Here is a 57,671-nt window from a genome sequence, read left to right on the forward strand (position 1 = left end):
CCCGAACATGTCGCGTGGGTGCAAAATGAGCTCAACGAAACACCCCGACAAATCCTCGGCGGCGCAACCCCACGTGAAATACTTAACGAACTATTCAAGCGTGGCGCATCCACCGCTTGATTCCGCCCCCGGTCCCTCGGATTATCTAACTGAACTACCTGGTCAAGGTAAGTCTTAATTCTACGAATATCCGGCTTATCGAGCTTTCTAATCGATCGTTCAAACTCTTTTGCCAGTACTAATTGCCAGGCCACATTCAGACCCCGAGCTCATCCCACAATTCCTGGGCGGGGCGGGTCTCACGGCCGTCTGCCTCGAAGCGCGCCAACGCCTGCTGTGCCCATACCTGTTCTTCCTGCTGCTCAAGATAATCAAGTACAGCAGAACGCACTAGCTCTTCGGTGCTCGTACCAAGAGCGGAAGAAAGACTCTGTAGCTGTGCCTCTTCAGTAGCTGTAAACTCAACATGCACGGTCATAGGTTCTCTCCTTACTGTGCTTTCCAGTATGGCAAACGGCTGTACTTTCAACAATAGGATATTGTTCTGGGCTTGCTTTCTGTAATGAAAAAGCTGGGAGTATTTTCAGGGATAAGCGCACGGTAAAGTTTTGCCCATGAACACCGCTTTTACTTTTTTAGTAGGTCTGGTACCCAGCCAGCAGGAACTGGTAGATCTCTATACCTCTGTTGGGTGGAGTGCTTACACCGACCACCCTGAAAACCTGGTGCCCATGTGCACAGGTAGCCTTTACTTGGCGGTAGCCCGCGAGGATGCCACCGGCCGACTCGCCGGGCTGGTGCGGGTTATCGGCGATGGGGTCAGCATCAGCTATATTCAAGACCTACTCATCAACCCGGACTTTCAGAAGTCTGGCCTGGGCTCCCACCTACTCGACATGGCGTTGGACGCCGTGGGTGGCGTCCACCAGGTCTACATCACCACCGACACCCACCCTAGCAACCAGCACGTCATCGACCTCTACCGGGGCAGAGGCTTTGCTCCCGTTGAGGGCTACGGCTGCGTGACCCTGGCGAAATTTACATTTGCTGAGGTTAAAGGGGTGAATGCTACACCCTAAGACCGCCCCTCGCGGTGGGCGCGGGCTGTTTCTTCGTCAATAATGCGCATTTCCTGGGTCAGCGGGGCACCGGGAACCCACCGGTCGCGCGAAGCCGGGCGGCGGCGTCCTAACCGCAAACGTGGCCGGGGCACCTTGAGCTGAACCGGCTCCGGCAGCTGCCAGCGGCGCCACCGCGCCAAAATACCCATGACTAGGCAGGTCACAATAGAAAGAGCCATGCCCAGCACCTGCTGGTCCCACAAAACCACGCACAGGGCAACCTCAGAAGCCCCCACAAAAGCCACCGTGGCATAGAGCGGGCTCCCGCCCAAAATCGCCGGAATACGGTTGACCATAATGTCGCGCAGCGCCCCGCCACCCACAGCCGTCACCACACCCAGGGCAATCGCCGGCAGCCAGTGCAGACCCAGGGCGAGGGCCTTGATGGTTCCGGTGGCGGTCCAACAGCCCATGCCGAGAAAGTCCGCCACCAGCAGGGTTCGGTCAGCCCAGCGGGAACCAAAATCCATGAGATAGGCCAGAGCCGCAGACCCCAGCGCAGCCACCCAATAGTAGCTATCGGTCAGAGCAACGGGAAAACCGGTATCAAGCAAAACATCGCGAATAATGCCCCCGCCCATCGCCGTAATGACCGAGAAAATAATGAACCCCACAATATCGAAACGGTGGGCGCGAGCAACCGCCCCACCCAACAGACCGTTGGTGACAATAGCGGCAACATCAATCACACGGAACCAGGTTTCTGGCTCAAAATCAAAAGGGGGCATTTACTCGGTCCACTCGCCGCCCGGCACCAGGGGGTAGCGCTCCCGCAGCTGCGCCTGCTTGCTCACCGGCGGAATGTAGACCCAGGCGGTGACCGGCTCACCGGCGTCCGTCACAACCTCGGCCAGTACCCGGTTGTAGAGGTTGTCATCGTGCACAGGACGCGCGGGGTCGGTCCCCTCAAGCTCATCGAGGGATGCAGCAACGGCCTCCCAGTCGGCGGGGTCTACGAAAACCAGGGTGCCGCGCACCACCGGGGCGGGGGCGTCCGCGCCTGTATCACCGCTGCCAGTTGACGTGCTGACCGGGGCGGACGCCGGGAGCAGGTAGGGGTAGGAGCCGTTCGTGACCAGCTCGTAGCCGGTAATAGTCGCATCGGTGCGGTTGGAATCAGCCCCGCGGAACCAGCGATTATTGCTCATGCCGGGGCGCAGGGTGCCGTAAACGAAAACGGGGTGGTGGGCTGTCATGCCTCTATCGTACCTATGAGGTGCGCTCAGAAAGTTAGGTGGCGCAGGCTCACAGCGAGCGCGAGCCTGCTTCACCTATTCGCTTACTTGAGCACCGTCGGCACGAACCGGCAGTAACCGTCGGTAATTGCCCCGTCTGATTCGCGCACGCCGAAGCCCACGGAGCGTCCGCCCACCACCCAGGCCCCGATGACGGGGTAGTTGGGTTCGCCGGCGTCCCCGGTGAAGTTGGGCGGCTGCACGTACTGCTGGTAGATGTACTCGTGGTCGGCGGCGGTTTCGGTCATGTAGCCGTCGGTGTGGGCAACCTGCACCCCGTGGGTCGGGGCGTTCACTACGATACCGTCGCCCTCCCGCCCAAAGATGGGTTTCTTGACCCAGTTGGTGAAGCCGTGGCCGGGCGACAAGGACGCCGGCAGCAGCAGTGGGTGCCCCGGGTAGAGTTCCCAGAGGGCGACCATCAGCACCTTGTTGGAGAGGAACATCTTCCAGGCAGGCTCAAACCAGTTCTCCATGGCAGCGTAGCCGCCCTCGAAGAGAACCTGCCCGTAGGCGTCCTCAACCATGTCTTCCCACGGGTAGAGCTTGAAGAGGTTGTGCACCTGCCGGTCGCGGTCATCGAGCCAGATGCGGCGGTCGGCCTCCCAGTAGAGGTCGTCGATGCGCATGATGTGGGTCGCCCAGCCCGCCATATGCGCGGCGTGGGCTACAACTTTGAGGTTTTCAAGGTCCTCACCCAGCTCATCAATTTCTTCGTTAACACAGGCCAAGTGCAGAACCGGGTGCTTGACTCGCTGGCGAATCTGCGCCCAGCGAGCGACAAAGGCGTTGCCCAGGTCGTTCCACTCTTTGAAGCCGCGCAGATCCAGGCGCTGATCCTTGAACCAGGTGGACTGGCTGACAGCAGCCTCCACCAGGCCAGTGGGGGTATCGGCGTTATACTCAAGAATTTTGAGGGTATGGGTTTCGGGATTGTAGACAAAGTCAAAGCGGCCGTAGAAGTCGTATTCGTGCCAACGCCAGGAATCGATCGCCAGTTTGAGCGCCGCCTCGCTCAGCCCCAGCTTGTGCTTGAGGGGCCCCGAAATGATGTGGTCGATAGCCGCGACGCACATGCGGTGGGCCTCTTCGACCTGCTCCTGCAGCCAGAGGGCCTCGGCCACGGTGAACTCGTAGGCAGCAAACTCGTTCCAGTAGTGGTCGGTGTCGTCGGGGCCTTCGAGCGAATAGATCAGCCCTTCGGCGGCGATAGTCTGCTCCCAGTTATGGCGGCCCAGGGGGAAGGACAATCGTCTCATTGGCCTTAGCCTCCCTTGGTTCCGCCGCCGGTCTTCGACCCGCCGCCAAAGCCGCCACGACTCTTCTTGGTGGTGGTGTCTTTGTTAGCGTCCCGATTGAAACCGCCGTAGGAGTCCCCGCTCTGGCTCGACTTCACCTGCGAGTTCTCCACGGTATAAGAGCTCTTTGACTCGCGGAAAGACTCGGCAAACCCGCCGCCCTGCGAAGGCAGGTTACGGAAGACCGTGCCATCGGACGGGCGAATCTCCGACCCGCCTGCCACCTTCTCACCCACTTTGGGCAGGGTCGATGACGAAGAATAGGGCACCCAATAGGAGCGCCCGACCCCGCCTCCGCCGCCACCGCTGCTGGAACCTGAGCCGCTGCCGTCCTCACACTCGGAGTTCTCAAGACGCTGCCCGGTGCCCGGGTCGTAGCAAATCTCGGCGTACTCCTTGGAACTGCCGCTGATCTGCGAACTGGTGGAGGAACGTCCGCCCTGCTTCTGCGACGACGAGGACGAGCCGCCCAGCAGGGGCGCAACACGGGTCGGGGCGGCGTGGTTGGTGGCGCCAATACCGATGATGGCTGCCCCGCCCGCAAGCAGGGCAAGCACGGTCTTGGTCGCGCGTGAGAACCTTGGCATGGAATCTCCCGATGGTAGGTGAGTGTGTTCCCTCCCTATTTTAGGGCGGGTAGGCGCTCACCTGTGCAAAGGGGCGCCCGCAGGGTGGGCAGACGGACGCACGGGGCGGTTCGGGTGCCTTTAGCGGGTTGCCAGCACCTGGGCGATAGCTTCGAGAGCTTCCTCGTTCTGCAGGGAGGAGGTATCGCCCAGTGACCGGCCCTGGTAGAGCTCACCGAGCAGGCGGCGGGTAATCTTGCCCGACCGGGTCTTAGGAATATCGGCTACGGCGATGACGTCCTTGGGCTTGGCAATCGGCCCAATCTCGTGGCGGATGTGCTCGGTCAGCGCCGCCTTCAACTCTTCGGCGCTCAAGGCACGACCGGCCTCAGAGAGAGTCACATAGGCAACCGCCTGGTGGCCGGTCAGCTCGTCCTCCACCGGGCAGACCCCGGCCTCCACCACAGCCTCATGCGTGACCAGGGCAGACTCAATCTCAATGGTCGACAGGCGGTGGCCCGAAATGTTAATGACATCGTCGATACGACCCAGAATATAGACATCGCCCTCGTCATCGACCTTGGCGCCGTCACCGGCCAGGAACCAGCCGCGCTCGCCGTAGTGGCGCCAGTAGGAATCGAGGTAGCGCTGGGGGTTGCCCCAGACCGTGCGGGCCATGGACGGGCCAATCTTATCGACCACAATGAAGCCCTGCAGGCCGGGCTCCACGTCGACCCCGTGCTCATCGACCACGCGGGTTGAGATACCCGGAACTGCCCGGGTCGCACAGCCGGGCTTGGACGCCGTGTGGGGTGCGTCGTCCACGAAGGTGCCAGCGGGCGCGAACTGGGGGTCGTGCGGACGCGGTGAGCAGACGGTCGAGCCCGTCTCGGACTGCCACCAGGTGTCGATGAAGGACGCGGTGCCCCCGCCCACGTGCGTCCGTAGCCACCGCCAGGCCTCGGGGTTGATGGACTCGCCCACCGACCCCAGCAGACGTACCGACGAGAGGTCGTACTTGTCGGCGGGTGGGCCGTCGGGGAAGGCCCCCATGAGGGAACGAATCAGGGTGGGAGCGGTGTAGTAGTTGGTCACCCCGTAGCGTTCAAGCACCTCAAAATGGCGCTCAAAAGTGGGGGTGTTGGGGGTGCCTTCATAAATCACCTCGGTAACGCCGTTGAGCAGCGGCCCGTAGATTTCGTAGGTGTGGGCGGTGACCCAGGCCAGGTCGGCGGTGCACCAGTGAACGGTGTTCTCGACCTTGGCGGGGTCGTTGACGGTTGATAGCTCGTCCACGCGGCGCTGGCCACTCTCGTCCTCAATCTCGGGGAGCAGGTCAAAGAGCAGGGCGTGGGTGTAGGCCACCTGGGTCAGGTAGCCCGCGGACGTGTGCACCAGGCCCTTGGGCTTACCGGTGGTGCCGGAGGTGTAGATGATAAAGAGCGGGGTTTCAGCGTCAAAGAGCTGGTAATCGTGGGTGTCGGGCAGGTTATCGACCAGGTCGTGGTACCAGACGTCTCGGCCCTCGGTCCAGGGCACAGCGGCATGGGCTTCGGGGGTGCCAGCGGTGCGGTCAACCACAATAACGTGCTCGATATTGTTTTCACCCGAGCAGGCTTCGTCGGCGGTGGCCTTGACCGGAACCACGGTGCCGCGGCGGTTCTGCCCGTCGGTGGTAATGAGCACCTTAGCGCCGGTATCTTCCACGCGAAACTTCAGGGCCTCAGCCGAGAAACCGCCGAAGACCAGGGAGTGAATAGCGCCAATACGGGCGCAGGCAAGCGTGAAGATGATGGTTTCGGGAATCACCGGCAGGTAAATGACCACACGGTCACCCTTGCCGATGCCCAGCTTCTCCAGGCCGTGGGCTGCCTTAGCGATCCGGTGCTGCAGCTCGGCATAGGTAATGGCCTCGCGGTCACCGGGTTCACCTTCGAAGTAGAGGGCCACCTTATCGCCCTTACCCGCTTCGACGTGGCGGTCTACGCAGTTGTAGGCAACGTTGAGCTTGCCGCCCTCGAACCACTTAATCTCGGGCACGGTGAACTGCTCGATACCCTCATCATCGAGGCCCAGGCTCTGCGGCTTGGCGAAGGTGTGGGGGTTGGCTTCGTCAAACATCTCACCCCAGGTCAGGCGGGCCTTGGCCTGGTCAGCCCAGAACTGGATTCGGGCTTCATCTGAGATGAGCGCCGGGTTGGGCGTGGGATTGAAGGGGTCGGTGTACACGAAGTCGGCAGGTGCGCCCAAGGGTATCTCCCATCGGTAGCTGGCTGTAGCACCGGCGCCGGTTCTCGCAGGACGCCCGTGGGCGGCTTGTTCGGCGTGGTTGCTGCGATCGTCGTAGAGCCAGGTCTCTCGTATCGCTCTTGATGGACAAAATCTCTTTCAGGGTAAGCACCTGCGAGCCACTGCTACTAAACCGTGACGCCCCTTAACGTTTATGACGCCGCGTGACGCACGTCCGTCCGCCTGCGTCCGCTGCCCCCGCACGTCCGTCCGCCCCGCTGGCCTTGAGTGTGGCGGGAAATGCCATCTGCACGAGAACCGTTCGCGCTGATGGCACTTACCGCTACACACAACTATCACGCCCATGCATAAGGAGGCTGCACCCCGCATCCGCTGCACTTCTAGCGCACCCCGGCACCAATCAACAGAGCGCGGAAGGCCTCGGGCGACCGCATAATATCGTCCCAGGTGACACGCAATACCCGGTACCCGAGTTGCTCGAGATCCCGGTGGCGTCGCTTCTCCCGCCGAATCACATGAACCGGGTTACCATGACTGCCGTCGTATTTCACGTTGCCATCAACCTCCACAATGACCCGAAACTCCTCCCACAGAAAGTCAGGACGGTACACAGAATTACCTACCCGGATACTCACCTGTTCCTGAGGTGGGGTGAAACCCCAGGTCACAATGCGGTAGCGGGCAATAGTTTCTGCGGGAGACTCAGCCTTATCACTCATCAGTTCTGCAACCGCACGAGCGGTGCACACACCCTTGCCCTTCAGCCGCGTGATAGCTTCCCGTAAACCTTCCATCGACACAAGCTTTCGGTTCAGAAAGTAGTCAGCAACGCAGAGAGCATCAAGTACGGGGAGAGTCAGAGCGCAATCAAGCACGGTCTGCAGCGGCGAGGTAACGAAAGCTCCCTGATGGAAGATACTGTCAGCGCATATATCTTCACGCCCTCTGCTGACGTGCACCTGCGGTCGTGACCGCACTGTGGAGGCGGGGTGGCTCACCCAAATTTTGCGGGGGAGCCGCAGTAGGGGCGCATCCCACCAGAGTGCTGCAGATACATGACTGAGCACGTAATGCTGGTGCGTTTTGATAAAGCTGACGTGGCGAGCTTTGGTGCGGGTTGCCTCGTCCCATTGAATCCACTGCTGGGCATCAACATAGGCGTTAGGCATAATTCGAATCAGCCTGCCTTGAGCACAGCGCCGGCGGATGGTGGAAGGGCTGATGCCTCCGTGCCTTAGCTCTCGGGCGGTTTTGATGTCGTTGAAAAAATGTTCCATGGGGCGACTCTTGCCCTGGAAAGCTGACATGGCAAGAGCTACCAGACAATCTGTGGATAACTTGTGCCTAAATCGGCGGGTCTTTGCTGCCAGCGATTAATGTGTCGTGATGGTGACGCGGATGTGCAGAGGCATGGCACTCGCAGCAGCGGCACTCGTGAATGTAACGCTAAATGCCATCTGCACGAGAACCGTTCGCGCTGATGGCATTTAGCGTTACATTCAAGGGTGAGAGACGAACCTCCCACCTCTTCTTCTAGTTGCTGGGGAACCGGGCCTTGACCCAGCGTTCAAATACACCCAGCAGGGCGTCGGTGATCTTACCCAGGATAGCGAGTAGCACGATGGCCAGGAGCAGGCGGTCGGTGCGGCCGTTATTCTGGGAGTCGGTGAGTAGGAAGCCCAGCCCCATCGAAGCACCGAGCAGTTCGGCGGCGACCAGGAAGAGCCATGCCTGCGCCAGGGCCAGCCTCAGACCCGAGACCACAGCGGGCAGAACGGCAGGTAGCTGCACGGTGGTAAAGAGGTTGATGCCGCGGACGCCGAAGGTGCGGGCCGCCTCAACCAGCTTGGGGTCCACGTGGGCTAGGGCCGCCGAGACGGTGGTGTAGACGGGGAAGAAAGCGCCGATAGCGATGAGGGTGACCTTGGAGTTCTCACCGATGCCGATCCAGAGCAGCAGCAGCGGCACCCAGGCCAGCGACGGCACAGCGCGCAGGGCGCCGATGGTGGGGGCGGCGAGCACCTGGGCCCAGCGGGAGAGCCCTACCCAGGCTCCGAGCACCAGCCCGAGGATAGCCCCGATGCTGAAGCCCAGAACCACGCGCTGGGTCGAGATAGCAACGTGCAGGCCGAGCTGCCCGCGTCCTGCCAAATCAAGGGCAGCGGCAACCACCTTCGAAGGGGCAGGGAGCTGCACCGCGCTAAAGACTCCGGCGGTGCTCAGGTACTGCCAGAGCGCCAGCAGAACCAGGGGAAGCAGGGCGCCGAGCCAGGGTGCCCAGCGGCGGGTGAGCAGGGGGCGGCGGGGTACCTTCGCGGACGCCGGTGTTTCGGTGCGCGCCAGACGGCGGCGGGTTGCCGGTTGGGTGGTGAGATCAGAGGTAACTGACATGATTACTCAGCCACCAGGGTTGAAATGCGGGCGGGGTCGGCCTTCTGGGCAAAGGTGTCGTTGACGATGCTGCCCAGGGCGGTGTCTACTTCGTCTTGTGAGGCAACGTCGCCGGATTCAACCAGGTAGGGGCCGACCTTCTCCAGTACGGCGAGCTGCTTGTCGCCGGGTACGTTATCGATATCGAGGTAGGTGCGGTCCCAGACGACCTGGGCGGTTTCAAGCTCAATTCCGGAGCCGTCCGCCAGAATCTGCACGGCCTCTTCTTCGTTGGCGAGTGCCCATTCGCGGGCGTATTCGTAGACGTCAACGATGGTCTGGGCGGCTTCGGGGTCGCTCTCGATGAAGTCCTCGGTGGCGTTCAGGAAGCCGTAGGTGTTGAAGTCGACGTTGCGGTAGAAGAGGGTGTTGCCGTCCTCAATTTCGGCGCTGGCCATGATGGGGTCAAGGCCGCTCCAGGCGTCTACGGTGCCCTGGTTGAGGGCGGTGCGGCCGTCGGCGTGCTGTAGCTGCTCGATGGTGACCTCATCGGGTGACACACCTGCTTCTTCAAGAGCTTGGAGCAGGAAGAAGTAGGGATCGGTGCCCTTGGTGACGGCTACCTTTTTACCGGCCAGGTCTTTCACCGATGAGACACCGGTGTCGGTGCGGGTCACCAGAGCTGACCACTCGGGCTGGGAGTAGAGGTCAATCACCTGAATGGGGGAGCCGTTGGAGCGAGCCAGCAGGGCAGCTGAGCCCGCGGTGGAACCCACGTCAATCGCACCGGAGCGCAGGGCCTCATTAGCCTTGTTTGAACCGGCTGACTGTACCCACTCGACGTCCTTACCCTGCTCTTGTAGGGCGGTCTCAAGCCAGCCCTTTTCCTTGATAATCAGGGAGAGCGGGTTGTAGGTGGCGTAGTCGATGGTGACGGTGGTGTCGCCCGCTGCTGCAGAAGTATCGGCGGTCGAGGCGTTTTCCCCTGCCAGGCACCCGGTCAGTAGCAGGGTGCCGGTTGCGAGCAGGGCAGAAGTGGTGGTGAGACGAGAAATGAGTGACATGTGTGTTCCTAGTGTTCTTCAACGCCGAGTTCGGCCAAAAGTTCTTTGCGCAGGGACGAGAGCGCGGGGTTGCCGCGGTCGCGCGGGCGGTGGTCGGGCACCTCAACAATGCGGGCAATCGTCGCGGGCGCGGCGGGGTCCGGCTTACCCAGCACAATCACCCGGTCTGAGAGGTAGAGGGCCTCTTCCACATCGTGGGTGACCAGCAGGACGGTGGCCGGGTCGTGGGCATGAATATCGAGCAGCAAATCCTGCATGTTGATGCGGGTCAGGGCATCAAGGGCGCCGAAGGGCTCATCGAGCAGAAGGACGCCGGGGTTCCGCGCCAGCGCCCGAGCCAGGGAAGCGCGCTGAGCCATGCCACCGGAAATCTCACGGGGGCGGTGCTGGGCGTAGTCTGCCAGCCCCACGACATCCAGAAGGCGGGCAACCTGCTCGCGGGCGGCGTCCTTGGGGGTACCCTTGGGCAGACCCAGCGCCACGTTCTTCTCAACGGTGCGCCAGGGCAGTAGGCGAGGCTCCTGGAAACCAATAGCCACACGGGAATCGAGACCCCGTACCGGGCTACCGTCAATCGTGACGGTACCGGCGGTCGCTGCCCCCAGGCCGGCAGCAGCCCGCAAGAGAGTCGACTTGCCGCAGCCCGAGGAGCCAATAATCGAGATAATCTCACCGGGGTAGGCGGTAAACGACACGTTTTCAAGGACGGTGCGGGTCTCCCCGCGCTCGCCGATGAAGGTCTTGCCGACGGCATTGAAGTCAATTTCGCAGGCGGTGAGGGTGGTGGGGGTGCGTTCTAGCGTGGGTGCGCTCATGCTTTCTCCATCGTCTCTTGGCGTTAGCACCGACCCCTGGTGTAGGGAGGTTGCTGCGACGTCGTTGAGCCAAGTCTCTCGGTCGCTCTGGATGGTTGACGCTCTCAACGCTAGGGGCCGGTGCCGCGGCCGGGCAAGAGTATGACGCGGTATTTCGCCTGGTTACGAGTGTGACGCTGTGGGTAAAACTGACCGAAACTCGCTGCCCGGTTACACGCGACTCACCCCGTGCCACAATGTGAAACGTAGCCTCAGATGCTTGCACCTGGGCGGGCCGGGCGGGCTACACTAAATCTCAAGATCAAGAGTCCCAACGTCAAGCTCTGGCTAGTTGGGCGGCAACCCTCTCCCGTAGCGGGGTGCCCCAGATGAGGATCAGGCAGTAATGCAAGTACGGCGCAACCAGGCGCCACCTTCGCGAAGGCTCGGCGCCTTTTACTTTTGGGTAAGGACGCCGGTGGCAGCACGGGCGCGAGGGGCCAAGCACCACCTGTGAAAGGGCCCGGTTCATGACCGAGAAGAAGCGCATCGTCGTCAACGCCTTCGATATGACTACCACTAGCCACCAGAGCTTTGGTTTGTGGCGTCACCCCCGCAACCGTGCGGATGAGTACAACACCATCAAGTACTGGACCGACCTGGCTAAGGTCTGCGAGAAGGGTCTGTTCGATGCTGTCTTTATCGCTGACGTGGTGGGTGTCTACGATGTCTACAAGGATTCAGTAGCTCCCGTGCTGAAGGATGGCGCCCAGGTTCCTGTGGGTGACCCCTTCCTGCAGATTTCTGCTATGGCCGCTGTCACCGAGCACCTGGGCTTTGGCGTGACCGCCGCTGTGACCTACAACCAGCCCTACACTCTGGCCCGCTCTTACTCCACCCTGGATCACCTGACCGGTGGTCGCGTGGGCTTCAATGTGGTGACCTCCTACCTTCAGTCTGCTGCTGAGAACCAGGGTCTGCCCGGTCAGATTGAGCACGATGAGCGGTACGAGATTGCCGAAGAGTTCCTCGACGTCTGCTACAAGCTGTGGGAAGGTTCGTGGGAGGACGGCTCTGTGCCCCGCGACCGTGAAAACGGTGTCTTTGCTGACCCCTCTAAGGTTCACCCCATCCTGCACAAGGGCAAGTACTTCCAGGTGCCCGGCATCGCCCTGACCGAGCCTTCACCCCAGCGCACCCCCGTGATTTTCCAGGCCGGTGCGTCCTCCCGCGGTCAGGCTTTCTCGAGCCAGCACGCCGAGGCTATCTTCATTACCGCCCTGCGCCCCCACCTGACCAAGGTGCTGACCGAACGCATCCGTAACGAGGCTGAAAAGGCCGGCCGCAAGCGCGATGACGTCAAGATCCTGGCTATGCTCTCCGTCGTTGTGGACGAGACCGACGAGAAGGCCCAGGCCAAGTACGCCGAGTACCTCAAGTACCAGAATGTTGAGGCGTCCCAGGGCATCATCGGCGGCTGGAGCGGTCTTGACCTGGACCAGTTCGATGAGGACGAGGCCCTCAAGTACGTTGAGACCGAGTCTATCCAGTCCTTCCTGACCCCCTTCACCCTGCAGGATAAGGAGAAGGAGTGGACCCGCAAGGACATCGCCGAGCACTGCGCCACCGGCGGTATGGGTGCGGTTCTGGTGGGCTCCCCCCAGACCGTTGCCGATGAGCTGGAGAAGTGGATTGACGAGGGCGGCCTGGACGGCATCAACCTGGCCTACCATGTTTCCCCCGGCTCCTTTGAGGACTTCGTTGAGTTCGTCGTCCCCGAGCTGCAGAAGCGCGGCCGCTACCGCACCGCTTATGAGGGTTCCACCCTGCGTGAGAGCCTCTTTGGTGAGGGCAACAAGTATGTGGACGAGCGCCACCCGGCTGCCAAGTACCGCGGCGCCTACGCGGGCAAGCCCTCTGCTGCTGACACCCCGGCTCGTGACTTCCTCAAGCTGGCGCTTGAGAACGCTGAGAAGGCTGAGGCCGCAGGCCACTAGGTCTTAGAGCTGTAAGGACGCCGCCCCGCACCTTCCTGCCAACGGGCAGGGGAGTGCGGGGCGGCGTCCTTATCTTCTTTATGCCGTGCCGACGGTTAGAGCAGGGCGCTCCACAGGCGGCAGAGGTTCTCGGCAACCTTCTGGTGGTTGGGGCGGTTGACCCACTCGTCGTAGCGCAGGCGCTTGCAGCGGGAGATGTAGTCCCGGGCTACGCCTTCGAGTTCCTGCACCATAGCCTTGCCCACGATAAAAGTGGAGACCTCAAAGTTGAGGGCGAAGGAGCGGGGGTCCATGTTGGAGGAGCCGATGAAGGTGATTTCGTCGTCCACAATCATGAACTTGGAGTGCAGAACGGTGGGGCCGGGGTACTGCTGAATGTTCACACCCGAGCGGAGCAGCTGCTCGTAGTAGGAGCGCTGCCCCATAATCGGCAGGAACTGGTCGCCCTTCTCGCAGACGATCAGGGTCACGTCGATACCCGAGAGTGCCATGTTGGTTAGGGCCTGCAGCAAGGTTTCTTCGGGTACGAAGTAGGGGGAGCAGATGATGATGCGTTCTTCTGCGTTGTAAATCAGGTGGTTGATCAGGCGCAGGTTGTTTTCGGTTTCGAAACCGGGGCCAGAAGGCACGATTTGGGCGAGCGGACGCTGGCCCTCCTGCCCTGCCTCATCGTGGGCTTCGATGTCGGCGTCGATTTCATCGAGCAGGAGTTCCTTGGTTTCGGCATACCAGTCGGAGACAAAAACCGCGTTGAGCTCGTGCACGACGGGGCCGGTGCAGAAGAAGGAGAGGTCCTTCCACACTAGGCCCTTTTTGATGTTGCCCTTGAGATTGTAGGTGCTATCGATAGCATTCTGGGAGCCGGAGAAAGCCAGCTCGCCATCGATGACCACAATCTTGCGGTGGTTGCGCAGGTCGGGCCGCTGCCACTGGCCCTTCCAGGGCTTGAGGGGCAGCATGAGCCGCCAGGGTACCCCTGCATCGTTGAGCTTGCGCTGGAGTTCCTTCCAGCGGGGGTACTTGCGGGACCCGATATGGTCGATGAGCACGTGAACCGCTACACCGCGCTGGTGGGCGCGCACCAGGGCATCCCAGAGGGGCTCTGTGGTGCTATCGAGGGCGGTGATGTAGAACTCGAAGTGAACGTACTTCTTAGCCTGGTCGATTTTCTCGGCGATTTCCTGCAGGGCCGCATTGTTGTCGTGGCGTAGCTCGAAGTCGTTGCCGCCAATCAGGGGCAGGGCACCGAGCTTGTAGTTGAGGTTAGCTGCCACCCGCGCAGGCTCAGAGAGCTCCGGGTCGCCCAGCACGGCGTCATCCCCCTCGATGGAGTCCTTAATAATCTGGTTCATGCTGCGCTGGCGGCTGCGGCGGTGCCGGGGCACCAGGTTGGAACCAAAAATCAAGAAAGCAAACAGGCCCACGAAGGGAATAAAGAAAATCGCCATCAGCCAGCCGAGCGCGACCACCGGTTTACGGTTGTAGGGCAACCAGAAAATAACGGTGATGCGGATGAGGATATCGATAACGACCAGGGTTATCGAGAGCCAATCCGGCAGGTTCGTGATATCGAGAAAAGGTAGGCTGAAGTTCACCTTTCTAAGTCTACCCGGGGTCCGAGTGCGGGGTGGGGCTTGTCCACATAGTCAGAAAGCTCTCTACGCGCGATGCTCGTACCCTGCCCGTAATATCTCACCTAGCTTAGGTTCTCTGCACCTCTGCAATAGACTGGTGGTGTGAAGAAACCCGAGAAGTCCGTGCGCCAGCAGCGCCGGGAGCGAACCCACACCGCGATTCACGAGGCCGCGCTCAAGCTTGTGCTTGAGAAGGGCCTCAAAGCCACCACTACCGACGAAATCGCTGAAGCTGCCGGGGTCAGCCCCCGCACCCTCTTCAACTACTTCGCCAGTAAAGAGGACGCCGTGCTCGGCCTGCGCGCCCCCGTCATCACCGATGACATCCTGCAGCGCGATGCTGCCCGCCAGGACCTCTACATCTTTGAGCGCGTCGCCCACCTGATGCTCGACATCATGGTCGCATCGGTCGACAGCCCTACCTACCCGCAGGTGCGCCCCCTGGTGCAGGAGTACCCGGAGCTGCGCTACCGCCTGAAAACCCACCATATCGAGTGTGAAAAGACCCTGGCTGACCTGCTGCGCACCGTCAACTGGGTGGAGTTCAGCGCGAGCGGACGCCGCGGCCCCTGGCCCTACCTGCCCGAAAGTGAAGCCGGGGAAGGAGCCTCAGAGCCCCGCCTGCGTGCAGCCCTCTGTATCACTTCGGCCCTGCTCCGCTATATGGACTACACCCGAGGCGTCCCCGAGGGTACTGAGCGCGATGAGGTAATCCGCGAGGCCGTGCAGACCTTCCGCCACCTGCTGCGCGAGGACTAGCCGCGGCCCTGTCCGTCATGCTGCGTCACGGGTAGGCCTGGCAGGGTCCTGCGGGGGTAAAGTGGCTAGTGGGTGCCCCCGCGCCTAAAACTTGGAACAAAGGAGTACACCATGAAGATTCTTCTGCCCACATCAATCACCCTTGACCAGAGCGCCCTGGGCGCTGAAGCCGGCGACGAGCTGGTCAGCTACGACCCCACCGTCAACATCGCCCCCGAACACCACGACGCCGACGTACTGGTGGCATGGGGCAACACCAACGACCAGCTCAAGGACGCCGCAGCCCACCTTCAGCAGGTAGAGCTGGTCCAGGCCCTGCTGGCAGGCCCCGACCAGGCACGCGCCGCGGGCTTCCGCCCCGAGGCTGTCATCGCCTCCGGTAGCGGCCTGCACTCTAAGACCGTTGCCGAACACACCCTGGCCCTGGCCCTGAATTTCGTGCGTTTCCTACCCACCCTGGCCGAACACCAGGCACAGAAGAACTGGGCCACCGAGCTGGGCGGCCCCCAGGAGCTGCACCCGGCCGACCAGGTCACCACCCTGCTCGGCGCTAAGGTCACCATCTGGGGCTTCGGTTCCATCGGCCAGGCAACCGCCCGCCTCTTCGACGCCTTCGGCGCCGACGTCACCGGCATCGCCCGCTCCGCCGGTGAACGCGCAGGCTTCCCCGTAGTAGCTACCGACGAGATTGACTCAGTCCTAGAGACCACCGACATTCTGGTCATGATTCTGCCCAACTCCGAGGAAACCAAGAACTCCCTCGATGCAGCCCGTCTGGCCAAGCTGCCCCAGCGGGCCTATGTCATCAACGTCGGCCGCGGCCCCACCGTCAACGAAGCTGACCTGATTGAAGCCCTCAACTCAGGGAGCATCGCCGGTGCCGCCATCGACGTGGTGGTCGAAGAACCCCTGCCCTCCAGCGACCCCCTGTGGGATGCCAAGAACATCATCATCACCCCCCACTCAGCGGGCGGCCGCCCCGTCGAGCCCGAAGCCCTCATCAAGCAGAACCTACAGGCCCTGCGCGACGCCCGCGCGGGTAAGGACGCCAACTGGCGCAACAAGATGAATTAGGGATTCAGTGTCGGGGTAGGGCGAGTAATGCAGTGCCCGTGCTAGCGCCAGCTGACCCTCTCGGGCTCGCGCTGGGGCGCTCGCCCGATTCACGCCAGCCCCAGCCAGCTGGCTTCTAGCACGGGCACCGCATTATGCCTGTTCCCTCGGCATCTTCAAGTATGCGGGCAAAGCAGGCTCACAGCGAAGCTGTTGGCTCGGGGCTGGCGTGAATCGCCCGTGAGCGCTAGCGAACCGGCGAGAGGGTCGGCAGCGAGCGTGAGCCTGTGAAGCCCGCAAAACTTTATTGATCTCTGGGTACACAAAAGGAGCTCCACCAGAATCTGGTGGAGCTCCTTTTGTCTTGTGGTTAGCTGACGACGTGGCCGGTCTCGTCCAGCAGCTTGGCGCGCAGTTCGCGGCGCTCAGCCTGGGCATCCGGGTCGGGCAGCGGAACAGCGGCCAGCAGGCGCTGGGTGTAGACCTCACGGGGGTGGCGCAGGATCTGCTCACGCGGGCCCTGCTCTACGATTTCGCCGCGGCGCATCACCGCGATGCGGTCTGCCAGGGCGTCGATGACGGCCAGGTCGTGGGTGACGAAGAGGCAGGCGAAGCCCATTTCTTCCTGGAGCTCGCGGAAGAGTTCCAGTACGCGGGCCTGGACCGATACGTCGAGGGCTGAGGTGGGCTCGTCCGCAATGAGGAGCTTGGGCTTGAGGGAGAGGGCGCGGGCGATGCCGACGCGCTGCTTCTGGCCGCCGGAGAGCTCGTGCGGGTAGCGGTTGCGGTAGGAGCGGGGCAGCTCAACACGGTCCAGGAGCTCCTCGATACGCTTCTGCAGCTCGGCTCCCTTAGCTACGCCAGCAAGCATCATGGGCTCACCGATGGATTCGCCGATGGGCAGGCGGGGGTTGAGGGAAGATGAGGGGTCCTGGAAGACCATACCTACGTGCTTGCGTACCTCGGCCAGGTCCTTGCGGCTGGGCTTGCGCATATCAATGCCGCAGACGTTCAGCTCACCTTCGGCAACCTGTAGGAAGCCCACGGTGGCGCGGCCGATGGTGGACTTACCTGAGCCTGATTCACCGACCAGCCCCAGAACCTCACCGGCACGGATCTCGAGGTTGGCGCCGGTAACAGCGCGGAAGGGGCCCACACGACCCTGCTTGGGGTATTCGAGGGCGACGTCCTTGAGGGAGAGGATGACCTCGCCGGTGCGCTGGGGGGCTACCTGCTCTAGCAGGGCGGTGGCCGGACGCTGGTTTTCGGCGGCGTCGTCGATGGCGGCGTTCACGTCGATTTCGTCGCCACCCAGGTGGAGCACGGCACCGAGTAGGGCCTGGGTGTACTCGTGCTGGGGGTTGTTGAAGACCTCGTGAATCTCGCCGGTCTCAACGATCTGGCCGCGGCGCATGACGGCAACACGGTCGGCCAGGTCGGCGACCACGCCCATGTCGTGGGTGATCAGGATGATGGCTGAGTTGAGCTTCTTCTGCAGGTTGCGCATGAGCTCAAGAATTTCTGCCTGCACGGTCACGTCGAGCGCCGTGGTGGGCTCATCGGCAATGAGTAACTTGGGGTTGGTTGAGAGAGACTGGGCGATCATGGCGCGCTGGCGCTGACCGCCCGACATCTGGTGGGGGTAGGAGTTGAAGGCCTTGATGGGGTCGGGCATTTCGACCATCTCAAGCATTTTGATGGCCTCTTCTTTGGCCTCTGCCGGTGAGATGTTCTTGTGCAGGCGCAGGGTCTCAACAATCTGGTCGCCCACGGTCATGACCGGGTTCATGGCGGTCATGGGTTCCTGGAAGATGACGGCGACTTCTTCACCGCGCACGCTGAGAAGCTCGGTGTTGGTCAGGCCGATGAGTTCGCGGCCGTTGAGCTTGACGGAGCCGGTGACGCGGGCGTTCTTGGGCAGCAGCCCGATCATACCCATGGACGAAACGGACTTACCTGAGCCGGATTCACCCACAATGGCGAGGACCTCACCGGCATGCACCTCGTAGTTGAGGTTCATGGCGGCGGGAACCCAGGTACGTTCGACGCCGAAGTCAACGCTGAGGTCGCGGACTTCGAGGACCGGCTGGGCGCCGGTTGGCTGAGTGGTTGGTGTATTCACTGGTTTTCCCAACTCTTGGTTGTTTCTGTAGAAGATTGGTGTGGTGGAGCTGTCTCATCTGAGAGAATCGAGAGACTATGAAGTCTCAGTATTTGCAGAACCCTCCGGTTACCTTTCGCGTGAAGACCGCCCCTTTTTACACCTGGTGCGCTGTGCTGGTTGCAGCGAGCGTGCTGGTAGCTTTAGCTGTCAGCGGTGGCCTTTCGGCCCTACTGACCGGCGGCTGGGGCGTATTGTGGATGGCCTATACGGTCTGGTACGTGCTGGGCCGATCTCGCCTGGTTGCTGGTGCCGACGACATCACCATCTATAACCCCTTTGTAACCCACCGGGTCAATTACGCTGCCCTGATTGATATTTCAACCAAGTACCATCTGACCCTGGTGACTCCCACCAAGCGTTTTCAGGCTTTTGGTTTGCCGTCAAGCGGTATGGTGGCGTCCCTTTCTGCCCATCGTCAGGATCTTGAGCGTTTGCCCGCTATCACCTACGGTGCAGAGCGGTCAGTGCGCGCTTCGGATCTTCCGAATTCGGCGGCTGGGGCGGTTGCCCTGGTGCTGCGCGGCTACTGGCAGGAGCTGGTGGAGGACGAGGCCCTGGGGGCGGTTGATCCCCTTCAGCAGTCGCGGGTGGACGCCCGTGGGTTGGCTATTTTCGTCCTTTTGCTTCTGGCCGCTGTGGCTGGCTTAGTCTTCTAAGCTTTCGGTAGGCCGGGAGGTTCTGCCTTCTCTATTCGGTTATCAACGAGGCGGTGAGTGCTGGTGCGCTCACCGCCTCGAGCGATGAGAGCTACTTGTTCTGGGGTGAGCCTGCCGGGCCGTCCAGGTCCTGGTCAAGGGAGTCTGAGGTTCGGCTGCTGGCGGGGGTCTCTACCTCTGAGGCAAGGGAGGTGTGTACCGTGGCGGTGCCTGCCGCGGCAGTAGCTGCTGCGGGGGTGGTTGCTGAGCCGTCGATACCCACGCCGTTTTCGGCTGAGTGGGCGGTACGCTTGGTTGCCTTCTTGGGGTTGAACTTCTTCTGACGGGGGTCAAAGGCGTCACGCAGGCCGTCGCCAACGAAGTTGACGGCCAGTGAAATCACCAGAATGAAGAGGCCGGGGAACCAGAAGAGCCAGGGGCGGGTAGAGAAGGCTGACTGGTTAGCTGAAATCAGTGAACCCAGTGACCAGTCGGGGGCCTTGATACCGAAGCCCAGGTAGGAGAGCGCGGTTTCGGTCAGAATTGCGGAGCTCATCATCAGTGACACGTTCACGGTGACCACGCCGATGGCGTTGGGCAGGATGTGCTTGAAGATGATGCGCAGGTCCGAGGCACCTGCCAGGCGGGCGGCGTCCACGAACTCGCGTTCGCGCAGGGAGAGGAACTCTGCGCGGACCAGACGGGCCAGGGATGACCAGAAGAGCAGACCCACGACCACACCGAACATGATGGTGTTCCAGATGCCGTGGAAGTAGCTACCGGCCAGCTTACCGAGCACGGCGGTCAGCAGCATCAGGGGGATGATGATAACCATGTCGGTAAAGCGCATGATGACGGCTTCAATCCAGCCGCGGTAGTAGCCTGCCAGACCACCGAAGAGCACGCCGAGGAAGCCGGCGATGCTGGTAATCAGAATGACCACCAGGAAGGTGTTCTGCACGCCGCGCATGGTCATGGCGAAGAGGTCACGACCGGTGGCGTCCTGGCCGAACCAGTGCTGGGCGTTGGGGGCTGCACCGTTCACGATGGGGTTCATCTCGGTGTAGTTGTACTTCCACCAGCCGGGGATGGGGCCCACGCCGATGGAGGTGAGGGCCAGCAGGAGCACGGCGACCAGGATAGCCAGTGAGATGACCGCACCGGTGTTCTGGCGGAAGCGCTTGCGCACAATCTGGCCCTGGGTCTTACCCACGGACTCTTGAGCGCGGATATCGACGTTGGTTTCGACGGAGCGCAGGGCGGTGGTCTCGGTGGTGGGCTCCTTGGCGGGCCCTGAGCTGAGGTTCTTGTCGTTGGTGCTCATTATGCTTTCACCCTCACGCGCGGGTCGAGGGCTGAGTAGAGGAGGTCAGCCACAAGGTTGAAGACGAGCGCCAGGATGCCGGTAAGCAGGAAGACGCCCATGACGGGGTTGGGGTCGGTGTGAGCCAGCGAGTCGAGGAAGAGGGTACCCATGCCCTTGAAGGCGAAGATACGTTCGGTGATCGCTGCGCCGCCGATGATGCCGCCGATGTCCATGGCGATGATGGTGGCCAGGGGGATCAGGGCGTTGCGGAAGGCGTGCTTCATGACGACGGAGCGTTCGGAAACACCCTTGGCGCGGGCGGTGCGGATGTAGTCCTGGTTCATGATTTCGAGCATGGACGCACGTGAGTAGCGTGAGTAGGAGGCCAGCGAAATCAGGGTCAGGGCGATGGTGGGGAGCAGGATGTGGGTGAGGGTATCTGTGTTCAGAATCCAGAAGTCACCCTGCAGGTTGGGGGTAGAAGCGTTGGCGGTGGGGATAGGACGGCCCTTGATACGGCTGTTGCTGATGTAGGCGGGCCAGGCCTGCATGAAGCGGTCGGCGATAATCAGCAGGGCCATGACCAGGCCGGTGAGCATACCGACGCGGGCACCCTGGCCCTTGTCGTAGCCGCCCCAGAGCAGGCCAACAACCCAGCCCAGAGCCATGAATGCCAGGGTGATGAGGACGACCATGAGCATGGTAGCCAGATCGAGCAGGTCCTGTAGGGGGAAGTAGGCAGCTAGGCCAGCGACGACCATGGTTAGACCTGCACCCAGGGCACGGCGGTTACGCAGGCCGGAGACCAGGATGGTGAAGATGATGGCGGCGCCCAGGCCCAGGGGCAGCATGAAGGGGATGCCCAGGAAGGGGGTGAGGAACCACTTAGTGGTGGAGACGAAGATGATAGCGCCTGCGGTGATGGCGAAGCCCAGCAGACCCATCAGGTAGCGGGTCTTCTGCTTGCCGAAGGAGGCGGAGTACCAGAAGAGGCCTGCTAGTACCGATATGAGCAGGGTTGTGGGTATGGTGACCACCGGGTTGCGGAGGAAGTCGTTGAAGCCGATGGCGACGAATTCCTTGAGCAGAACTGCGATCCAGAAGGAAGGCAGGGAGAAGAAGAGGAAGCTGGCGAAGGTAACGGTGTAGTCCAGGCCTGAGTACTGGCGCAGGGCTGAGATAATACCCAGGCTGACACCGATTAGGATGGAGAGCACGGTGGCTGCTACGACCAGGGTGAGGGTCTGGTAGACAGCGTTGGAGAGAAGCTGGGTAACGGGGGTACCTGCCAGGTTCTGGCCAAAGTCGCACTTACCTGCGAAGCAGCCGAGCACACCGCCGAGCCACTTGAAGTAGCGCAGGGGGGCAGGGACATCGAGATCGAGGGCATCGATGCGCTGGGCAATCAGTGCTTCTTTGTTGGGGGAAGTCGAGGTGCGTAGTTCTTCGAGGGGATCGCCCGCGATAGCTACGAGGTTGTAGATGAGGAACGATGCACCGAAGAGAATGAACACTGCGGTGATCAGGCGCCTCACGGAGTACATGAGCATGATGAATCCTGATGGGTAGGGGAGTACACCCTGGGAATAGGAGGGTGCTCTCAAAACAGCCAGAGGCGCGGACGCTCGTGAGCGTCCGCGCCGTAGGGCAGTTACAGATTGTTAGTTGCCATCTGTAGCGTGACTAGAGCGTAACTGTACTTACTCTGCGATGTCCCACTCTTCGATGTTCCAGGTCAGGGGCTGCTGACCGGGCTTGGGCTCTACACCGGTGATGGTGTCTGAAACCGAGGTAACAGCGATGGACTGGAAGAGGGGCAGACCGTAGCCGTCCTTGAACAGTTCGCCGTCTGCCTGCATCTTCAGTTCTTCGATGCGGGCGGTGTCGGTGGTGGTCATGATTTCATCGGCTGCTGCGTCAACGGTTGCGTTGGAGTAGCCGGTGAAGTTGGAGGATGAACCGGTCTTGAAGATCTGGCCCAGTGAGGAGTTACCTACACCTGAGGAAACCCAGCCGAAGATGGATGCCTCGTAGTCGCCACCGCCCAGCAGAGATGACCACTGCTCGCTACCGGCGTCAACAACCACGAAGCCTGCCTTCTCAGCGGATTCCTTGATCATCTGGAAGGAGTTGATGCGGTTGGGGTTCTTGTTGTTGTAGAGGATGCGGATGGTGGGGGTCTGGCCGCCCAGCAGTTCCTTAGCCTTCTCGATGTTGGCGTCCATGTCGTCTGAGGGGTACTCAGAGGAGTTATTGGACTCAACGGTCTTGGCGTAGTTCTCAGCGTCGGAAGCTACGTAGAGCTGGGAGTTCAGAACCTGAGCATCGGCGTCCATGGGCTTGATGAGCTTGTCAACGATGTCCTGGCGGGGAACGGTCAGCAGGAAGGCCTTGCGGACGTTCTCGTCAGCGAAGGGTGAGCCTTCCTTGACGTTCAGGTCGAGGTGGTCGTAAGCCTGGTCGGGCTGGGTTTCGGTGACAACGCCGCTCAGAGCTTCAAGCTGGGAGACGGTGTCGATGGAGGCCTGGGGAGCAACAGCGTTGACTTCGCCGTTCTGCAGAGCCTGAATCTGGGTTGCAACGTCGCCCTGAACCTTGAGCACAACTTCGCCAATAGCGGGCTTCTTGTCACCCTGGTAGTTGGGGTTGGCGGTCAGAGTAACTGACTGGTTCTCTTCAACGGCGGTGACCAGGTAGGGGCCGTTACCGACGGTGAGAGCCTCGTTGGCAGGCATGGTGGTGGTGTTGTAGCCGGTGTTCCAGGCATCTGCAATCTTGCGCAGCTGCTCGTTTTCTTCACCGGGGGTTGCGGTCTCGATAGCTTCGATGAGCTCGTCTTCGGTCATGCCGGCCAGCTCAGCGACAACGTGGGCAGGCTTGTCGATGTCGTAAGCGATTTCCCAGTCAGCGAAAGCCTTGGGGTAGGTGAAGGAGATGGAGCGGCCGTCTTCGCTCACAACGGGGACCTCTGCGCCGCCGAGGCCAGCGGTTTCACCTGCGAAGTCGAAGTAGGTGAGTTCGCCGTCTTCGCTGTCGAAGTGGCCTGACTGAGCAGCCCATGCCAGGAGCAGGTCGCCCTTGTCGATGTCGTTGCCATCTGACCACTTCTGGTCGTCGTTGACCTTGTAGTCAACCTTGATGCCTTCGCCCTCTTCAGTCATGGAGTAGGTGCCGAACCACTCGTTGTGGCGGATGTCGAAGGTGTTGGTGATGGTGTAGAAGCCACGGTTGGTCATCTGAGCGATGATGCCGTTGGTGTCTGAGTTACCTTCAGCGGTGCCTACGTTCAGTGAGGAGAAAACGTTGGTGATAGCAATTGAAACTGACTTGTCTGATGCAGCTGCGTCGGAGCCTGAGGTGCTGGAGGCGCCGGTGTCGGAGCTGGCGCAGGCTGAGAGAGCCAGGGCAGCTACAGCTGAGAGGCCGAGAGCTGAGGAAATGCGGGTCTTGCGCATTAGTGTCTCCTTGCTGAAAAGGGGAAATGTATGTTGTGGTCCGCGATCTTCACCCTGTGTGTGCGGGGCGGCGCAAGCCTTCCCAACTCTTGGGTGTGGTGAATCACACGATGTGTAATGTATATACTAGGTCACTTTTGGGGAACTGCGCCACAAAAACCCCTGTTTATATGTAAAACTCTTCAAAAAAATGTAAAAAATACGTTACAGCGTCTTTTTAGCTCATGAATTTGGCGTAGCTTTTCTTCTTTTGCTATCGCTCGATGGGGCGCACCATGTGCACGTGCTCGATACCTGCTTCCAGGTAGGGCTCCCCCACAACTTCAAAGCCTGCCGCCCCATAGTAGCCCTCTGCTAGGTAGGCCTGGGCGCTAATAGAGATGCGTTCGGCCTCAGTGTTTTCTTCAATCCAGGTCAGTGCCTCATTGAGTAGGCGGCGGCCCAGGCCGGTGCCGCGGGCGTCCGGATGTACTGCCACCCGCCCCAGCGTCCAGGCGCCGGGCTCTGCCGGGTGGGACTCGTCCGAGAATGTCGCCAAATCAAAGAGCCGCAGATAGGCTAGCACCTCGCCGCGCTCATTGGCGTGGAAGAAGTGCAGGGCCTGCCGGTCTGCCCGGTCAATCTCGTTCTCTTCGGTAATTTTCTGGCCCACCACAAAGACCAGCCCGCGCAGTAGGTAAATCTCGTTGAGTTCATCAAGAGTCAGGTCATAAAAGGATTTCAGGGTAAACATACAGTCATTCTAAAACCCGTTGAACTGCGCTTATTACCGGGCGGTAACTATGAGATTTGCTTAAAGGCATAGAAAGCCGCCCCGCACCGTCCGGAAGGACGATACGGGGCGGCACGCCTAGGCTGCGGCGGGATTACTTGGTGGTAACCTTCAGCAGCTCAGAGCCGGGCTGGACGGCGCCGGTAGCGCCCTCAACCTCAGCGAAGCGGTTGGTATTGGTGACCAGAACGGGGGTTACCAGGGAGTAGCCGGCGTTCTTGATGATCTCGGGGTCGAAGGTCAGCAGGATGTCGCCGGGATTGACGCGCTGGCCCTTTTCAACCTTCACGTCGAAGCCTTCGCCGTTCAGGTTGACGGTGTCGATACCCACGTGAATGAGCAGTTCTACACCGTTGTCGAGCTTCAGGCCGATAGCGTGGCCGGAAGGCATGGTGACGGAGACCTTACCGGCGGCGGGGGCTACCACGGTGTTGCCGGTGGGGACGATGGCTGCACCCTTGCCGAGCTTTTCGGCGGCAAAGATGGGGTCGGGGGTCTCAGACAGGGGAACTGCCTGGCCTTCGAGGGGGGATGCCATGGTCAGGACGGTGCCTGCTGCGGGTGCTGCTGCCTCTTCAGCGGCCCAGGGGGTAGCTGAGGTGGTAGCGGCGTCCGCTTCGTTGCGAACCTCGGTGGCTGCGGGGGTAGCTGCCTCGGCAGCGGACTCGCCGATGCCGGTTTCTGCAACGGCTGCGGCCTTGGCGGCGGCTTCAGCCTTCTGGTCCTTGGACTCGTAGCCGAAGATCAGTACACCTGCCATAGCGCCGAAGAAGGCGATAGCCAGACCAATCATGTAGAGGTACCAGGGCTGCATTGCGGGGATAGAAATCAGCGAGGTGAAGGCGAAGGCGTAGGACTTAACACCCAGGGCTGAGATGGTAGCACCACCGATGATGGCGGGGACCAGAATCAGGGGGAAGACGCGCTTGTAGCGCAGGACGATGCCGTAGAGGGAGGGCTCGGAGATACCACCGAGCAGACCCGAGGCGGCCGCACCGACAGCGGTCTGGCGCAGTTCCTTGTTGCGGCGAGCCACAATAGCAACACCGGTGACAACGCCGAAGACGGCGAAGTTGTAGGCGCCCATGGGGGACTGGATGAAGTCCACACCGTCGGTCTGCAGGTTGTTAATCATGACGGCGTTCAGGGGCCAGTGCAGACCCAGGGGAACCATGAAGAGGTAGAGACCGGCGATGAGGCCGCCGACCAGCCAGGGGGCGATTTCGTTAACGCCGCCGATGAAGTCAGAGATAGCCAGAGCGAACTTGATGCCGATAGGGCCGATCAGGAAGGCGGTCAGGGGTACCAGAATCATGACGGAGAGCATGGGCACGAACACCATGTGCAGCATGGTGGGGATGACCTTCTTCAGGAAGCGCTCCAGGGGAGCCAGCAGGGCTGCTGCGAAGAGGGGCGGGAAGATCTGGCCGGTGTAGTTCATGACGTACAGGGGCAGGTCGAGACCCAGGAAGGGGACGCGGACGACGCCGTCCACTGCGATGTCTGCAAAGCCCTGGAAGGTGCCGGTCATGAGGGCTGCGGGGATAGCCGCACCGACCCACATGTTGGCGCCCAGGCGCTTAGCTGCGGTTGCGCCCAGCATGATGGGCATGAACTGCAGGACTGACAGGGAGGCTGCCAGCATGATGAACCAGAAGGGGAAGGCTGCGCGCCACTCGTTGAGCATGGCGGCTGCGGCATCGGCGTCGGCCAGGCGGGGGCCGTTGACGATGTCGATGTTAACGACCTGGCCGGTGAGGTCGGTGTACTGACCGAAGTAGCCCAGCTGCTGCAGGAAGACGATCAGGGTCAGAATCATAGAGGTGCCCAGCAGCGCCCAGAGGATGGGGCGGAAGGAGTCTGAGAGCACGTCGAAGACGCGGGTCAGGGCGCCGGCCTTCTTCTCGTCGGTGGCTACTGCGCCCTTGGAGGAGCTTTCGCCAACGGAGCTCATGCCGGGCAGCTTGACCATTTCGTTGTAGACCGATTCGACCTTGTCGCCGAGGACGACCTGGGTCTGGCCGGACTGCTCGATGATGGAGAGCACGCCGGGGATGTTCTCAATCTTGGTGCGGTCGATGGCGCTGTTGGACTTGGGGGTCACGCGCAGGCGGGTGGCGCAGTGGGTAAAGTGCGAGATGTTCTCGGGGCCTCCCAGGCCTTCGAGAATCTTTTCGCCCATCTGTGAGTTGTTCACGGGTGGAACCTTACTGGTGTGTGCGGACTGCTAGCGGGTTCTTAAGACGAAAAAGACCCGAGTTGCCTATCGAACCGTGTGCCCTGATGCGGGTAGACGGGTGCTCATGGAAGCGGCGTGGGCGCGGGTGCACCGGTGCCGTATGAGCTGATAGCAACTCAGGTCTTGCCTGCCGAACCAGTAACAATCCTGATGATTGACTACATAGAGTGTGGGGTGTGAACCCCGTTCGTGGTCAAGCGTACTCCCTGAGGTTAGCCCTGTGCAAGTACCTGGGGGTGTTTGGCTCGCAGCCAGGCGGTGTGCAGGCGCAGGTTGATTTCGATAGCTAGGCAGCCCAGAGCGGCTGAGCCTAGGGTGGCTAGTAAGTATGCCCCGGTAGGAATGGTGAACTGGTGGTACCAGAGCGAGGGCGGGAGTAGGAGAACCAGGGCCAGGCCAGCGTACATGGCCGCCACAATAGCCAGGCGGACGCCGCGCACGGGCCGCACTACGGTGGTGATGTTGTAGATACCCATGAGTACAAGGGCGATGAAGGTGGCGGTCTGAATTTCCGCTGTAGCGACCCCGGCGAGAGCGTGCCCGTAGCCGTTGACGAAGACCAGTACCGCTGTGATGATAACGGCTGCCGGTAGGGCATAGTGCAGGGCCCTGCCCAAGAAGCCGCTGACGTAGCGGCGGGTGTTAGGCAGCATGGTCAGGAAGAAGGCGGGGCCACCTACAATGAGCAGGTCGGCGGTAGAGTACTGACGCGGCAGGAAGGGGAACTGCCAGCAGAGCACGCCCAGGGTGAGACCCAGCAGGATAGCGAAGGCAGTCTTGGTGAGGAAGAGGTTGGTGACCCGCTCGATATTGGCGATAATCTTGCGCCCCTCGGCGAGTACACCGGGTAGGCGGTCAAAGCGTCCGTCGAGAAGCACTAGGCGCGATACTGCCTTGGTGGCAGGCGCTGCGTTGCCCATGGCGATGCCCAGGTCGGCGTGCTTGAGGGCCAGGGCGTCGTTGATGCCGTCACCGGTCATCGCTACTACGTGCCCGGCCTCGCGCAGACCCAGCACCATGTTCTTCTTCTGTTCGGGGGAGACCCGACCAAAGACGGCGTGGGTTCGGGCAGCCTCCACCAGCTCAGGGCCAGATTCGGGCAGGGTTGAGGCATCGACCGCACCGGCTGAGACGTCCATACCGGCGGCTGCCGCTGCGGCGGCTACCGTGCGGGGGTTGTCGCCGGAGAAGACCTTCAGGTCGATGCCCTGGCTTCTGAAGTAGGCCAGGGTTTCGGGGGCCTCGGAGCGTACCTGCTCACGGAAAATCACGAGCACCTGGGGCTCAAGACCGGCAGGAACCCGGGTGGCTACCTTGCCGGAAGGCTCGCGCAGTAGGGCGGGGGCATGGGCCAGCACCAGCACACGCAGCCCGCTCTCGGCCAGCTCACCGGCCAGGTCGCGGGTAGCAGATCCCTCGGGCAAAAGCGCCTCGGGGGCACCGAGTAGCCAGGCACCGGTGCCCGTGAACTCAACACCGCTAAAGCGCAGGGCAGATGAGAAGGGCAGGACGCCGGTGGCAGCCGGAGCGCTAGCACCGGCAGAGGCTGCGGCGCCCGCTGCCTCAGCAAAGGGCTCTTTCAGGGCAGCCGCGGTGGGATTAGCGTTCTGGTCGGCTCCCAGCCAGCCCAGGGCGGCAGCCCAGCCGTCCTTAACCCGGGAAGCGGCGGCGGCGTCCTGATGCCCGGTCTCTGCCCAGAGCACCTGCCCGGTTAGGGAGCGAACCGAATCAAAGCGCACCCCGCCCTCGGTCAGGGTGCCGGTCTTATCGAAGCAGACGGTATCAACGCGGGCCAGTACCTCAACGGCGGGCTGCTCTTGAATCAGCACCTCGGTGCGGGCCAGCTTAACCGATGCCACGGCAAAGGAAATCGTGGTCATCAGGGCCAGGCCCTGGGGAATCATGGAGGCCACCGACGAGACAGAGGTAATTAGGGCATCACGCCAGGCCCCGGAATCAAGGGCCAGCTGCCAGCCACCAGCGGCCTGCATCTGCCCGTTCAGCACAATCGCGATGATGGGAACCAGAGCCCAGGTAATCCAGGTGACCACCCGCTCCATACCCGCCCGGAGCTCCGAATGGATGGTGGTGAACTGGCGGGCCTCGGCCGTAATTTTCGCGGCGCGGGAGGTAGCCCCCACCGCCGTCAGCCGCACCTTGCCCGACCCGCCGATCACGGATGAAGCCGACAGGACGCCGTCCCCCGGCACCTTGCCGACGGGGTCGTTTTCGCCGGTGAGCAGGGATTCATCAAGATCCAGGCCGTCGCTGGTGAGTACCACGGCGTCGGCAGGAACCTGGTCCCCGCGCTTGAGCAGCACAACGTCGTCAAGAACCAGCTCATCGAGGGCAACCGGCACCAGCGTGCCATCGCGCAGGGCGGTAGCGGGGTCGCGGCGCAGCAGGGCGATGCGGTCCAGCTGACGCTTCGCCGAGAACTCCTGGGTGAAGCCGATGACCACGTTGGCAATAGCAGCCAAAAGGAAAAGGGTATCGAGCCAGGAACCCACCAGAATCACCGCCAGCCCGCAGAGCCCCAACACCAGGTTAAACATGGTGAACAGGTGGGTGCGGATAATGGTCGCGGTAGAGCGGGAGGTCGCATTATTCTGCGTATTCACTAACCCGGCAGAGGTGCGTTCAGCGACCTGCTCGCTGGTGAGCCCACCGGCCTCAAGGACGCTGTCTGGAGAGGTACTCACATTCACGCGGTGGGCAGGCGCGGTGTGAGACATAGGGGCTCCTTGGGCATTGGGCTGGTCAGGGTAGTAACCAGTCTAGTGGGAGAAGCTGAGGGCGCACGTCCGTCTCAAGGATGAAAACAGCCTCAGTCGCGGGCCGGAAGTACCAGCAGCCGCCCGGTCACCGGGTGGGTGAGCACCTCAATGGGGTGGCCGTAGACCGCGCTGAGCCGCTCGGCGGTGCAGACCTGCTGCGGGCGTCCTTGCGCCACCGCCTGCCCCTGAGCAAGAAGCACCAGCCGGTCAGAATAAGAGGCCGCAACATCGAGGTCGTGAAGGACTACCACCACAGCCGCCCCCTGCCGGGCGTAGGCGCGGGCGCGGGTGAGGGTCTGCTCCTGGTGCAGAATATCGAGAGCGGCAGTGGGCTCGTCGAGCAGGAGCAGGGGAGTGCGCTGGGCAAAGACCCGGGCCAGGTGGGTGCGGCCGGCTTCGCCGCCCGAGAGGGTACGGACGTCCCTGCCCGCCAGGTGCCCGGTATCGGTGTCGGCAAGGGCGGCGGCGACAATCTCGTGATCCTGCTGGGCCTGCTCGGTGCCCCGCCAGGGGGCCCTGCCCATCTGGACCACCTGCTGCACGGTGTAGGAGAAGGCTACCGAGGTGTGCTGCAGCAGCATAGCCCGGGTGCGGGCCAGCTCTACCGGCCGGTAGTCTGCCAGCGGACGTCCGGCCAGGGTAATCTGCCCCGAGCTGGGGGCAGCGTCCCCTGCCAGTAGGGAAAGCAGGGTGGATTTTCCTGCCCCGTTGGGGCCGATAAGGGCCAGCACCTCTCCGGGAGCGACATCGAGGGAAACATCGTGCAGAATCTGCCGCCCGTTCACCCGGTAGCTAACCGAATCGGCGACGAGTAAAGGTGCGGTCACAGGGCCCCCTTGGTTAGGGTTCGGCGGAGCAGGATAAAGAAGGTGGGGCCGCCCACCAGGGCGGTGAAGATGCCGATGGGCAGGTCGGCGAAGCTCACCAGGGTGCGGGCGGCGAGGTCGGAGGCTGCAATGAGCAGGGCACCGCCCAGGGCCGATGCCGGTAGGAGCACCCGGTTGGAGGGCCCCACTACCATTCGGAGCAGATGCGGCACGATCAGACCCACAAAAGCGATAATGCCCGCGTAGGCGACCGCAGCCCCGGTGAGCAGGGCGGTGCAGACGATAGCTGCCAGGCGTAGGCGCTCTACATGAACACCCGAGTGGGCAGCGGCCCGCTCACCCAGGGCGAGCAGGTTGAGCTGCCGAGCCAAGAGAAAGCTACCGATAATACCGACACCCACAATCGGGGCACTGGTGGCTACCGCCGCCCAGGTCGCCCCGTTCAGGGAGCCCATCTGCCAGAAGATAATCTGGTCGCGACTGGCGTCGTCGGCGATAAAGACCATCAGGGCAATCAGGGCGTTAGCCACGGCGGTTACGGCAATGCCGGTCAGAATCATCGACAGTACCTCTGCCCGCCTGCCGGAGCGGGAGAAGAGATACACCAGGGCAGTGGTGGCTAGCGCGCAGGCGAAAGCACAGAGGGGTACGGTGAACATACCCAGGGTATTCAGCCCCAGCACAATAGCCCCGCAGGCCCCCACCGCAGCACCGGCTGAAATGCCGATGACGCCCGGTTCAGCCAGCGGGTTGCCGAAGACCGCCTGCATCAGGGCGCCGGACGCCCCCAAGGCAGCACCCACCAGTAGCCCCAGCAGAATGCGGGGTAGGCGGATATTCCAGAGGGTGGCGTCTGCCAGCTGCATGGCAGGGTCGGCGGACGCCAGCCCCAGGTTGCGCAGGATACCCCCGGCAACCTGGGGGAGGGGAATCTCAAACTGGCCCAGGCTAGCTGATATGAGTACCGTGCCGAGCAACAGGAGGGGCAGGGCAGTAAAGACCGCCGTGAGGGTAGAAGAACGTACCTGCACAAGAACCTACTGCTGGGTGTAGATAGCGGTGGCCAACGATAGCAGCACCGCAGCACTGTTGGGCCCGAACGAGAGAACCTGGCCGTCTGCCATGTCGACCACGCGCTGGTTGGCACCGGCGGTCGTTTCAGCCACACCGGGGCGGGCAAAGAAGGCCTCGATACCGCCGGTGGACTCCACCCCGCCGGTCATGGTGAGGATCAGGTCGGGGTTAGCCCGCGAGAGCGCTTCGGCGTTAGCGGGCACGGTACCCGAAGCCCCGCCCTCACTGGCCACATCGCGACCACCCAGGGCGGTAATCAGCTCATCGGCCCCTGAACCGTCACCCAGGATAAAGAAGACACCGGCAGTCCCCCGAACGTAGAGGAAGGCCATACCCACCTTCTGCGCCGAATCCTGCGGGGCAACCTCGGCAATGGTGGCTAGCGCCGAATCAATCTCAGCCTGCACCCGGGCACCCAGCTGGGCGCCGGCGTCCGGAACTCCCAGAGCCTGCGCAACCGCCTCAATCTGCGGCACTACCTGGCTCAAGGAACGCGAGGGGTCAAAATGCACCACGGTCACCCCGGCGGAGCGCAGCTGCTCGGTAATTTCGAGGGGGCCGTTGGTGGTGTCCATGAGCACCACGGTCGGGGCGAGAGAAAGAACCGCCTCAGCTGAAATGTCGTGGCCGTTCTGGGTTACCAGGGGCAGGTCTGCCAGGGTCGTTTCGGTCGAAGACGTGACCCGGCCTACCAGGTTGTCACCCAGCCCCAAAGCGACGACGGTCTGGGCTAGGGTGCCGTACATATCCAGGGCCAGAATACGGTCGGCACTGGTCACGGTCACTTCGGTGCCCTGAAAATCAGTGACGGTCACGGGTAGCTGCGGGGCCTGCGGGTTCTCAATCGGCAGCACATCGGGTACGGACGCCGCCGTGGCTAGGCCAGCAAGACTCTTGGGATCTTCTACAGCGTGGGCTTTCAGGTAGTCCTCGGCCTGCTGCAGGGCGGTGCGGTGCACCTCTTCACTGGCGGGAGCCTCAATGCCCCCGGCCGTTGCCGACGACTCTGCCAGGCCCTCAACCGATGACGAAGCTGCCCCTGTCTGCGGGCCTGTAGCAGCGGCGTCCGCCCCGCTATCTGCTGACCCTGAGCAGGCTGTCACCGCCAGAACCAGGGCCGCACTCAGAACAGAAAAACCCCGGCGCAGGGACAGGGAAGAAAAAGAGCGCGTGAGCACCAGAACCTCCTGAGAGAAAGAAAGGGGGTGGGAACCGGGCACATTCCGGCTCCCACCCGGGGAAGGGAGAATTAGGACGCGCGGCGGCGGGCTACCACCACAGCACCGGCAGTCAGCAGGGCGGCACCCACAGCAACAAGGGCACCGACTGAAGCGCCGGTATTCGCCAGCTTGCCACCCTGGGCAGCTGCGCGGGCAGCCTCAGCCTTCCGCTCTGCCTCAGCGTTGAGGGCATCGCAGTTAGCGCCATTCTGAGAGACATACTGGGTCTTCTCAATGGTCTGAGAAGCGCCGGTGACGGTCTTTGAACCCAGGGTGCCGGTGAAGCTGATGGGGTCAAGGGCCATACCTGCTGAGTAGAAGCCAGCGAAGGCAACTTCGCCCTCAGCAGTCAGGGTGGCAGAAGCACTGCTGACGCTAATGCTGGATCCGTTAACAGTCAGGCCAGCCAAATCGACATTGGCGAAGGGCACCTCACCGTGGTGGGTTGTCTGCCCCTTCATGTCATTAGAACTTACGGTCAGGTAGAGGGTGCCGGTAGAACCGTTGATCTCAAGGCGGGGGTTAGCCATCAGAGTGTTCAAGGTGCCGCCGTGGCCGGTAAAACGGACAGAGCCCTCGAAAGCCACAGAGCCCTTGCCGTTAGCGTAGGTGCCTGTACCTTTGGACCAGCCAAAGGCCTGGTTAGCGTAGGTAACGCCGTTCAGTTCCCAACTACCCTTAGCGATACCGCCACCAATGTAGTTACGGAAGGAGGAGCGCACGCCCCAGTCGAAAGTAGCAGCTGAGACGGTCCCGTCAGCCTGAGTAGTGGTTGCACCGGGCACGGTTTCGGTCACGGTCACCGGCACGCACTGGGGCGCCGGATCAGCAGGGTTAGCAGAGGGCTGGGCTGAGGGAATGACGGTTGGCTCAGCGGTCGGCTGGGCCGAGGGTGCTGCCGTCGGTTCAGCAGAAGGCTGAGCTGAGGGGGCCACGGTCGGCTGGGCGGTGGGCTCCGCGGACGGGCTCGGCGCAGGGGACTCACTCGGGGCAGGAGCCGGGGTTTCGCTGGGAGCCGGGGCGGGAGCGTCCTCAACGACCGGCGCAGCCACACGCAGGTAGAGGGGGTCAAACTCCAGGCCTTCAGCGTACCGGGACCCAAAAATGGTCGCCGCGTGCCCGGTGGCGTAGGTGGTGACGCCGCTCAGGAGCAGATTACCCTCGGCATCAGTGGTCAGGGCGCTCGCATCGAATCTGGCGATGGGCTGATCGGTAATTTCGCCGGTGTTAGCCGAGGTGCCAGTGGCGTAGATGTAGCCGTTTGCACCGTCGGTCACAACGCGGAAGCTGTGCAGGTTGATGTTGAGCACCCCGCCGTGGGCGACCAGAGAGAAACTACCCGGAACACTGATGGAGTAGCCGGTATCAGTCTTCTGGGCGGTAGCACCGGCAAAGACGAAGTTGTTGCCTTCAAGACTGGTGTTTTCGCCGGGAGTAACGGCGTTCTGGGCGATCAGGTAGTTAAGGAAGGAATCCTTGATGCCCCAGGTGACGGTGCCCGCTGCATTGGTGACGCCGTCAGTGGTGGGCTCGGGTGTGGGCGTGGGGGCCGGGGTCTCTGCGGGCTTTTCAGCCAGGTCAGCCGAGAAGGTCAGGGGTGAGAGAGCGTCACCGGCCTTGTAGAAACCGGCGAAGGCGGCTGCGCCGTCGGCGGTGAGGGTAACGGGGGCATCGGTGGCTGATACGGTGCCGTTGGCGAAAGTGACGCCAGAAAGGTCTACGGTTGCGAAGTTAACGTTGGTGGCATCGATATCGGGGGATCCGTTGTAGCCCTTGGACTTCACATCAGCTACCAGGGTGCCCTGGTTGCCGTTGATGACCAGCTTGAGGTTGGCGTAGGTGATATCAAGCTCACCCTTATGGGCAGTGAAGTGGATGGTGCCGGGGTAAGAGATAGTGCCGTTTGCACCGGTGAACTCACCCTCGGCCCCCTGCCAGGAGAAGGCGGAGCCGTTGAAGCTGGGGCCACCGGTTACCTCGACGCTACCACCGGCAAAAGCGCCGGTGACGTAGCGGATGAAGGAGTCCTTGAGCGACCAGGTCAGCTGGGCATTGCTGGCGACGTGAGTTGCGGACGCGGCAGCGACGGTGCTGCTGGTGGCGTCCGCCGCGTCAGCTACGGACGCGGTGGCTAGGGTCATGCCTGACAGGGTGAGTGCGGCTGTGGCTAGGAGGGCGCAGGAGCGCCGGGCGCTGTGCTGGGGAGACATGGGCATCCTCGTGAAAACTATGTGGTGTAGGGTGGGCATATTTCGCAACATGCCCTGCCTTATTAAATTTAAGGGCATGCCTAAATTAGCATTAAGGCAAGCCTAATAAAAATAGGTTACAAGTGCTTGACTTAATTCTTTCTTGGTGACAGTCTGTCAATAAATAGTGTTAATCTAGCCCCCAACCAAGGAGGACCCATGACCACCGCTCTCGCCGATACCGAGCGTCCTACCTTCTCAGCCCGCCTTAAGGCAGAAACTGCTGCCCGCCACGAGCAGGCAGAACACTCCAGCTTCATGGCCGACCTGATGGGCGGCAAGCTCGACCGTAAGGCATACCGCATGCTGCTAACCCAGTACGTCTATATGTATGAGGCCCTCGAAGAAGTAGCAGCCGGCTTCCGCGCCCACCCCAACCCCATCACCGAACCCTTCGTGCTAGAAGGCCTTGACCGGCTTGCTTCTATCAAGGCTGACCTAGCTGAACTGGGCGGCCCCACCAGTGACCAGCCGCTACCGGCAACCGCTGACTACGCGGCCGCTATCCGCGCGACGGCGTCCGCTCCCGAACGCTTCCTAGCCCACCACTACCTGCGCTACCTGGGGGATCTATCGGGTGGGCAGGCAGTGGCTGCCCTGGTTGCCCGGCACTACGGTGTGCCCGCTGAAGCTCTGAGCATGTACCGGTTTGAGGCACTCCCGAAGCCCAAGGTGTTCAAGGATTCCTACCGGGGTCTTCTGGACGATGCCCCGTTGACGGACGCCCAGCGTGACGCCCTGGTCGATGAGGCCCTGGTCGGGTTCGACTACAACACCCGTGTGTTCGCGCAGCTGGGTGAGAGCCTAGCCCCATAGGTGTGTAGCTAGAGGCCTCCATGCTGTGTGCAGGTTTCTTGGGCTGTGTGCAGGGTTTTCTCTGCACACAGCCCAAGAACCCTGCACAGGGTTAAGAAAGAAGGACGCTCCCCGGGTCGGTAACTGCCACGCTAACGCACCCGACTTATCCACAGGCCTGGCTGCTATATGACCTGTTTGTGAACCAAAAGAGCCTGCGATGTTCACACCCCTTGCAAGAGGTGAACGGGGTCGGTGACACTGCCCTTATGAATGATGTTGCAGAGATTTACCAGCAGGTGCGCTGCCTTAAAGATTTACAAGATATCGGTGTAAGCCCCTCTGTGGCTTCGACCCGTTTTAGGTCTGGTTACTACACCAAAATCAAGCAGGGGATCTATATTGAGACCTCTATATGGAACCAGTGGGGCACTCGCCAGAGATGCATAGCCCACCACGCTGCGCATATCAAAACGGTGCCGAGCGGGGTGCTGAGTCACCAGTCGGCTGCGCTTTGGTTAGGAGCTCCGCTCCTAACCCTACCTCACAAGGTGCATATGAGTTTTGCGTCAGCTTCTGTACAGCACCGCCCCTCAGTAACAGCGCATCGCGGACGCACGGACGTAGTTCGCGAGGCTCGGCTGGTAGTAGGGGCTTCTGTTGCTACTCCGGGGCAAACTCTGCGCGATGTGGCCCTATCTCTACCTAGCGTTGAGGCGCTGGTGATTGGCGATTATTTTCTGCGGCAGGGTGTTATATCTGTAGCGTCGGCACGTACTGCTCTGACTGAGGCGGGTGGAGCTGCGCTTGCCGTGGGGCAGAGACTGAGCGCTTTAGCAGATTCTCCGGCTGAGACAATCGCACGTGACCTTATCTATGAGTGGAATCTGCCTCTACCTCAGGAGCAGTTCGAGGTATTCACTCATTACGGCCGTATTTACCGTGCTGACTTCGCTTGGCCTGAGCTGGGGGTCATTCTTGAGGTTGACGGTGAGGTGAAGTATTCGGGCGCCTATGGCCGTGCTGATGATGTGGTTCAGGCAGAACATCGGCGGCATCGCGAATTAGAGATGGCTGGCTGGAAGGTGGTTCGCACGCGCTGGAAGGAATTAATGTCGCACCCTGCTACTCTTCGGCAACGGCTGTGGGAGGCCGGCATCCGGTGAGCCAGATTGTAGGTGTGCAGGGTTCTTGGTGCGTGTGCAGGGTTTTCTCTGCACACAGCCCAAGAACCTTGCACAGGCTAAGACAAAAAGACGCCGCCACGCACCTTACCTGCCGTGGGGCAGGGGAGGGGCGCAGCGGCGTCCTTACACCGTGTAGCTAGAGACTAGCTGGGGGCAACCTCGCCGAAGTGGCGGGCGAGGGTGCCCTCGTGGGCTTCGCGCAGCTCGTCCAGGTCGATAGCGACCTCACCCTGAATGTCCAGGGCATTAGAGGCGGCATCGACCACGCCGATGCGAGCGAAGGGGTAGTCGCGGGCGGTGCACATGTCCTTGAAGCGAACTTCCTCGGAGCGGGGCACAGATACAACCACGCGGCCCAGGGACTCTGAGAAGAGCAGGGTGAAGAGGTCGATACCGTCGCGCTCAGCAACCTCACCCAGGCCAACGCGGGCACCGACGCCAAAGCGTAGGCAGCCCTCAACCAGGGCAGCAGCCAGGCCGCCGGCAGAGACGTCGTGGGCGGCGTCAATCATGCCGTCACGGCTCATGTTCACCAGCATGTCGCCCAGCAGCTTCTCGGCAGCCAGGTCAACCTTGGGGGGCAGGCCGCCCAGGTGGCCCTTGAAACGGGCCCACTCGGAGCCGTCCAGCTCGTCACGGGTAGTGCCCAGCAGGTAGAGGGCCTGGCCGTCATGCTCAGGAGCCCAGCCGGAGGGGGTACGGCGGGTGACGTCGTCCATCACACCCATCATGGCAACCACGGGGGTGGGGTTAATGGCCTTGCCGCCGGTCTGGTTATAGAGGGAGACGTTACCGCCGGTCACGGGTACGCCCAGTTCCATACAGCCGTCAGCGATACCGCGCACGGCCTCAGCGAACTGCCACATGATGTCCGGGTCCTCGGGGGAACCGAAGTTCAGGCAGTCAGAGACAGCCACGGGACGAGCGCCCACGGTAGCCACGTTGCGGTAGGCCTCAGCCAGGGACGCCTTCGCACCCTCGTAGGGGTCGAGCTTGGTGAAGCGGGGGTTAGAGTCGGTTGCCAGGGCAACACCCAGGCCGGTTTCTTCGTCCACACGAATCACGCCGGAATCATCGGGCATAGACAGGGCGGTGTTGCCCTGAACGTAGCGGTCGTACTGGTTAGTAATCCAGGACTTGGAGCACATATTGGGGGCCGCCATAAACGCCTTGATAGCCTCGCCCAGCTCAGTGCCGGTGGGGCGGGCGTCGTCCGCCTCCGAGCCGGTGAACTTGTCGGCCTGCAGGGCGTCCTGCCACTCGGGGCGGGCGTAAGGACGCTCGTAGGTGGGGCCGTCGTGAGCGACGGTCTTGGGGTCCACATCGACGATAATCTCGCCCTGCCACTCGATGGTCAGGCGGCCGGAGCCGGTAACCTCACCCAGAATGGAGTACTCAACATCCCACTTAGCCATGATGTCTTCGAAGCGGCTCAGGTTCTCGGGGGTAACCACGGCCATCATGCGTTCCTGGGACTCAGACATGAGAATCTCACCCGGGGTCAGGGTGGGGTCGCGCAGCAGAACCTTGGTCAGGTCAACGTGCATACCGCCGTCACCGTTCGAGGCCAGCTCGGAGGTGGCGCAGGAGATACCCGCAGCGCCCAGGTCCTGAATACCCTCAACGATGGAGTTCTTGAAGAGCTCCAGGCAGCACTCAATCAGCACCTTCTCAGCGAAGGGGTCGCCCACCTGAACGGCAGGGCGCTTGGAGGGCTTGGTGTCGTCGAAGGACTCCGAAGCCAGAACCGAAGCGCCGCCAATGCCGTCGCCACCGGTGCGGGCACCGAAGAGGATGACCTTGTTGCCGGTACCTGAGGCGTTTGCGGTGCGGATGTCTTCGTGGCGCATGATGCCCACAGCCAGGGCGTTGACCAGGGGATTAGCCTGGTAGCACTCGTCGAACTCGACCTCGCCGCCGATGTTGGGCAGGCCCAGGGAGTTGCCGTAGCCGCCCACACCGGAGACAACGCCGGGCAGGACGCGGGCGGTGTCGGGGTGGTCAATGGCACCGAAACGCAGGGGGTCCATGACGGCCACGGGGCGGGCACCCATAGAGATAATGTCGCGCACGATACCGCCCACACCGGTTGCTGCACCCTGGTAGGGCTCAACGTAGGAGGGGTGGTTATGGGACTCAATCTTGAAGGTCACAGCCCAGCCGTTGCCAATGTTGGTCACACCGGCGTTCTCGCCGATGCCGACCATGAGGTCCTTCTTCATCTCGTCGGTGACCTTAGCGCCGAACTGCTTGAGGTGCACCTTGGAAGACTTGTAGGAGCAGTGCTCTGACCACATGACCGAGTACATGGCCAGCTCGGCTGCGGTGGGGCGGCGGCCGAGAATCTTCTTGATGTCCTCGAACTCGTTCTCCTTCAGACCCAGCTCAGCCCAGGGCAGCTCGGTCTCGGGGGTGGCAGCGGCGTGCTCAACGGTATCGAGGTTAAACTTCTTTTCGCTCAAAATTCTTATTCCTTATGCGAGGCGTTTAGGCCGAAACCAGCTGGTTGAGTACGGAGGTGAAGACGCCCAGGCCGTCCGCGCCACCGCGCAGACCTACGGTGCCAAAACCGGAGGACGAGGGGCCGAAGCCGGGTTCGACGGCGTGCTCGGGGTGGGGCATGAGGCCCACGACGTTGCCGCGCTCGTTGGAGATGCCGGCGATGTCGTTGCGGGAGCCGTTGGGGTTAACGTCCACGTAGCGGAACACCACGCGTCCTTCAGCTTCAAGCGCCTCAAGGGTCTTGGCGTCGGCGACGTACTGGCCGTCCTGGTTCTTGAGGGGGACCACGATGTTCTGGCCAGCTTCGAAGTCGCCGGTCCAGGCAGTCTGGTTGGTCTCAACGCGCAGGGTCTGATCGCGGCAGATGAACTTGCGGTGATCGTTCTTAATCATGGAGCCGGGCAACAGGTGGGTTTCGGTCAGAATCTGGAAACCGTTGCAGATGCCGAGCACCGGCAGGGGAGCGGAACCCGAGGTGCCAGCGGCGCTAGCTGCCTCAACGACCTTGCTCATGACCGGGGCCTTCGCTGCGATAGCGCCTGCGCGCAGGTAGTCACCATACGAAAAACCGCCGGGCACAATCACAGCGTCTACATCGTGTAGAGCTGCTTCATCGTGCCACAGCGGTACGGGGGTGCCACCGGCTAGGCGGACGGCGCGGGAGGCATCGCGGTCGTCGAGGGTGCCGGGGAAGGTGATGACGCCGACGCGCACATCAGCCAGGGCGGCATCGGGAGTGTTCTGAGAGAAGTCGCCCACCAGGGGAACTTCGGTTGCTGCGAGGGATTCTGCCACGTCTTTTAGTCCTCCAGAGCTTCGACGTTGACGACGTCTTCAATCACGGGGTTAGACAGTAGCTCTTCAGCTGCCTGGCGGGCCTGCGCGAGCAGTTCTTCGGTGACTTCACCATCAACGGTCAGTTCAAAGCGCTTACCCTGACGAACATCGGTGAAGTTGGTGAGACCGATACGGGGAAGCTCGTGAGCGATAGCCTTGCCCTGGGGGTCGAGGATTTCGGGCTTGAGCATAACGTCAACAACAATACGGGCCATGAATGGGCACTCCTTGGGTGCTGGAATCTATATAGAGCCGGGTCTCATTTTACCGGGTTGGGGCACCGCATGCGCCAAAGTGAGACGGTGGGGCGCGGGGCTTTTCTGCCGGAGGTGTTGGCGGCGAGCGTGCGTCTTATCGCTGAGCGTGCGGTTACCCGGTGCACGCTCGGCGATATGGCGCACGCTCGGTGCTGACGAGAAGATACTGGGAAAACAAACTATGATTTTCTATATAAACAGCTTAATGGGAAAATTGAGGTGCATTTTCTCAAGAGAGACTCGCAGGAGGCAACATGCAGAGTTGGCCATCTCTTACATATACAGAGCGCTTGTGGGTGCACCGTGACCCCTTGGCCTCTCGCCGGAGCCAGCGGAAAAATCGAGGTACTTTTCAGGTGCCGCACGTTCCGTATATTTCTGAGGCTCCTGTGAGGCTCAGTGCAGATGTGCTGGCTAGCGCATCTGCGGCATCAGTGGCTATGACAAGGTTCGACCACGAACAAGCATCATTTGCTCATTTCCCATTCGCTACGGTGCTTTTGCGCGGAGAATCTGCCACAAGTTCGCAGATTGAAAATCTGACGGTAAATGCTCGAAAACTCTCGCTTGCTGCACTTGGTGCGCCGGTAGGAGGCAATGCCGAACTTGTCGCCCGCAACGTCCGCGCCATGAAAGCTGCAATCGACGTTGCCCACGAACTCAGCATCGATGCTTTGCTGACCATGCACGAGGAGCTTACAGCGGGTGTTCAAGATGATGCCGGCGAGCTGAGAAAAGAATGGGTATGGATTGGGGGAGAATCCCCTGTCACAGCCAGGTACGTAGCACCTGCCTGGGAGGATGTACCTGGGTTGCTTGAAGACCTCGTTGTCTTTTTGGAGCGCCGGGACCTTGATCCTACCGTACAAGCGGCTCTTGCTCATGCCCAGTTTGAAACTATTCACCCTTTTATAGATGGGAATGGGCGTACGGGGAGAGCGCTCATCTCATCTCTGTTAAAGGCGCGCGGAGTGACGCAGCATGTGGTGGTTCCCCTGTCGAGCGGTTTGCTCTATGACCTTGAGGGGTATGTGTCTGCCCTGGAGGCGTATAGGCGCGGGGATATAGAGCCCATCATCCTGTGTTTTGTGGATGCCATTGAATCATCGCTGGCTAATACTCGTTTGCTTGCCCAGGACATTGAACAGTTTTATGAGCAGATTCTTGCCTCGCGTCCGAGGGTGACTGAAGCGGTGCGTAAGGTGGCAAGGTTCTGTTGCTCAGAGCCAGCTTTCACGGCTGGAATGCTAGAAGAACATGCCGGAGTGGCTAGATCTACCACCTATCGCATTATTGACTCCCTGGTTGAAACCGGTATCTTGCGGCGGGAGCAGAAAGTGCGCGGGCAAAATGCCTGGTCTGCCCCTGCCTTGACGGAAGCGCTTGACGCGTTTGCCCAGCGGGCGGGCCGTCGGCGTTTTGTTTAGTCCTGAGCGGCCAGGAGCGTCTGCGCCGCCTGCAGGTTGGCTAGGGCGAGGGTTTTGTTGGTTCGGGCTAGGGCCAGGGCTGAGATGGTGAGGGCAACCAGGGTGCGGGCTTGACCGTCCGCTTCGGCCTCGGTGAGGTGCGGACGCGCCCTGCCCAGCCCCGCGCGGAAGGCGGCAAACAGCTCGTCGTAGTAGCCGCTGATGGCTGCGCTGACCACTGGGTCGGTGCCCACCGGGGCGTTAGCTGCCGCTATGAGTAAGCAGCCGGGGTGTCTATCGGTAGAGCTAATAGAGCTGGCCAGGGTTGCAAAGTAGTCGTTGAGGGCATCGGGCTTTGCGTCTTCGCTGGTGACGCGGGCAAGGAGCGGGCGGACGCTTTCTGCCAGGTAGTTCTCTACCACTTCGTCAAAAAGCCCCTTTTTCGACTCGAAGGCGTGGTAGAGACTGGAGCGCTTGAGGCCGGTTGCCTGTTCAAGGTCGGGGATTGAGGTTGCCTCGTAGCCCCGGTCCCAAAAGACGCCACGGGCTGCCCTGACGGCGTCCGCTCGGTCGAAGGTTGCTGTGCGCCCCATGGTGTGCCTCGTTTCATAGCTAACAAAATTGTGTACTGACCATTCTAGTATATATTGGAATAAGCGTTACAAAAACCTATGAAAGGATATCCCCATGACCATCGCCGGTATCATCGCCCTACTGCTCGCCGTTGCCCTGCACGTTTTTATCTTCTACCTCGAATCCTTCGCCTGGACCACCCGAGCCCTGCCCGTCTTCGGCATGAGCCGTGAATCAGCCGAACAGACCAAGGAAATGGCCTACAACCAGGGCTTCTACAACCTCTTCCTGGCAATCATCGCCGCCGCCGGTGCCGTGGCCCACTTCGCCGGTGCCCCCACCGTGGGCCTAGCCCTCATGCTCGCCGGTACCGGGTCAATGCTGGCCGCCGCAGCCGTCCTCTTCATCACCTCACCCGACAAGCGCTCCGCCGCCATGAAGCAGGGTGCCTTCCCGCTGCTCGCCGTCCTTCTGCTCGCTCTGGGCGCAACCCTTTAACAAGCGCCCTCAACAGGCGTAGAACTGGTTAAACAGCTTTCGAAAGGAAAAATCATGACCCAATCACGTGAAATCCGCCTTGCCTCCCGCCCCAGCGGCTGGCCCACCTCCGACAACTTTGAATTTGCCACCGTTACCCTGCCTGAGCTCACCGATGGCCAGGTACGCGTTCAAAATGAGTTCATCTCGGTTGACCCCTATATGCGCGGGCGCATGAACGACGCCAAGAGCTATGTAGCCCCCTACGGCCTGGGGGAACGCATCACCGGCGGTGCCGTCGGACGCGTTGTTGAATCGCACGATGAAAGCCTGCCCGTAGGCACCCTCGTATCGCACCAGCAGGGCTGGGCAGACTACGCCCAGGGCGCCGCTCGCGAGTTTACCGCCCTGCCGGAACTACCTGCCGGGGCGCCGTCCTCGCTCTACCTGGGCATGCTGGGCATGACGGCAATGACCGCCTATGCAGGGCTGACCCGCATTGCCCACCTGAAAGAAGGCGACGTCGTGTTCGTCTCTGGCGCAGCGGGCGCCGTGGGCACCGCCGTCGGGCAGATCGCTCGCCTGCTCGGTGCCTCCCGCGTTGTCGGCAGCGCTGGCTCGGCTGAGAAAGTTGAGCTGCTGACCAGCAAATACGGCTACGACGCCGCCCTCAATTACAAGGACGCCCCCGTGCGGCAGACCCTGCCCGAGCTGGTTCCAGATGGCGTAGACGTCTACTTCGACAACGTCGGCGGCGACCACCTCGAAGCCGCTCTCGATGTGATGAACCGCGGCGGCCGACTGGCGCTCTGCGGCGCGATCTCTGCCTACAACACCGGCGAAACAACCCCCGGCCCCGACAACATGACCAACATGGTCAAGCAGGGCCTGACCATGCAGGGCTTCACCCTGGGGGAGTACCTGGACGTCGCCCCCGAGTTCCGCGAAAAGATGGGCTGCTGGTTTGCCGAGGGCAAGATCGCCTATGACGAGACCGTCTACGAGGGGCTCGACTCCACCATCGAAGCCTTCATCGCCATGATGCAGGGCGCGAACACCGGCAAGATGGTGGTCAAGCTCTAGGCACCGGCAAGCTGAACAAGTTGAAAGGGGACCGCAAAACTTAAAAGGGACCGCATACTACGCGGTCCCTTTTAGGTTTTGCGGTCCCCTCGCGGTTGAGAGGCAACCCGTGCCCACAGGCTTAGACGCACTCGATAGCATCAAGTAGCTGCTGCCGCAGGGCGACTGACCGTTCAGCGAAGAGTCTTTGCTGGCGCACGTACTCGGCCTTACCCTCGGGGGTTTCAATGGTAACCGGCTCGTAGCCCCAGTCTCGCAGGTCGTAGGGAGCGGCTTTCATGTCGAGTTCGCGCACGTCCCAGGCCAGTTCGAAGCAGTCCATGACCAGGTGCGAGGGCACCAGGGGCAGGAGCTTGTAGGCCCACTTGTAGATATCCATGTTGGCATGCAGGCAGGCGGGCTGCTCCAGGTTGCGCTGCTGCTCACGTGTGGGTTGCAGCTCGTTCATGGGCACCGCCTGGGGCATGAAGAAGCGGAAGGCATCGAAGTGGGAGCATCTGATCTTATGGCTCTCCACCACCCGGTCGGTTCCCTCTGCCCCCAGGCGCAGTTCTAGATAGTCGTGGCGGATGTTATTCTCCACCGACTTATAGGCCATAGCCCACTCGTGCAGGCCAAAACAGCCAAAGAAACCGGGCTTGGCCGCAGTTTTGCCCAGGATAATCCGCGCAAAATCAATGGCTGAGGCGCGGGCCTCAGCAAACTTTTCGGTATCGACAAGGACGCTGGTGCCCGCCTGCGCCGCCGTAGCGGCTTCGGCAGGTGGTAGGCCTGCCTCTTCTAGCTCCTGCTGGGTAGCGGCCCGGTAGAACTTCCAGTCTGCCCGCTCACCGGCGTCCTGCAGAATGACCCCTGCACCGGGGTGCCAGCGCATAAACTGCCCGGGCTTGAGTGTGTAGTAGGTGAAGAGGAAGTCCTCAACGGGGTGGGCCTGGCCGCGCTCGCGGCGGCGTGCGAAGGGTAGGGCGTAGCGGCCGGAGCGTTCTTCATGGGCGCGCGCGATTGCGCGCCAATCGTCCGGGGCAAGGAGGGTGAGGGGCATGGGGTCTATTCTAACGGCCCTTCATCCCGCGCTAGAAAAACATCCCTTCCTTTCCCTGCCACCTCAGATAAGTCAAGGACGAAAGAGAAGGGAGAGCACGGAGCAAAAACAATATGCAACATCAAGTCTTCAGAAGAAGGGTTATTTATAAGGGGTAGGTATGCCAGACCCACAGTGACTGTGGGTCTGGCATACCTTATAGATAATAATCTTTAAGTTTCATGCTTCACAGAAAGGACTGTTGCTAAAGTTGTAGAAACTCCGGTGATTGTTACGAGAATAAGGATGATGTACTTGTTAAAGGCAGTCGGATCAATAAAATACCATACCCCATAGAACAAAAGTGGAAGAGCAGATAATAAAGATATCCAGCGTAGTATATTTTTCATTTTATATTTTCCTTGATGGGCTACTGGTAAGATTTTATCTACCGAGGTGTGCACCAGACGGCTGTGTTGTGAGCCCGATGAATATTAATTCCTCGCTGGTTCCAGTTGCAAATTAAAGATGCGGCCGAGACAACCGCGAAAGCTGCTGCAAATCCACCTGCCACTACTGCTCCTACACCAGTTACCGAGGTAATGAATACTGCTACGGTAGAAATTGCTGCACCGCCAGCGAGTAGTGCTGAGAGTCTGTATGAGTTTATGTTATTTAACCAGAGCGTCTGACCCCACCAGTGGAAGATAACGCCACCGCCAGCTGACTGAATTTCATTTCCAGTAGCCTTCGCATGCTGGGGGAGATTGGATAGCGCTTCGCGGCGTTCTTGATTGGATTTGGTGAGAATCTGCTGCAAAATCGCCTTATCTGCGGGGGAAAGATTTGAATCGCTCCTGATTGAGAAATCTCCCATCAGCCCAGTGGTAACATGTCGGTCGTAGCGGTTAATTTGTTCGTCTGAGATGTCGGTAAGGCGAGTGTCGGCCGTTGTTGCGATTGTGCTGGTGGATTCTACCGCATTAGCGCTTGTGAATCCCCCCCGGATAGTAGACCCGCGAGAATCAGCGTGGTTGCCAGGGTTTTCTGAGTGGTTGTAGCTTTCATAGCCTACTCCTTTAGTGCTTGACCAGCCGGTTGGCTGAATTTGGGGGTAAAGAAGATGTGATGTACAGCAATACTATATTGGTCTATATATTCCCAACAAGTCTTTGGGTGGAAAATATAGAAAATTTTTTATAAGCCCTTGAAATGGGCAAAAGCCGGGCCCCGGGCCAGCAGCGTGGTGCTGCCAGCCCGGGGCCCGAGCGTCCTCGCGGACAAGCCTAGTTCACGACCTAGCGGCCGGTACCACCGTAAACGGTAGCCTCACCCTCGGTATCAAGGTCAAAAGCTGAGTGCACAGCGCGCACAGCCTCATCAAGCTTCTCAATATCGGTGATAACCGAAATACGAATCTCAGAGGTAGAAATCATTTCGATATTCACACCGGCGGTGCTCAGCGCATCAAAGAACTTAAAGGACACGCCGGGGTTAGACTTCATACCCGCACCCACCAGCGACAGCTTACCGATGGACTCGTTGTACTGGACCTCTTCAAAGCCCAGCTCAGCCTTCTTAGCTTCAAGCGCAGCCAGAGCGGCAGCGCCCTGGTCCTGGGGCAGAGTGAAGGAGATATCGGTGACGTCGGGGCGGTCGGTTGAGACGTTCTGAACAATCATGTCGAGGTTCACGTTGGTCTCATTGAGAATACCGAACACCTTGGCCGCGGAACCGGGCACGTCGGGTACACCAATAACGGTGACCTTAGCCTGGCTACGGTCGTGGGCGACGCCCGAGACGAGGGGCTGTTCCAAGGGGATCTCCTTCAAATTAGTTTCCATACCCTCATTGTCGGGGATAACGAGAGTGCCTTCAAGCTGTGAGAACGAAGAGCGAACATGCAGCTTCAGGTTGAAACGGCGCGCGTACTCCACCGAACGCAGGTGCAGAATCTTGGCGCCGTTAGCAGCCATCTCAAGCATTTCTTCGCTCGTAACGGTATCGAGCTTGTGGGCGGACGGCACGATACGCGGGTCAGCGGTGAACACACCATCGACGTCTGAGTAAATCTCACAGACATCAGCATTCAGGGCTGCCGCCAGAGCAACCGCGGTGGTGTCTGAGCCGCCACGGCCCAGGGTGGTGATGTCACGGGTCTGGCGGTTCATGCCCTGGAAGCCTGCGACAACGGCGACGTAGCCTTCATCAAGGGCGGTACGAATACGCTCGGGGTTAACCTCAACCAGGCGGGCAGAACCGTGCACGCCGTCGGTAATCATGCCGGCCTGGGAGCCGGTGAAGGACTGGGCGCGGCCGCCCATATTGTTGATAGCCAGGGCCAGCACGGCCATGGAAATTCGCTCGCCGGCGCTCAGCAGCATATCGAGTTCACGCGAGGGGCCGGCGTTGGGGGTTACTTCAGCCGCAAGGTCGAGCAGTTCATCGGTGGTATCGCCCATTGCTGAGACCACCACGACGACCTCGTTGCCAGCCTTCTGCGTGTCCACAATACGGCGAGCTACACGCTTAATACCCTCGGCGTCAGAAACCGAGGACCCACCGAACTTTTGGACAATCAGGCTCATTGAAACTTCTCCAGTGCAAAGGTGTTGAAGGTGCCGGGCATTTTCCGGCCTAAAACTATCGTAGGGGTGGGTGTCGCACTTGAACGATTTTTGCTCAAATGACGGGAATATAACGTGTGTGACGCTAAATTACAGACCCGTGGGTTTAGGTCCAGGGGTTCACGTAGGTCTTACCCGGAATCGGCGGAATCTCGGGGGCAACCGTGCGCAGCGGAGTCTTCTTGAGCTCTTCCAGCTTGGCCTCGTAGGCATCGCGTAGCTCTTCTGACTGCACGCCCTCACCGGCCTCTTCAGCCTCAAAGGCGGCGGCCGCCGCGAGTTCAGCCTTCTCTTCGGCAGATAGCTCACCCGGAATGCCCGCCAGCTCCTGTTCCAACAGCTCTTCGTTCAGGTCCCCCTGCTGCCCCTCAGCCGGGGACGGTTTGCTGGGAGCTGTGGGGGCGGCGTCCGGACGCTTCCCCCCGCCCTCCTGCCCTTCGGCAGGGGAGGGGGCAGCGGCGTCCTCGCTATCAAGATCATCGAACATGGAACCAGACCAGCGGGCCCGCGGGCCCTTAGCTGCCTGCTCCGCTGCGGCCTGCTGCTCCTTGGCCTCGGTTTCTGCCTCAAGGGCAGCCTCAAAATCTTCGGCGGGGTTAGCGGTCTCGGCGCGGGTGCCCTCGCTGATAATGCGGCGGCCTTCAAGGGCTCGGCCCAGGGTAATTTCGTCGGCGTATTCCAGGTCGCCACCCACCGGCAGACCCGACGCCAGACGCGATACACGAATACCGATGGGCACCAGCAGGCGAGAGAGGTAGGTGGCGGTAGCCTCGCCCTCAAGGTTGGGGTCCATGGCGAGAATCAGCTCGGTGATGCGCTCGTCCGACAGGCGTGCCACCAGCTCGCGGATGCGTAGCTGTTCCGGCCCGATACCGGCCATAGGGTTAATGGACCCGCCCAGCACATGGTAGCGGCCGGTAAAAGAGCGGGTGCGTTCAACGGCCACCACGTCCTTGGACTCCTCCACCACGCACAGCACCGCCGGGTCGCGCTGCTCGTCGCGGCAGATAGCGCAGAGCTTGGTTTCAGAGACGTTGCCGCAGATCTCGCAGAAGCTCACAGTCTTTTTCACGCGCGCGATAGCGTCGGTGAGCTTGGCCATCTCAGAGCTTTCCGCATTCAGAATGTAGAAGGCGATACGCTGGGCTGACTTGGGGCCCACACCGGGTAGGCGGCCCAGCTCGTCAATCAGGTTCTGGACGGCACTCTCGTACACAAAAACTCCTTGTTAGCCCTGGTGAAGGGGCTGTTCGTCAATTACTTTGCCGCCCAAAATCTTCTCAACGGCCCGCTGACCAATCAGCACGGACGACTCAAGGGCGGCGTCGTCGTCGCTGGGGGTGAAGTCCTCGGGGGCTTCCGCCGGGGCGGGTGCCTGCGCCTGCTGGACGGCCCGCTGGCCGGCCGCAATCTGCGCCGCGTGGCGCTCGCGGAAAGAGAGCTTCTTACCGCCGGGCTGTTGGGTGGTGGCCTGCTCTGCGGCTGGCTGGGGGCTGGCCTGCTGGCTCTGCGGTGCGGGAATTTGCTGTGCGGACGCCTGGGCCTGCGCCGCCTGCGCCAGGGGAGCACCGGGGGCGCTGGGCGCGCCTGCTAGGGGTGCGCCAGCAGGGGGCGCTGCCTGCGTAGCCTCAGCCTTAAGGTAGCCGATCCCGGCGACGTACTCGGGCTCGTCCTCGGGGGCATCGTCAAAGTAGCCGCCGTCGTAGTCACCGTACTCGTAGGCCACCGGGGGCTGGTTCTGTGTCGGTGCTTGGGCTGGCGCCTGGTTTGGGGCCTGAGCCGGTGCCTGCTCCTGGTGTTGAGCCTGGGGCGCGGCGCTACTTTCGCTCTTGGCCTCTTCTTGGAGGGCGGCGTTATCGGCGTCCTTATGCCCCTGCTCGGCCAGACCCTCACTGGTGGGGACGGGCTCAAGGGAAACCGCGTGCGGGCTATCCTCGTGGGGCACCTGGGAGGCGGGGTCGGCGTCCTCTGACTCCTGGGCGGTGTCGCGTGCCAGGGCAATATTCTGCTGTTCCTGGGGGCCGCGGGAGGGGTGCTGGGCCTTGGCGATTTCAACGGGGTCGGCCTCACCCTCAATCACGCGCAGACGCGGGGCTGATGGGGCCTGCTCCTCGGGGGCCTCGGCCGCATCGCCACTGGGGATAGCTGCTACCGACCAGGAGGTGACAGGGTTGTTCCAGTCATCGGGGCTCCAGGAGGGAGGCTCCGGTGAGCGGGGCTGGCCGTGCGCTGCCCAGGCCTGGTCGCCACCGCGCGGGCCCTCAGCAACATCGGCAGCGGGCTGCCTGTTCGCAGCCTGGGGCGCGGGGGCCAGGCTTCCGCCTGACGGGCCTGCCCCGCCGGGGCCGCCGGGACGTCCGCCGCCAGGGCGCCCACCACCGGGGTTATCGCCGCCGTCGCCGGGCTTCTTGATTTCACCGCGCAGCTGCACCTGCAGACCCAGCACCTGGAAGAGGGCCTGCTGAAGCTGGGGCAGGTACTCCTTGACGGCCTTAAGTACGGGCAGCTCGGCCCGCAGGAAGAGGGCTCCGTTTTCAAACTTGGACGGCTCACACAGGGCAAACTGGGCCCGGGCAAAGGGGGCGGGCACCTTGGCCACTACATCGGCCCAGGAGTTCGCTACCATGTCGACCGTGTTTTCACCGGGTACCGGACGCGCTGGAGCCTGAGGCGCGGACGCCTGCTGCCCGGCCTGGACGGGCTGGGCGCTCTGAGGAGATTGGGCAGACTGCTGGGGCCCACCGAGTGGCGGAACACCCCGGCCTGCTAACGGGGCCCCGCTCAAGGGAGCGCCCGCTAAAGGAGCCCCAGCCAAGGGGGCAGCGGCTAGAGGCGCGCCACCCTGCTGGGCAGGAGCCTGAGTTTGCTGAACTGGCTGGCCCTGCTGGCTGGGCTGGTCTTGACGTTGGGGCTGAGCCTGCTGCTGAGATTGAGCCTGCTGAGCAGGGGCTTGACCTTCGACGCCACCCTGCTGGGCTAGCTGCTGCCGGGCGCGTGCCAGGGGGCTGGCGGCGTCCGCACCGGTGCCAGACGCGGAACCTGCCGGTGCAGAATGACCGCCCGCGGGCGCAGGGAACTGCCCCGACGCCAGCTTGCGCTCAAGCCGATCAAGGCGGGCAGCTAGGTTGCCGACGCCCTGCTCCCCGGCAGCCAGCAGAATGCGGGCGCAGAGTAGCTCCAGGTGAAGCTGGGGGTTCATTGCCCCGCTCATCTCGTTCAGGGCTTCATTGGTGACGTCCGCAGCCCGCGACAGCTCAGCAGAACCCAGCTGCTCAGCCTGAGCGCGCATACGGTCGAGCTGGTCAGCGGCCAGGCCGCGTAGAATCGAACCCGCTGAGTCGGGCACGGCCTTCACAATAATGAGGTCGCGGAAGCGCTCGAGCAGGTCCTCTACAAAGCGGCGGGGGTCCTGGCCGGTCTGAATCACCCTATCGACCGAAGCGAACACCTCGGCGGCAGAACCAGAAGCAAAAGCATTGACAACCTCGTCGAGCAACTCGCCGTGGGTAAAGCCCAGCAGGGCAACGGCCAGGTCGTAGGAGATGCCCTGCTCGTCCGAGGCACCCGCCATGAGCTGGTCAAGGATCGACAGCGAGTCACGCACCGAACCGCCACCGGCGCGGACAACCAGCGGCAGCACGCCATCGGCGACCTTAACACCCTCTTCGGCGCAGAGCTTAGCCAGGTAGTCCCCCAGAATCTGCGGGGGCACCAGGCGGAAGGGGTAGTGGTGAGTACGCGAACGAATAGTGCCGAGCACCTTGTTAGGCTCGGTGGTCGCAAAAATAAACTTAATGTGCGCCGGGGGCTCTTCCACGATCTTGAGCAGGGCGTTGAAGCCCTCACGGGTGACCATGTGCGCCTCGTCGATAATGAAAATCTTGTAGCGGTCACGCACCGGCGCAAAAGTAGCGCGTTCACGCAGGTCACGGGCGTGATCCACACCGCCGTGGCTGGCGGCGTCCATCTCAATCACATCGAGGGAACCGCCACCGTCGCGGGAAAGCTCCTTACAGGACTCGCACACACCACACGGGGTAGGAGTGGGGCCCTCAGCACAGTTGAGGCAGCGCGCCAAAATACGCGCCGAAGTGGTCTTGCCACACCCGCGCGGCCCCGAGAACAGGTAGGCGTGGTTCACCCTGTTCTTCTCAAGGGCAGTCATGAGAGGTTCGGTGACATGCTCCTGCCCGATAACGTCGGCAAACGACTCAGGGCGATAACGGCGATACAGCGCAGTGCTCACAATAAACCTTCGGTTGAGTGCAGAAAAACTGAGCCCGGCCCAGGGAGAAAAGCAAGAGAAAGAATCAGGTGCTCGCCGCCCCGGGTGTGCTGGTTAACAGTGTAGTGGGGGTGGCTGACGTTTTAAGAACCGTGCGCGAAAGGCTTAAGCTGCTCCCGGCGTCCGCCCCGCTGTGCGTCAGTAGGGACCAGATTCCTCCCGAAATCCCTAACGCCCACACATACTATTGTGATTTTTCTGGTCCCTAGTGGGGGGCTGGCAGATTTGGGCAAAATAAAGACCCCCTACGCACCCGTCAGAGCCCAGATACCCTTGCTGCCTTCCGGCCCTGGGGGAGTTTTCCAAGATGACGCCACGTAAGGGGCTCCAACAACTGTACCCTAAGCCGCCACGAAAAACAAAGGGCGGTAGAGAGAGCTTCTTAAATAAGGGCGGGGTGCCCGCGGGTGCGATGAGGGGAGGGCAGGCACGCCCGCCGCAGCTATGAATTTGCGCGGACGCCCGGGCATGGGGTATGCTCGTATCTGTTCGCTTTCGTGAAGCTATGCAAATAGCTAAGCAACAGCCTGGAGGATTCGCCTAGCGGCCTATGGCGCACGCCTGGAACGCGTGTTGGGTTCACGCCCTCGGGGGTTCAAATCCCCCATCCTCCGCTGAAGCCGGTTTCATCGCCCACTTGATGAAACCGGCTTTTTCTTTTTAGCTCTTGCGAGACAGCTTGGTCCAGTTGTACCAGCCGTAGACCGAGTTAGCGATAAAGCCCAGGTACATAGCCATAATGGCCATGTTGCCGCCGCCCTCCACCGTTGACCACAGGTAGATCTGCACGGCGTTCAGCACCAGCCAGCCGATCCACTGCTCGCGGAAGCGGTAGACCATCAGCACCTGCGAAATCAGGGCAATCACGGTGGTGAAGGCATCAACATAGGGCTGGTTGGACCCCCAGCCGTTCAACAGCACCCCGTAGCCCCATGAGGCCGCAGCCAGGAGGGCCAGGACGCCCGCGATAGCGGGTAGGGTCAGGCGGCGGGTCTGCACATCTAGCGGGGTGCCCTCGGCGGCACGTGCCAGGGCGGACGCACCGCCCTGCTCACGGGCGTCCGCGCCCCTAGTTCCGGTGCTGCTGGTCACGGCGCGGCTACCGGCCAGTTGCCCAGCCCCGTCAAAGGAGGCGCCGCCGAGCTCGTGCTGCTCCTTGGCTGCCCGCATGTTCTTGCGCCACATGTAGAGGCCCCAGAACTGGGTGAGCACGTAGAAGGCGGCGATGGTGATTTCACCGATGAAGTAGGCCTGGTAGGCCAGTACCAGGTAGGGCACGTTCTGCACGATGCCGAAGAAGTAGTTCGACAGGCGCCCCTTGCCCACCAGGATCACGCAGACCATGCCCGCAAAGGCGGTGATGAAGCTCAGCCAGCCCTCAAAGGCCACGGTGCTGACCACGACCTGCAGCAGAATCAGGGCGGGGAAGAAGACCTTCTCGAAGGGGCTGTAGCCGGTGAAGAGGTCGGTGTAGGTGGCCTTGGCAAGGCGGGCCAGGGGGTTGGCCGGGGCCTGGCCGGTGGTGGGTGCGCTCATGATGAATCTTTCGGGTGACAGGGGTAGGGGCTAGGGGAGGAGGCGTTCGATAGCGGCCTTGGCCTGCTCGTAGCGCTCGGCGTAGTCGGCGCCGTCGAGAAGCACCAGGCGGTCAAGCAGCCCGGCTGCCTCAACTTCGGCCAGCATGATGCGGGAAATCTCGCTGAGGTAGTCATCGGAATTGTTGGTCTGCGACCGGAACCCGTCGAGGGTGTAGCCAGAGGCCCCCACCGGCGGGATGAAGAGAATGAGATCCCAGCGGGCCTTGGCAATCAGGGAGTCGGCCAGGGGTAGGAGCTTGGCGTAGTCGGTCTCGCTCAGTTCGCTGGCGGGGTCGGCGGCGCTCATGGCGGCGTAGGCCTTGGTGACCATGGCGTCGGTGTCCATGAGGGTGAGCCCCCGGTTGCCGGGGCTGTCGATGGTTTCGCGGTTGAGGTTGAACTGGCCGGTGAGCACGTTCTGGTAGTCCAGCAGGTCGTAGTCCTCATCGCGGATGTTGGCCTCGACCTGGTAGACCCGCGCGTACTCGTAGGAGTAGGGGGCATTGTAGAGTTTGCCGAGGTCCTCTACCAGGGTGGTTTTTCCGCCTGAGGCAGCCCCCATGACCAGGACGTTGCGGGTAAAGAAACGGCGGAAGGGCGGGGCGATGAGGTCCCAGTGGGTCAGCGGGTTGGCCCGGATTTCCGGTTCGGACGCCGGTAGCTGGCAGGGTGCCAGGCGCGCGGCCTGCTGCCCGTCGGCATCCTGATGCCCTGCCTGGAAACGGGAGATGTGCTCATCATCGAGTAGGTAGAGGCGTCGCTCGGCGCCCGCTGCAACGTGGGTAGCCCAGAAACCGTCCAGGGCGCTAGCCCAGGCCTCGGGTGTGCTGAGGTTAGTTTCGTCGAGGGAGTCGACAATCACCAGGGGGTCGTTCTTGAAGTGCTCAGACACGTAGCGGTAGCGCTTGGTGTGCTTCATGCCTGCCTGCTCCCCGGCGTCCTGCTGGGAACCCGCGACAATCACCAGGGTGCCGCCGGGGTTCTCCTTCTTGGCGCGCAGAATCTGGTCAATGTGGCCGCGGTGCAGGGGAGCGAAGCTGCCCACCACAAGCCCCACGTGAGAGCCGGTGAGCTGTTTTTTGTAAAGCATGGTGTCCTTGGGTTGAGGCGGGCCGGGCGACCCGCGCATAGCCACGATTAAACACCGCGCAGGCAGCTAAAGCAAATAAGGTCAACATGACTTTAAGTAATAGAGTGTCATGAATATGATCGGCGGCACCTTGGGGTGCCGGTGGGGCAATTCTCGCCGGGTTTTACTTAGGCCCTGCCCCCGCCCGGCGTACAATAGACCGCATGATTTTCAAAGGTGTAGGCGACACGCGCCCTTACCCCGATCACGGGCTTACTCAGCGTACCTGGGGCTCCATTGCCCCCTCGCAGGTGCGCCTCGACCGCCTGATCACCACGCAGAAAAACCTCAACCTTGAAACCCTGCTGGCCGAAGACTCCACCTTCTACGGGGACCTCTTCCCCCACGTGGTGCGCTACCGGGGCGAACTTTACCTCGAAGACGGCGTCCACCGCGCCCTGCGTACCGCCCTACAGCGCCGCGCCGTCATGTACGCCCGCGTGCTCGACCTAGATGCCCTGGCTCCCTCGCTTCTGGAGTCGGGAAATTAGGACGCTGCGACCAGGTGCAGCTCCGGGGTGCCGTCCAGGCGTACGGGGCGTCCGCTCTCATCAAAACGAGCCCCCAGGCCCATCTGAATAAAGCGAATGGTGCTCTCAATATGGCGCTCGCGGGCTTCAATGCTGCTGGCCTCGTCGGTGCGGTCGGCGCTTGATGAGAGGGAGCCATGTACGAGCTGGGCTAGCTCGCGAATATCGTTCTCAGGGAGGTAGCCGCGTTCAATGGCTGCGGAAAGAATTCCCGCCAGGACCATCTGCAGTTCGCGCACATGGTCGCCCAGCTTGGCAAAAGCCTCGGGGGAGAGGACCGATCGCATGGCGGGGCCGGGGGGCATGTGGCGGCGGGAAAGGTCCTCAATCTGTAGGCGCACGTAGACAGCCAGCTGGTCGATGGGGTTTTCCACTCCGGCCAGGGCCTCACGCAGTTCGGTGAGGAAGCGCTCAGTCTCATCGAGGGCGTAGGCAATGAGAAGTTCACCCATGTCGGCAAAGTAGTTGTACACCGCGGTGCGGCCGATGCCAGCAGTTTTGGCCACGTGGGTCATAGTGAGGCCGGGTAGGCCGCGCTCGTAGAGCAGGCGACCGAAAGAGTCGAGGATGGCGCGTTTGGTGTTCTCGCGCTGGGCGGCATTGGTGGCGGCAGTAATTCGAGGCATAATGACACCCTATCGCTATCTGTCACTAAAACCTATTTTTTGCCACAAAATCCAGCAAACTGTCAGCAAAACCTTCCATCAACTCACCTGCGGACGCCCCCTGCACCCCATTGCACACCCGGCGGCTCGTGCGATGCCGCCCAAAAATCGGTAAGCTAGTGGGCGCCCAGGTGGCAGGTGGGCACCTTTCAAACCGATACTCAACCCAGGGGATAACTGTGTCTACACCCACCAGCAGCTCACCGGCGTCCGCACATCACACCACCGCCGATACCGGCTTTGCCCGCCCCACCCGCACCTACTATGACCTGCTTCTGGCAGCTACCTGCGTGGTCTTCATCCTCTCCAACATCGGAGCAACCAAGGGCGTGACCTTCGGGTCTATCATCACCGATGGGGGTTTCTTCCTCTTCCCCCTGGCCTACGTGCTGGGCGATGTAATCAGCGAAATTTACGGCTTTAAACTGGCCCGCCGCGCCATTATTACCAGCTTCGTTGCCGCTGCTGCTGCCGCCGCTAGCTTCTGGGTACTCATTGCCCTGCCCGCAGCCGATTTCTACGAGGGCCAGGCCGCCCTTGAAACTGTCCTTGGGCCCGTACCCCAGATTTTGGCAGGCTCCCTACTGGGCTTTTTGACCGGCCAGCTACTCAACTCTTGGGTGCTAGTGAAACTTAAGGAAAAAACCGGCGGCCGCCACCTCTGGGGACGACTCATGGGCTCCACCCTGGTCGGCGAGCTAGCTGACACCGTCATCTTCTGCTCCATCGCCGCTCCCATTATTGGAATTGCAAGTTTCGGCGACTTCCTCAACTACGTCATCGTGGGCTACGTGTACAAGTGCGCCGTAGAGCTGCTCCTGCTGCCCATCACCTACCCCGTCATCGGCTGGTTCAAGCGCAAGGAACCCACCTACAGCCCTGCCCGATAAGGTAAGTGCCCACCAGACTCGCGCGTCGTCCACTCGCGGCCTAAGCGCTGCGAGAGTCTCGTGGGCACTTAGGTGGAGGCGGACGCTCGCCGCCACGGACGTCCGCCTGTCGCGCACCTCCTGCCAAATGCCCTGCACCCGCCACCAAGGGGGTGATGTGTCTCTCACTGCATAATGGTGAGCACTGAAGACCGGTTTTCCCTCAGAAAACCTGTGTAAACTTTCGGTTCATTGCATACACCACACTCTCTTGAAAGGGAGGGCACCCGTGGCATCAACCACCACCGGCCAGCAGGAGGGCGGCAACCTCAGCCGCGCCCTCTCCCACGGCCAGCTCACCATGATTGCCCTCGGCCTCGCCGTGGGTACCGGCCTCTTTTTGGGCTCCGGCGCAGCTATCTCTATCGCGGGCCCGGCCGTCATTGTCTCCTACGCCATCGGCTCACTGATCGCCGCTATTATCGGTGCCTGCGCCGGTGAAATGGCCGTGCGCTACCCCGTGCGTGGCGGCTTCGGCACCATCGCCGGTAAATTCCTCAGCCCCTACGCGGGCTACCTGACCCGCTGGGCCTACTGGATGACCACCGTTACCCTGGCCGGCGCTGAGGTTGTAGCAGTGGGTGCCTACATGGCCTACTGGTACCCCAACGTTCCCCTCTGGATCTGGGTACTCATCGCAGGCGGCGCGATTTTCGTGCTCAACCTGACCAGCGTTAAATCCTTCGGTGTGGTGGAATTCTTCCTCTCCTCCATTAAGGTGAGCGCGGTCGTCCTCTTCATCATCTTCGGCCTGGCCCTGGTCTTCTTCGGCCTGCCTGGCCAGGACGCCACCGGCGTCTCCAACCTCACCGCCCACGGCGGCTTCATGCCCAATGGCCTCTCCTCTATCTGGATTGCTCTGGCCGTGGTCATGTTCTCCTTCGGCGGTATCGAGCTCATCTCCATCTCCGCAGCAGAAGCTAAGGACCCGG

The 57,671-nt window shown here is 61.6% G+C and carries 46 protein-coding genes, 1 tRNA gene, 1 other RNA gene and 2 riboswitches (1 of these 50 running past the window's edge); of the genes, 14 read left to right on the forward strand and 34 right to left on the reverse strand.

Going from position 1 to position 57,671, the window contains the following annotated elements:
• Nucleotides 1–256: 256 nt before the first annotated feature.
• Nucleotides 257–478: a DUF6290 family protein gene (locus tag L6758_RS09350; protein ID WP_237186906.1), complete on the reverse strand. Its 222-nt coding sequence runs from the start codon at nt 476–478 to the stop codon at nt 257–259.
• Nucleotides 479–614: 136 nt separating this feature from the next.
• On the opposite strand from L6758_RS09350, the gene L6758_RS09355 reads away from it, so the two are divergent.
• Entirely contained in the window at nt 615–1,079 is a 465-nt protein-coding gene (locus L6758_RS09355; RefSeq protein WP_237205870.1) for a GNAT family N-acetyltransferase, read from the forward strand.
• On the opposite strand, the gene L6758_RS09360 is transcribed toward L6758_RS09355, so the two are convergent.
• From L6758_RS09360 to L6758_RS09400, 9 genes are all read right to left on the reverse strand, one after another.
• Nucleotides 1,076–1,849: a trimeric intracellular cation channel family protein gene (locus tag L6758_RS09360; protein WP_237205869.1), complete on the reverse strand. Its 774-nt coding sequence runs from the start codon at nt 1,847–1,849 to the stop codon at nt 1,076–1,078. The two genes, L6758_RS09355 and L6758_RS09360, sit on opposite strands and share 4 nt — an antisense overlap.
• Nucleotides 1,850–2,317: a gamma-glutamylcyclotransferase family protein gene (locus L6758_RS09365; RefSeq protein ID WP_237198710.1), complete on the reverse strand. Its 468-nt coding sequence runs from the start codon at nt 2,315–2,317 to the stop codon at nt 1,850–1,852.
• Between the two features lie 83 nt (nt 2,318–2,400).
• On the reverse strand, nt 2,401–3,615 hold the full coding sequence (locus L6758_RS09370; protein ID WP_237205868.1) for a glutathionylspermidine synthase family protein: 1,215 nt from the start codon (nt 3,613–3,615) through the stop codon (nt 2,401–2,403).
• 5 nt (nt 3,616–3,620) lie between these two features.
• A complete protein-coding gene (locus L6758_RS09375) occupies nt 3,621–4,241 on the reverse strand; it encodes a hypothetical protein (protein WP_237205867.1) in 621 nt (206 codons plus the stop codon).
• A 120-nt stretch (nt 4,242–4,361) separates the two neighbouring features.
• Nucleotides 4,362–6,470 (reverse strand): AMP-binding protein, encoded by a 2,109-nt coding sequence (locus L6758_RS09380; RefSeq protein WP_237205866.1) that lies wholly within the window; start codon nt 6,468–6,470, stop codon nt 4,362–4,364.
• Between the two features lie 380 nt (nt 6,471–6,850).
• A complete protein-coding gene (locus tag L6758_RS09385) occupies nt 6,851–7,747 on the reverse strand; it encodes a type IV toxin-antitoxin system AbiEi family antitoxin domain-containing protein (protein ID WP_237196747.1) in 897 nt (298 codons plus the stop codon).
• Between the two features lie 256 nt (nt 7,748–8,003).
• A complete protein-coding gene (locus L6758_RS09390; protein ID WP_237205865.1) occupies nt 8,004–8,861 on the reverse strand; it encodes an ABC transporter permease in 858 nt (285 codons plus the stop codon).
• Nucleotides 8,862–8,863: 2 nt separating this feature from the next.
• Nucleotides 8,864–9,904 (reverse strand): aliphatic sulfonate ABC transporter substrate-binding protein, encoded by a 1,041-nt coding sequence (locus L6758_RS09395; RefSeq protein ID WP_237205864.1) that lies wholly within the window; start codon nt 9,902–9,904, stop codon nt 8,864–8,866.
• 8 nt (nt 9,905–9,912) lie between these two features.
• A complete protein-coding gene (locus L6758_RS09400; RefSeq protein ID WP_237186914.1) occupies nt 9,913–10,719 on the reverse strand; it encodes an ABC transporter ATP-binding protein in 807 nt (268 codons plus the stop codon).
• A gap of 4 nt (nt 10,720–10,723) precedes the next feature.
• Nucleotides 10,724–10,817: riboswitch (SAM riboswitch) on the reverse strand.
• A gap of 201 nt (nt 10,818–11,018) precedes the next feature.
• A riboswitch (SAM riboswitch) is annotated at nt 11,019–11,119 on the forward strand.
• A 109-nt stretch (nt 11,120–11,228) separates the two neighbouring features.
• Between L6758_RS09400 and L6758_RS09405 the strand changes: the two genes are divergently transcribed.
• The gene (locus L6758_RS09405; protein WP_237205863.1) at nt 11,229–12,695 is read left to right on the forward strand and encodes an LLM class flavin-dependent oxidoreductase; all 1,467 of its coding nucleotides are present in this window, start codon (nt 11,229–11,231) and stop codon (nt 12,693–12,695) included.
• 95 nt (nt 12,696–12,790) lie between these two features.
• On the opposite strand, the gene cls is transcribed toward L6758_RS09405, so the two are convergent.
• Nucleotides 12,791–14,290 (reverse strand): cardiolipin synthase, encoded by a 1,500-nt coding sequence (gene cls / locus L6758_RS09410; RefSeq protein ID WP_237186916.1) that lies wholly within the window; start codon nt 14,288–14,290, stop codon nt 12,791–12,793.
• Between the two features lie 141 nt (nt 14,291–14,431).
• Between cls and L6758_RS09415 the strand changes: the two genes are divergently transcribed.
• Nucleotides 14,432–15,088 carry a TetR/AcrR family transcriptional regulator gene (locus tag L6758_RS09415; protein WP_237205862.1) on the forward strand — a complete coding sequence of 219 codons (657 nt, stop codon included), beginning with the start codon at nt 14,432–14,434 and terminating at the stop codon, nt 15,086–15,088.
• Nucleotides 15,089–15,199: 111 nt separating this feature from the next.
• Entirely contained in the window at nt 15,200–16,162 is a 963-nt protein-coding gene (locus L6758_RS09420) for a phosphoglycerate dehydrogenase (RefSeq protein WP_237205861.1), read from the forward strand.
• A 349-nt stretch (nt 16,163–16,511) separates the two neighbouring features.
• Here the strand turns inward: L6758_RS09420 and L6758_RS09425 are convergent, their stop codons facing one another.
• Nucleotides 16,512–18,263 (reverse strand): ABC transporter ATP-binding protein, encoded by a 1,752-nt coding sequence (locus tag L6758_RS09425; RefSeq protein WP_237205860.1) that lies wholly within the window; start codon nt 18,261–18,263, stop codon nt 16,512–16,514.
• Nucleotides 18,264–18,382: 119 nt separating this feature from the next.
• Here L6758_RS09425 and L6758_RS09430 point away from each other — a divergent pair, with 119 nt between their 5' ends.
• Complete coding sequence (locus tag L6758_RS09430) at nt 18,383–18,961, forward strand: hypothetical protein (RefSeq protein WP_237205859.1); 579 nt, start codon at nt 18,383–18,385, stop codon at nt 18,959–18,961.
• 91 nt (nt 18,962–19,052) lie between these two features.
• Here the strand turns inward: L6758_RS09430 and L6758_RS09435 are convergent, their stop codons facing one another.
• The 10 genes from L6758_RS09435 to L6758_RS09480 all read right to left on the reverse strand — a co-directional run bounded on the left by L6758_RS09435 (nt 19,053) and on the right by L6758_RS09480 (nt 34,820).
• Nucleotides 19,053–20,264 (reverse strand): ABC transporter permease, encoded by a 1,212-nt coding sequence (locus L6758_RS09435; protein WP_237205858.1) that lies wholly within the window; start codon nt 20,262–20,264, stop codon nt 19,053–19,055.
• Nucleotides 20,264–21,796, reverse strand: a complete 1,533-nt coding sequence (locus tag L6758_RS09440; protein ID WP_237205857.1) for an ABC transporter permease — start codon at nt 21,794–21,796, stop codon at nt 20,264–20,266. Before L6758_RS09440 ends, L6758_RS09435 begins: the two co-directional genes overlap by 1 nt.
• Nucleotides 21,797–21,946: 150 nt before the next feature.
• On the reverse strand, nt 21,947–23,701 hold the full coding sequence (locus L6758_RS09445; RefSeq protein ID WP_237205856.1) for an ABC transporter family substrate-binding protein: 1,755 nt from the start codon (nt 23,699–23,701) through the stop codon (nt 21,947–21,949).
• 253 nt (nt 23,702–23,954) lie between these two features.
• Entirely contained in the window at nt 23,955–24,434 is a 480-nt protein-coding gene (locus L6758_RS09450) for a GNAT family N-acetyltransferase (protein ID WP_237205855.1), read from the reverse strand.
• Nucleotides 24,435–24,567: 133 nt separating this feature from the next.
• Entirely contained in the window at nt 24,568–26,670 is a 2,103-nt protein-coding gene (locus L6758_RS09455; RefSeq protein ID WP_237205854.1) for a glucose PTS transporter subunit IIA, read from the reverse strand.
• A gap of 254 nt (nt 26,671–26,924) precedes the next feature.
• Nucleotides 26,925–29,447 (reverse strand): HAD-IC family P-type ATPase, encoded by a 2,523-nt coding sequence (locus L6758_RS09460; protein WP_237205853.1) that lies wholly within the window; start codon nt 29,445–29,447, stop codon nt 26,925–26,927.
• 92 nt (nt 29,448–29,539) lie between these two features.
• On the reverse strand, nt 29,540–30,316 hold the full coding sequence (locus tag L6758_RS09465) for a heme ABC transporter ATP-binding protein (protein WP_237205852.1): 777 nt from the start codon (nt 30,314–30,316) through the stop codon (nt 29,540–29,542).
• Nucleotides 30,313–31,305 (reverse strand): FecCD family ABC transporter permease, encoded by a 993-nt coding sequence (locus L6758_RS09470; RefSeq protein ID WP_423817409.1) that lies wholly within the window; start codon nt 31,303–31,305, stop codon nt 30,313–30,315. Before L6758_RS09470 ends, L6758_RS09465 begins: the two co-directional genes overlap by 4 nt.
• 48 nt (nt 31,306–31,353) lie before the next feature.
• A complete protein-coding gene (locus L6758_RS09475; RefSeq protein WP_237205850.1) occupies nt 31,354–32,568 on the reverse strand; it encodes a heme/hemin ABC transporter substrate-binding protein in 1,215 nt (404 codons plus the stop codon).
• A 71-nt stretch (nt 32,569–32,639) separates the two neighbouring features.
• Nucleotides 32,640–34,820, reverse strand: coding sequence for an HtaA domain-containing protein (locus tag L6758_RS09480; RefSeq protein WP_237205849.1), 2,181 nt, complete (start codon nt 34,818–34,820; stop codon nt 32,640–32,642).
• 198 nt (nt 34,821–35,018) lie between these two features.
• On the opposite strand from L6758_RS09480, the gene L6758_RS09485 reads away from it, so the two are divergent.
• Nucleotides 35,019–35,675 (forward strand): heme oxygenase (biliverdin-producing), encoded by a 657-nt coding sequence (locus L6758_RS09485; RefSeq protein ID WP_237205848.1) that lies wholly within the window; start codon nt 35,019–35,021, stop codon nt 35,673–35,675.
• Nucleotides 35,676–36,211: 536 nt separating this feature from the next.
• A complete protein-coding gene (locus L6758_RS09490) occupies nt 36,212–36,820 on the forward strand; it encodes a hypothetical protein (RefSeq protein ID WP_237205847.1) in 609 nt (202 codons plus the stop codon).
• A 164-nt stretch (nt 36,821–36,984) separates the two neighbouring features.
• Here L6758_RS09490 and purL read toward each other — a convergent pair whose 3' ends face one another.
• From purL to purS, 3 genes are read right to left on the reverse strand one after another with little or no spacing between them, the layout of a single operon-like run.
• Nucleotides 36,985–39,303 (reverse strand): phosphoribosylformylglycinamidine synthase subunit PurL, encoded by a 2,319-nt coding sequence (gene purL / locus L6758_RS09495; RefSeq protein ID WP_237205846.1) that lies wholly within the window; start codon nt 39,301–39,303, stop codon nt 36,985–36,987.
• 25 nt (nt 39,304–39,328) lie between these two features.
• Nucleotides 39,329–40,138, reverse strand: a complete 810-nt coding sequence (gene purQ, locus L6758_RS09500; protein WP_237186934.1) for a phosphoribosylformylglycinamidine synthase subunit PurQ — start codon at nt 40,136–40,138, stop codon at nt 39,329–39,331.
• 5 nt (nt 40,139–40,143) lie between these two features.
• On the reverse strand, nt 40,144–40,395 hold the full coding sequence (gene purS / locus L6758_RS09505) for a phosphoribosylformylglycinamidine synthase subunit PurS (protein ID WP_237188980.1): 252 nt from the start codon (nt 40,393–40,395) through the stop codon (nt 40,144–40,146).
• 482 nt (nt 40,396–40,877) lie between these two features.
• Between purS and L6758_RS09510 the strand changes: the two genes are divergently transcribed.
• Nucleotides 40,878–41,864: a Fic family protein gene (locus L6758_RS09510; protein WP_237205845.1), complete on the forward strand. Its 987-nt coding sequence runs from the start codon at nt 40,878–40,880 to the stop codon at nt 41,862–41,864.
• Here the strand turns inward: L6758_RS09510 and L6758_RS09515 are convergent.
• Nucleotides 41,861–42,436: a TetR/AcrR family transcriptional regulator gene (locus L6758_RS09515; protein ID WP_237205844.1), complete on the reverse strand. Its 576-nt coding sequence runs from the start codon at nt 42,434–42,436 to the stop codon at nt 41,861–41,863. The genes L6758_RS09510 and L6758_RS09515 overlap by 4 nt on opposite strands.
• Nucleotides 42,437–42,530: 94 nt before the next feature.
• On the opposite strand from L6758_RS09515, the gene L6758_RS09520 reads away from it, so the two are divergent.
• Together L6758_RS09520 and L6758_RS09525 are read left to right on the forward strand one after the other, a co-directional pair.
• Nucleotides 42,531–42,914: a DUF1304 domain-containing protein gene (locus L6758_RS09520; protein ID WP_237205843.1), complete on the forward strand. Its 384-nt coding sequence runs from the start codon at nt 42,531–42,533 to the stop codon at nt 42,912–42,914.
• A gap of 54 nt (nt 42,915–42,968) precedes the next feature.
• Entirely contained in the window at nt 42,969–43,976 is a 1,008-nt protein-coding gene (locus L6758_RS09525) for an NADP-dependent oxidoreductase (RefSeq protein WP_237205842.1), read from the forward strand.
• A 121-nt stretch (nt 43,977–44,097) separates the two neighbouring features.
• Here L6758_RS09525 and L6758_RS09530 read toward each other — a convergent pair whose 3' ends face one another.
• From L6758_RS09530 to ffs, 5 genes are all read right to left on the reverse strand, one after another.
• Entirely contained in the window at nt 44,098–45,018 is a 921-nt protein-coding gene (locus L6758_RS09530) for a 3-methyladenine DNA glycosylase (RefSeq protein ID WP_237205841.1), read from the reverse strand.
• Between the two features lie 1,277 nt (nt 45,019–46,295).
• Nucleotides 46,296–47,585 carry an aspartate kinase gene (locus L6758_RS09535; protein ID WP_237197563.1) on the reverse strand — a complete coding sequence of 430 codons (1,290 nt, stop codon included), beginning with the start codon at nt 47,583–47,585 and terminating at the stop codon, nt 46,296–46,298.
• A gap of 145 nt (nt 47,586–47,730) precedes the next feature.
• Nucleotides 47,731–48,840, reverse strand: coding sequence for a recombination mediator RecR (recR, locus tag L6758_RS09540; RefSeq protein WP_237205839.1), 1,110 nt, complete (start codon nt 48,838–48,840; stop codon nt 47,731–47,733).
• Nucleotides 48,841–48,852: 12 nt separating this feature from the next.
• The gene (locus L6758_RS09545; protein ID WP_237205838.1) at nt 48,853–51,870 is read right to left on the reverse strand and encodes a DNA polymerase III subunit gamma and tau; all 3,018 of its coding nucleotides are present in this window, start codon (nt 51,868–51,870) and stop codon (nt 48,853–48,855) included.
• A 272-nt stretch (nt 51,871–52,142) separates the two neighbouring features.
• Nucleotides 52,143–52,239: signal recognition particle sRNA small type (gene ffs, locus L6758_RS09550), an RNA gene on the reverse strand.
• Between the two features lie 199 nt (nt 52,240–52,438).
• Between ffs and L6758_RS09555 the strand changes: the two genes are divergently transcribed.
• Nucleotides 52,439–52,523 (forward strand) — tRNA-Ser (locus tag L6758_RS09555).
• Between the two features lie 46 nt (nt 52,524–52,569).
• On the opposite strand, the gene pnuC is transcribed toward L6758_RS09555, so the two are convergent.
• Together pnuC and L6758_RS09565 are read right to left on the reverse strand one after the other, a co-directional pair.
• Nucleotides 52,570–53,445: a nicotinamide riboside transporter PnuC gene (gene pnuC / locus L6758_RS09560; RefSeq protein WP_237205837.1), complete on the reverse strand. Its 876-nt coding sequence runs from the start codon at nt 53,443–53,445 to the stop codon at nt 52,570–52,572.
• A gap of 30 nt (nt 53,446–53,475) precedes the next feature.
• Nucleotides 53,476–54,576: an AAA family ATPase gene (locus L6758_RS09565; RefSeq protein ID WP_237205836.1), complete on the reverse strand. Its 1,101-nt coding sequence runs from the start codon at nt 54,574–54,576 to the stop codon at nt 53,476–53,478.
• A gap of 203 nt (nt 54,577–54,779) precedes the next feature.
• Between L6758_RS09565 and L6758_RS09570 the strand changes: the two genes are divergently transcribed.
• Nucleotides 54,780–55,106 (forward strand): type II toxin-antitoxin system VapB family antitoxin, encoded by a 327-nt coding sequence (locus L6758_RS09570; protein ID WP_237205835.1) that lies wholly within the window; start codon nt 54,780–54,782, stop codon nt 55,104–55,106.
• On the opposite strand, the gene L6758_RS09575 is transcribed toward L6758_RS09570, so the two are convergent.
• A complete protein-coding gene (locus L6758_RS09575) occupies nt 55,103–55,771 on the reverse strand; it encodes a TetR/AcrR family transcriptional regulator (protein ID WP_237205834.1) in 669 nt (222 codons plus the stop codon). The genes L6758_RS09570 and L6758_RS09575 overlap by 4 nt on opposite strands.
• Nucleotides 55,772–55,989: 218 nt before the next feature.
• On the opposite strand from L6758_RS09575, the gene L6758_RS09580 reads away from it, so the two are divergent.
• A complete protein-coding gene (locus L6758_RS09580) occupies nt 55,990–56,700 on the forward strand; it encodes a queuosine precursor transporter (protein WP_237205833.1) in 711 nt (236 codons plus the stop codon).
• A 340-nt stretch (nt 56,701–57,040) separates the two neighbouring features.
• A protein-coding gene (locus L6758_RS09585) for an amino acid permease (protein WP_423817203.1) crosses the window boundary here: on the forward strand, nt 57,041–57,671 show its start. 755 nt of this gene lie beyond the right edge of the window; 631 of the gene's 1,386 nt are visible here — the first part of the coding sequence; it begins with the start codon at nt 57,041–57,043; its stop codon lies beyond the right edge, outside the window.

Source organism: Rothia nasimurium, assembly GCF_928382285.1.
GTDB lineage: Bacteria > Actinomycetota > Actinomycetes > Actinomycetales > Micrococcaceae > Rothia > Rothia nasimurium_E.

Coding starts and splice junctions, on each gene's coding strand:
- L6758_RS09350 (WP_237186906.1), bottom strand. CDS start 478: ATGACCGTGCATGTTGAGTTTACAGCTACTGAAGAGGCACAGCTACAG.
- L6758_RS09355 (WP_237205870.1), top strand. CDS start 615: ATGAACACCGCTTTTACTTTTTTAGTAGGTCTGGTACCCAGCCAGCAG.
- L6758_RS09360 (WP_237205869.1), bottom strand. CDS start 1,849: ATGCCCCCTTTTGATTTTGAGCCAGAAACCTGGTTCCGTGTGATTGAT.
- L6758_RS09365 (WP_237198710.1), bottom strand. CDS start 2,317: ATGACAGCCCACCACCCCGTTTTCGTTTACGGCACCCTGCGCCCCGGC.
- L6758_RS09370 (WP_237205868.1), bottom strand. CDS start 3,615: ATGAGACGATTGTCCTTCCCCCTGGGCCGCCATAACTGGGAGCAGACT.
- L6758_RS09375 (WP_237205867.1), bottom strand. CDS start 4,241: ATGCCAAGGTTCTCACGCGCGACCAAGACCGTGCTTGCCCTGCTTGCG.
- L6758_RS09385 (WP_237196747.1), bottom strand. CDS start 7,747: ATGGAACATTTTTTCAACGACATCAAAACCGCCCGAGAGCTAAGGCAC.
- L6758_RS09390 (WP_237205865.1), bottom strand. CDS start 8,861: ATGTCAGTTACCTCTGATCTCACCACCCAACCGGCAACCCGCCGCCGT.
- L6758_RS09395 (WP_237205864.1), bottom strand. CDS start 9,904: ATGTCACTCATTTCTCGTCTCACCACCACTTCTGCCCTGCTCGCAACC.
- L6758_RS09400 (WP_237186914.1), bottom strand. CDS start 10,719: ATGAGCGCACCCACGCTAGAACGCACCCCCACCACCCTCACCGCCTGC.
- L6758_RS09405 (WP_237205863.1), top strand. CDS start 11,229: ATGACCGAGAAGAAGCGCATCGTCGTCAACGCCTTCGATATGACTACC.
- L6758_RS09420 (WP_237205861.1), top strand. CDS start 15,200: ATGAAGATTCTTCTGCCCACATCAATCACCCTTGACCAGAGCGCCCTG.
- L6758_RS09435 (WP_237205858.1), bottom strand. CDS start 20,264: ATGAGCACCAACGACAAGAACCTCAGCTCAGGGCCCGCCAAGGAGCCC.
- L6758_RS09440 (WP_237205857.1), bottom strand. CDS start 21,796: ATGCTCATGTACTCCGTGAGGCGCCTGATCACCGCAGTGTTCATTCTC.
- L6758_RS09445 (WP_237205856.1), bottom strand. CDS start 23,701: ATGCGCAAGACCCGCATTTCCTCAGCTCTCGGCCTCTCAGCTGTAGCT.
- L6758_RS09450 (WP_237205855.1), bottom strand. CDS start 24,434: ATGTTTACCCTGAAATCCTTTTATGACCTGACTCTTGATGAACTCAAC.
- L6758_RS09460 (WP_237205853.1), bottom strand. CDS start 29,447: ATGTCTCACACCGCGCCTGCCCACCGCGTGAATGTGAGTACCTCTCCA.
- L6758_RS09480 (WP_237205849.1), bottom strand. CDS start 34,820: ATGTCTCCCCAGCACAGCGCCCGGCGCTCCTGCGCCCTCCTAGCCACA.
- L6758_RS09485 (WP_237205848.1), top strand. CDS start 35,019: ATGACCACCGCTCTCGCCGATACCGAGCGTCCTACCTTCTCAGCCCGC.
- L6758_RS09490 (WP_237205847.1), top strand. CDS start 36,212: ATGAGTTTTGCGTCAGCTTCTGTACAGCACCGCCCCTCAGTAACAGCG.
- purS (WP_237188980.1), bottom strand. CDS start 40,395: ATGGCCCGTATTGTTGTTGACGTTATGCTCAAGCCCGAAATCCTCGAC.
- L6758_RS09510 (WP_237205845.1), top strand. CDS start 40,878: ATGACAAGGTTCGACCACGAACAAGCATCATTTGCTCATTTCCCATTC.
- L6758_RS09515 (WP_237205844.1), bottom strand. CDS start 42,436: ATGGGGCGCACAGCAACCTTCGACCGAGCGGACGCCGTCAGGGCAGCC.
- L6758_RS09520 (WP_237205843.1), top strand. CDS start 42,531: ATGACCATCGCCGGTATCATCGCCCTACTGCTCGCCGTTGCCCTGCAC.
- L6758_RS09525 (WP_237205842.1), top strand. CDS start 42,969: ATGACCCAATCACGTGAAATCCGCCTTGCCTCCCGCCCCAGCGGCTGG.
- L6758_RS09530 (WP_237205841.1), bottom strand. CDS start 45,018: ATGCCCCTCACCCTCCTTGCCCCGGACGATTGGCGCGCAATCGCGCGC.
- L6758_RS09535 (WP_237197563.1), bottom strand. CDS start 47,585: ATGAGCCTGATTGTCCAAAAGTTCGGTGGGTCCTCGGTTTCTGACGCC.
- pnuC (WP_237205837.1), bottom strand. CDS start 53,445: ATGAGCGCACCCACCACCGGCCAGGCCCCGGCCAACCCCCTGGCCCGC.
- L6758_RS09565 (WP_237205836.1), bottom strand. CDS start 54,576: ATGCTTTACAAAAAACAGCTCACCGGCTCTCACGTGGGGCTTGTGGTG.
- L6758_RS09570 (WP_237205835.1), top strand. CDS start 54,780: ATGATTTTCAAAGGTGTAGGCGACACGCGCCCTTACCCCGATCACGGG.
- L6758_RS09575 (WP_237205834.1), bottom strand. CDS start 55,771: ATGCCTCGAATTACTGCCGCCACCAATGCCGCCCAGCGCGAGAACACC.